Source organism: Sanguibacter keddieii DSM 10542 (genome assembly GCF_000024925.1).
In the GTDB taxonomy this organism is placed as follows: Bacteria; Actinomycetota; Actinomycetes; order Actinomycetales; family Cellulomonadaceae; genus Sanguibacter; species Sanguibacter keddieii.
Genome location: NC_013521.1, coordinates 457,347 through 515,017, shown reverse-complemented (window position 1 = coordinate 515,017; position 57,671 = coordinate 457,347). Strand labels below are relative to the sequence as shown.

Below are 57,671 nucleotides of genomic sequence, written 5' to 3'. Positions count from 1 at the left end.
CCTGGCGTCCGCACGTCGACCGCGGGCGACGAGCCCGTCGCCTCAGCCACGGCGCTGCACCCGGAGCACGAGGGCGACGAAGGCGACGGCGCCGACGAGCCCGAGGACCATCGAGACCGGCACCTCGAAGGGCATCCGCACCGTGCGACCCACGATGTCGCAGACGGTGACGAGCGCGATGCCGCCGAGGCACACCCACGGGAGGTTCGACCGCAGGTCGTCGCCGCGCAGCAGCGAGACGACGTTGGGGACCACGAGCCCGAGGAACGGCAGGAACCCCACGACGACGGTCGTGACCCCGGAGGCGACGGCCACCAGGGCCGTGCCGAGCAGGATCAGGCGGTCGTAGCGGACCCCGAGGTTGGTCGCGACCTCGCGCCCGAGACCGGCGACGGTGAGCCGGTCGGCCAGGACGAAGATCGCCCCGCACACGACGGCGACCACCCACAGCATCTCGTACTGGCCGCGGACCACGCTGGTGAAGCTGCCCATGAACCAGGTCCCGAGGAGCTGCAGGTAGTTCGTGGAGATCGCGACGAGGGTGGTCAGGGCACTGACCACGGCGCCGAGCATGATCCCGACGACGGGGACCACGAGGGTGGTGCGCACCGGGATGCGGCGCAGGATCGCCATGAAGACCATGGTCCCGACGAAGGCGGAGAGGCTCGCGATCACCATCCGGGTCGAGATGCTGGCCGTCGGGAGGACGATCACGGAGAGCAGCAGGCCGAGGCCGGCCCACTCGCTCGTGCCGATGGTGGTGGGCTCGACGAACCGGTTCTGGGTGAGCTGCTGGAGGACCAGCCCGCTCACGGCCATCGCGCTGCCGGCGAGCACCAGGGCGACGGTGCGGGGCACGCGGGTGATGGCGAACATCTCGGCGCCGCCCTCGGCCCGCAGGTCGTAGACGCCCACGAAGAGCGACACCACCACGAGGGCGAGGGTGACGAGGACGGCGACGGTCAGCGGGAGGGCCGACCGCCGACCCGGACCTGCGTCCGGGCCGGTGGTCGGGGCCTGCGCTGACGCCGCGGCGGCGGGTGCGGGGTCCTGGGCGTTCACGAGGGGAGCGTCAGCCCGTCAGGCCGCGGCCTCGAAGGCCTGCGCGATCTGCTCGTACAGCGCCGTGTACGCCTGGATGTCCTCGGTGAGGTAGAAGTCGGGGTCGAGGTAGACGACCTGCTGCTCGGCCACGGCGGTGACCGACGCGAGCGCCTCAGAACCCTCGATGAGCTCCTTGGCGGGGCGGTACTCGCCCTCGCCGACCCCGGCACCGTCACGGTCGAGGACGATGATCCAGTCCGGGTTCGCCGACGCGATGGCCTCGACGCTGATGTCGTCGCCGTGCGAGGTGTCCTCGGCGGCCTGCTCGATGGCGGGCTGAAGGCCGAGCGCGGGGAACAGCACGCCGATGCTGCGCCCGGTCACGGGCGCGCTGTACGAGATCTCGCCGCCCGAGGTGATGAGCCCGACAACCGTGCTCTGCCCGTCGTAGGCGGTGCGCGCGGCGTCGACCGCGGCGTCGTAGTCCGCGACGATGGCGGCGGCCTCGTCCTGGCGGTCGAAGATCTCGCCGAGGATCTCGGTCTGGCGGGCGAGCTCGGCGGCCTGGTCCTCCCCCTCGCGGGGTGCGATCTCGATGACCACCGCGTCCGGGTTCTGCGCCTTGATGTCGTCATAGCTGTCGGAGAACCGGTACCCGCCGATGATGAGGTCGGGCTCGGCCGCGACGATCGACTCGAGGTTCGGCTCGCGGTGCATGCCGACGTCGAGCACGGCGTCGTCGTCGGTGTACTCGGGCCAGAGGCCGTCGCCCATGATGCCCTTCGGTGCCGCGGCCAGCGGCACGTCCCAGGCGGAGAGCGTCTCGAAGACGTGGTTGTCGAGCGCGACGACGCGTGCCGGGTCGACGGGGACCTCGACGCTCCCGTGGTTGTCCTCGATGGTCACGGTCCGCGGTTCACCTCCGCCGGTCGTCTCACCGGCCTGCGACTCGGTGTCCGCGCCGCAGGCAGCGAGGACGAGGGCGAGCGGGACCGCCGTGAGGACGGCGGTCGCGGTGCGTGCGCGCAGGCGCAGTGACATGGTGAGGCTCCTCGGGTAGGTTGGTTAGGTCAGGCTAGCCTAACTGCCGAACGCCGACAAAGAGCACGTACCGGAGGATGTCGTCACCGCACGCTCCTCGAGCGGCAGCGAGCGGGGACGACGACGCCCCGCCGTCCGGGCCGGACGACGGGGCGAAGGAGCTGCCGGGGCAGACGGGCGCGCGTCTCAGCCCGTCACGACCCACTCGCCGTAGAACAGCGCCAGCCCTGCGATGACGCAGACCGCCGAGACGATCCAGAACCGGGCGACGATCGTCACCTCGGACCAGCCGATGAGCTCGAAGTGGTGGTGCAGCGGGGCCATGCGGAACACCCGGCGCCCCGTCAGCTTGAAGCTCGCGACCTGGATGATGACCGACAGCGTGACGATCACGAAGAGCCCGCCGAGCACCACGAGCAGCAGCTGGGTCTGGGTGAGGATGGCCAGGCCCGCGAGAGCCGCACCGAGGGACAGCGACCCGGTGTCGCCCATGATGATCTGGGCCGGCGAGGCGTTCCACCACAGGAACCCGAGGCACGCACCGGCGATCGCGCAGGACACCACCGCGAGGTCGAGCGCGTCGGTGACGGCGTAGCAGTTGGGGCCGGGGACCGTCTGGCAGCTCTGGTTGTACTGCCAGATGCTGATCATCGTGTACGCGCCGAAGACCATGACCGATGCCCCGGTGGCAAGACCGTCCAGGCCGTCGGTGATGTTGACGCCGTTCGAGGCGCCGGTGATGAGGATGTTGGCCCACAGGAGGAAGAGCACGGCGCCCACCGCCGGACCTGCGAACGCCAGGTCGAGGCTCGTGTCCCTGACGACGGAGATCGCCGTGGAGGCTGGGGACTGGCCGTTCGAGTCCTTGAGCAGCAGGGCTCCCAGGGCGAACAGGACCGTGACCAGCGACTGGCCCACGAGCTTCTGCCGGGAGGTGAGCCCGAGGCTGCGTTCTCTGCGGATCTTGGTGAAGTCGTCCAGGAAGCCGACGACGCCGAGGCCGACGAGCAGGAACAGGACGAGGAGCGCGCTGAGCGAGATGCGGCTCGGGGCCACCCTGATGAGGTCGGAGCCGTGCAGCGGCAGCAGGATCGCGTGCGAGGCGAGGTACCCGACGACCGCGGCGGCGATGATCACCGCACCACCCATGGTGGGCTTGCCCCGCTTGACGTGGTGGTGGGTCAGGTCGTCACGGACGAACTGGCCGTACCTGCGCCGGACCAAGAACCTGATGAAGGCGGGGGTGCACAGGAGCGACACTGCCGTGGCGATCCCTCCGGCCAGCAGGACGTTGACCATGGGCTCGCGGTGCTCCTTCTCGGCAGACGGACGGGCCGCCGCTCTGGCGGTCCGCGCCGACCGAGTCTACGGGGGACCTCCCACGAGGCTGGTCGCCGTCAGCTGCGGGGGCGGCACGTGCCGCCCCCGCAGGCCGCAGCCGGCCTCAGCCGAGCTGCGTGGCGACCTCGCGGGCGACGAGGTCGAGGTGGTCGAGGTCGCTCATGTCGAGGGCCTGGAGGTACACGCGCGTCGCACCGTGCTCGGCGAGGAGCCCGAGGCGGTCGACGGCCTCGCTCACGGTCCCGGCGACACCGTGCTCGCGGAGCTCGGCGGGCTCGCGGCCGATGGCTGCTGCCCGGCGGGAGAACTCGGCCTCGTCGGCGCCGACGCACATGACGAGCGCCGCCGAGTAGGCGAGGTCGTCGGCCGGTCGCCCGGCCTCCTCGCACGCCGCACGGACGCGGGCGAACATCTGCGGGATGTCGTCGATCTCCGGGAAGGCGGCGTTGAACTCGGTGCCGAACCGCGCGGCCAGGGCCGGGGTGCGCTTGGGCCCGTTGCCGCCGACGATCACGGGGACGGGGCTCTGCACCGGCTTGGGCAGCGCGGGCGAGTCGACGAGCGTGTAGTGCGTGCCGTCGAAGGAGTACTTCTCGCCGACGGGCGTCGACCACAGGCCGGTGATGATCTCGAGCTGCTCCTCGAGGATGCCGAAGCGCTTGGCCGGGAAGGGCACGCCGTAGGCGGTGTGCTCCTCGGCGAACCAGCCGGTGCCCAGGCCGAGCTCGACGCGGCCGCCGCTCATCTGGTCGACCTGCGCCACCTGGACCGCGAGGAGCCCGGGGTGGCGGAAGGTCGCCGAGGTCACGAGTGTGCCGAGCTTGATGCGGCTCGTCTCGCGGGCGAGCGCGGCGAGCGTGAGCCAGGCGTCCGTGGGGCCGGGCAGGCCGTCGCCGCCCATCGCGAGGAAGTGGTCGGAGCGGAAGAACGCGTCGTAGCCGAGCTCCTCGGTGGCCTGGGCCACCGCGAGGATGTCGTCGTAGGTCGCGCCCTGCTGGGGTTCGGTGAAGATGCGGAGGTCCATGCGGTCCAGCCTATGCGGGCGCCCGCGACGACGCCGGGCGTCAGCCCCTGACCAGGCCCGACCGGGCCGGGTCAGCGCCCGAGGCCGCGCAGCCGGCGGGGCAGGGCGAGGTCGGCCGCGTTGAGGACGGCGAGGACCGCCAGGGTCCGCCCGAGCACGCGGCGTCCGCGGGAGGTCTCGGCCGCGGGCCGGCGCAGGGCGACGGCCGCGCCTGCCGCGCAGAGCACGACCTCGGCGCCGGCCAGCACCCAGTAGGCGGTGGGTCGCTCGATCCACAGCCGCTGCAGGTCGTTCATGCGGCCGGGCTCGGTCGGCACCGTGGTGACCGACGACCACAGGGCTCGGACGAGGGGCTGGGCGGCGACGCGGCGCACGTCGGGGAGGTCTGCGGGCGGCAGCCACCCCTCGGCGACCTCCGCTGCCTCGACGGGCAGGCCGAGCAGGCGCATGAGCTCGGTGAAGGGGTCGTCGGAGTCCGCGTCGTCGAGCAGCGCCGCGAGGTGGACGGCCTGGACGGGGCTGAGGTCGAACTGCTGGACGATCTCGTCGGCGTCGGCCGTCGGCACCTCGAAGTACTCGTCGACGAGCTGCAGGACGTCCGAGGACGGGTCGTGCCCTTCTGACGGGTCGATCCGGAACCAGCGCGGTCCCCACTCGTGCGCGGTGATCATGCGGCCGGACTGGACCAGGCCCATGCGACGCCAGGGCCCGTTGCGCTCGAGGCCGATGGTCGGGCTGCTGGTGGGGCTGGTGACGACGGCCTCGAGGTCCGTGGTCGGCTCGACCCCGGCGATCACGGAGACCCCGTCCACCTGGGTGAACCAGAGGTCGGAGCCGGTGAGGTAGGCCAGGCGCGGGACGTCGGTCGAGCGGATGCGTCCCACGACGGCTCCGGCGCGTGCCTCGATGACCAGCCCGACGGCGTCGTCACCTGGCGTCTCGCCGGGGATCTCGAGGTCGGAGGAGATCCGGCACGCGACGTCGAGCGCGCGGGCCAGGTACGCGGCGACGTCGTCGCTCGACAGCGTGGGGTACGGGCCGTCGACGGGGTTCTCGTCGGGTGCCCAGCGGACGAGGCGGCCGTCGCTCCAGCCGACGGTGCGCGCGACCACCCAGCCGGGTGCGCCGAGCACGGCGCCGTCCATGAGGTCGGCGGGGATCCCGAGCTGGCCGAGGACGTCGGCGACCTCGGCGACGGTCGCGGCGGGCACGTGCTCGATCGCCTCGATCGGGAGGTCCGCCTCGCCGCGGGGGTCGCGCGGCTCGATCGCGACGAAGAGCGGGATGAGGGCAAGCTGGTCTGTTCCGGACGTCAGGTCGTGCATGCCACGAGTCTCACACACGGGCCACCGGTCGCACGACCGCGACGGCGCCCGCGCGACGGTGACGGCGTCCGCGCGACCGCGACGGCACTCCTGCGGACGACGACGCCCTCGCCGCCCGCTCTGAGGAGCAGGTGGCGAGGGCGCGGCGGTGCAGGGTGCGCTGAGCGTCAGAAGAGCGGCTCGGTCGAGATCTCGTCCTCGGACGGGGCCACGATGCCGAAGTCCTCGCCCCAGCCGGAGAAGGTCATGTCGACCGTGGCGCCGGCGACCTCGCTGGTGGTGCGGACCATGCGGTCCTGGTCGTCGACCCAGTACTCGTAGGTGAGCTCGGGCGGGAGCGCCGAGCCGGCAGCCTCGGCCTGCTCCTGGAGCTCGCCGGTCACCTTGGTGGTGTCGATGACGACGGTGTACTGCTGGGCCTGGACGCCGTCGACGTCGACGGGCTCGCCGACCTTCTCGACCTTGGTGAACGCACCCTCGAAGCCCTCGAGGCTGGCGGTCGGGTCGAGCTGCTCCTCGATGCCGTCGAACTGGCCGGCCAGCGGGTTGGTCTCGTCGGCCGGGTCGACCTTGACGAACTTGCCACCGCTGAGGTCACCCAGGTTGAGGTAGAAGATGGCGTCGACGATGCGGATCTCCATCTCCATGCCCGCCTGGTCCATGGTCATCGCCATGTTGGTGGTGCTGTCGGTGAGCTCGACGTTCGCCGAGATGGTCGCCTCGGTGCCGGCGGCCTCGGTGGTCATGTCGAGGCTGTACGAGCCGGCCTCGAGGGTCGCGGCCGTGAGGCGCTCCGCGAAGTTCTCGGTGGTGAGGTCGCCGGCGCCGGAGGCGGCGTCGTCGGACGAGGTGTCCTCCGAGGCTGCGTCGTCCGAGGCTGCGTCGTCCGCGGTGTCGGTCGCGTCGGTGCTGTCGCCTCCGGTGCCGAAGGCGGCCGTCGAGGTGTCCTTGGTGCTGTCCGAGTCGTCCGAGCAGGCCGTGAGGCCGAAGACGCCGACCGAGGCGACGGACAGGACGGCGATTCCGCGTGCGATACGCATGTGTTCTCCTTCGTCGAGAGCTGAGGATCCTCACCGGGGCCCGGCCCTGCCTCTGCGGCGGAGGGGCCGGAGACGACGCCGACTGCGGTGCTCGTGCACGAGTGCCGGCACTGCTGCTGGTCTTGGCCGTCTCCTGGTGGGATGACCTCACACTAGCCGCGGGAGGCGCGTCCGCGAGCGGTTCCGGATGGGCAGAAGTGCCCTCGCCCGGGGGTGGGGAGAGGTCCCCTGCGGGGATCCGGCACCCAGAGAAACAGCGAGAGCGGCTGCTCCTGTCGATCTCTCGACGGGTGCAGCCGCTCTCACGGTGGCGGTAGCGGTGAGATTCGAACTCACGGTGGACTTTCACCCACACACGCTTTCGAGGCGTGCTCCTTAGGCCGCTCGGACACGCTACCTCGCCGAGAAGACTACCTGGAGATCGCCGGATGGCTAAATCGGCGCCGATCCGCGGCAGCCGAGAGGGCGTCGCCTGGTCGCCGGCGACGGGCGGGCCAGGACCTTGACCCCGCACCGGGAGGCAGATACGTTCGAGACCGACGTCCTACATCGATGTAGAACGTCGGACCACGAGCGGTCGACGACGACCGCACCGAGAGGACGGACACCCCGTGGAACGACCCCTCAGCACCCGAGCCGCAGCCCTGCTCGCCGCAGCGGCCCTCGCGCTCGTGACCGCAGCGGCACCCGCACCCGCTCCCCCGCCCGCTCCCGCCACAGGCGACTCGACGGCCGTCGCTGCCGTGGCTGCCGCGCCGGCTGGGGACCCCGTCGGCGGCAAGACGCTCGTCGGCGAGACCTCGCCCATCCACGACCCCGCCCTCGTGATCGACGACGACGGCACCTGGTACGCGTTCTCGACCGGGCGGGTCAACCGGGAGAACGGCGGCACCATCCAGATCGCCACCTCCCACGACGACGGCACCACCTGGGAGTACGCGGGCACCGTCTGGGACGAGATCCCGGCGTGGATCGACGACCACTTCTCCGACGGGGCGCTGCCCGACAACCTCTGGGCCCCCGAGGTCTACGAGCACGACGGCACTTACTACCTCTACTACTCGGCGTCGCGGTTCGGCACCGACGACTCCCTCACCGCGCTCGCCACCAACGTGACGCTCGACCCGACCGACCCCGACTACGAGTGGGTCGACCAGGGTCTCGTCGTCGAGTCCCCCGTCTCCGGGCTGCCGGGGGACGCGCGGTTCAACGCGATCGACGCCGGGATCGTCGAGGACGAGGACGGCAACCCCTTCATGGCCATCGGCTCGTTCTGGTACGGGATCTTCCTGGTGCCGCTCGAGTGGCCGAGCGGTAAGCCCGTCGACGGCTGGCAGGAGCAGACCGTCAACATCGCCGACAGGTTCGTCGCCGGCAACCCGATCGAGGCCCCGTACATCACGCACCGCGACGGCTACTACTACCTCTTCGTGTCCTTCGGGGCGTGCTGCCAGGGCGCCGACTCCACCTACCAGGTGGCCGTCGGGCGCTCAGAGTCCGTGACCGGCCCGTACCTCGACCGCGAGGGTCAGGACATGTACGGCGGCGGCGGGACGATCCTGCTCGAGGAGCACGGTGCCGTGGTGGGTCCGGGCGGGCAGTCGGTGTCCGGCGACTACCTGGCCTTCCACTACTACGACGCCTCCAACGAGGAGATCCCGTACTTCCCGACGCTCGGGATCCAGCGCCTCGACTGGGTCGACGGGTGGCCCGTGGCCGACCAGCGCGTCGAGCTGCCGACGGTCGCCGCGGGGCCGGCCGACGTGACTGTGGCCCCGGGCGCCGCCGCGACCTTCACGACCACGGCCACCGGAATCCCCTCCCCCGTGGTGGAGTGGGAGACCTCGACCGACGACGGCGCGACGTGGACCGACGTCGCCGTCCAGCCGCGGACCGTGCCCGGCGAGGCCTCCGCGAGCGCCGACGGGCCGTCGGCGGCAGCACAGGGCGTCGCCTCGTCGACCCTGAGCCTCGCCGAGGTCACCGCGGAGCAGGACGGCACCCTCGTCCGCGCCCGGGTGACGAACGCCCACGGGGCCACGGTCACCGAGACCGCAACGCTCACGGTCGTCGCACCCGAGCCCTGATCACGCCCGGACCAGGGTCAGCGCTCCGAGGGGTGGGCTCGGACGGGTGCGTGCTCGGACGGGGTGTTCTCGGAGGGCCGAAGGATCTGGGGAGGCGGGGGCGGCAGGCGGTCGTAGCCTGGGGAGGTGGACCATGCACAGCCCGAGACTCCCTCCCCCGCCTCCCTCTCCGCCCTGCCGCTCGCCTCGAGCGCGGTCGACGCGGCCGAGCTCCCGCAGGAACCTGCGGGAGCCTCGGCGCCGACCAGCGCGGAGGACGACGGCGCCCAGGACGCCGCGGGTGCCGCGCGTGAGCAGCGGGTGTCGCGACCGTCACCGCGACGCGACCACCCCGAGCCCTCCGAGGCCGACCTCGCGGCGATGCTCGACCTGCTGCGCGGTCGACGCTTCGCGGTGCTCACGGGTGCTGGTGTCTCGACCGACTCCGGTATCCCTGACTACCGTGGGCCCGACTCGCCGCCGCGCAACCCGATGACGTACCAGCAGTTCATCGGCGACGAGTCCTTCCGCCGGCACTACTGGGCCCGTAACCACGTGGGCTGGCGGCACGTGGAGCGGACGAGCCCGAACGAGGGCCACCGCGCCCTGACGCGCCTGGAGCAGGCCGGGCTCGTGACGGGCATCATCACGCAGAACGTCGACACCCTGCACGTGGTGGCGGGGGCGGAGAACGTCGTCGACCTGCACGGCAGCTTCGACCGGGTGGTGTGCCTCGACTGCGGGCACGTGGTGTCCCGCGAGTCGCTCGCGACGCGGCTGGAGGAGGCGAACCCCGGGTTCGTCGAGTCCATCGGTGACGTCGCCGACATCGAGATCGCGCCTGACGCCGACGCCGTGATCGAGACGACTGCGCACTTCCGTCCGGTCGCCTGCGAGGTGTGCGGCGGCACGCTCAAGCCCGACATCGTGTACTTCGGCGAGATGGTCCCGAAGGCACGGGTGGCCCGCGCCTTCGCGATGGTCGACGAGGCGGAGGTGCTGCTGGTCGCCGGGTCGTCGCTCACGGTCCACTCCGGCCTGAGGTTCGTCAAGCACGCCGCCAAGGCGGGCATCCCGGTGATCATCGTCAACCGTGGGGAGACCCGCGGCGACCCCCTCGCGACCCTCACGGTCGATGCGGGGGCGACGCAGACCCTCGAGGCGATCGCGCGGGCGCTCGCTCCGTGACGTCGTGCCGGGCGCGTGGGCGGGTGGCTCAGGCGCGAGGAACTCGGTGGTCCGCGAAGAAGTCGAGGAGCAACGCGGCGCACTCCGCCTCACGGACACCGCCCACCACCTCGACGCGGTGGGTCGAGCGGCGATCGCGCACGAGGTCCCACATCGACCCGGTGGCGCCCGCCTTGTCGTCCCAGGCTCCGAGGACGAGCCGGGGCACGCGGGCGAGCATCGTCGCCCCCGCGCACATGACGCAGGGCTCGAGCGTCACGACGAGCGTGCATCCGGTGAGCCGCCACTCGCCGAGGGTCTGGGCGGCCTCGCGCAGCGCGAGCACCTCGGCGTGCGCCGTGGGGTCCCCCGCGGCCTCGCGGGCGTTGTGGCCGCGGCCGATCACAGTGCCGTCGGGGCCGACGACGACCGCGCCCACCGGCACGTCGCCGGTCTCGAGGGCGAGCCGCGCCTCGTCGATCGCCAGACCCATGAGCTGGTCCAGCTCGGGACGGGGCACGGGTCGGGGCGCGGAGCCTGGGGCCGTGGGCGAGGTCATGGCGGCGAGCCTACCCGCGGGGCCGCTCTGCCCTCGGGCCCGAGGTCGCACGCACGGGTCCGGGTGACGCTGTAGGTTGTCACCATGCGCTTGCACGTCGCCGACCACCCTCTGGTGGCCCACAAACTCACCGTCCTCCGTAACAAGGAGACGGCGTCCCCGACGTTCCGCCTCCTCGTCGACGAGCTCGTCACCCTCCTGGCCTACGAGGCCACCCGCGAGGTCGCGACCGAGCCCCACACCATCTCCACGCCCGTCGCCGAGACCATCGGCACCCGCATCGCGGACCCGCGTCCGCTCGTTGTGCCGATCCTGCGGGCCGGCCTCGGCATGCTCGACGGCATGACGCGCCTACTGCCGACCGCCGAGGTCGGGTTCCTGGGGATGCAGCGCAACGAGGAGACCCTCGAGGCCGTCACGTACGCGAACCGTCTCCCGGACGACCTCACCGGTCGCCAGTGCTTCCTCGTCGACCCCATGCTCGCGACCGGCGGCACGCTCGTCGCAGCGATCGACTTCCTGCTCAAGCGGGGCGCGCGCGACGTCACCGTCGTGTGCCTGCTCGCCGCACCCGAGGGCCTCGAGGTCCTCGAGAAGGCCGTCGGCGACCGCGGGGACGTGAAGGTGGTCGTCGCTGCTGTGGACGAGCGCCTGGACGAGAACGCGTACATCATCCCGGGGCTCGGGGACGCCGGGGACCGCCTGTACGGCGTGGTCGACTGACGGTCGACCCGACACGGGTGTTCGCTGCGGGCCGTGGTCTCCTCTCGGAGGCCGCGGCCCGCAGCCGTTCCGCGGGTCGCACGCACCACTCCGACGCGACCGGCCTGCGATGCACGACCTGTGGCCCGCGGCGGCCTGCACCTCGCATCGCGCCGTCTCGACGGGTGAGCACCCTGTCGTATCGTCATCTGAGACTGCACCTCCTACCCCTGGCCGTGGCGCGTCTCGTCTGAGAGTGTGCGCGGGTGAGCCTCCCGCGCCCGATCGTCGACACCTCCTCGCAGGTGCTGCTCGACGTGCGCGCGTGCGGCCGTGCGTGTTGTCGGTCCTGACCACCGAGCCCAGGACCGACCTTCCCCGCCCGACGGCGGAGACCGCACCCCCGGAGACCGCCATGACGGCACCCGCAGACCTCGCAGCACCTGCACGACGGCTCGACGCCCCGCCGACGTCACCGCGCCCGCAGCACGGCTTCCTGCTCTGGGTCGGCATCGACCCGCAGGACCGCTCCCGCCAGGCGGCAGACATCATCGAGCTCGCCGAGACGCTCGGTGAGCTGGCTCGCGAGCTGCTGCCCACCGCCGAGACCTACACGGCGCTGTCCCTCGGCGGGGCCGGGGGCACCGGGCAGCGACCGGTCGAGATCGACGGGCTCGGGGACCGGCTCGCGCACCTCGAGGTGGTCGACCGACCTCGAGAGCCACGGCTCACCGTCGACCTGGGATCGCGGCAGGTGGCGGTCGACGGCCGGGAGCAACGACTCACCTACAAGGAGTTCGAGCTGCTGGCCTACCTCGTGGCCGCTCCTGGCCGGGTGGTCGGGCGGTCCGAACTCTTCGCGTCGGTCTGGCGGTCGCGGCCCGCTGAGCCGGGCTCGCGCACCATCGACGTCCACGTGCGGCGGCTGCGCGACAAGCTCGGGCTGCACCACGAGATCCTCACGGTCCGCGGAGCGGGCTACCGGTACGAGGCGTCGGCGCGGGTCGAGGTCGTGGAGGCCCGGCGCGCCGGGTGACGGTCGGGGCTGACGGCTCAGGGTCGACGTGTCGCAGGGGGACACGCCGGGCATGCGGCCGTCGCGCGAGGCGCCGGTCGCGCAGGTACAGGGCGGCGTGCCGGTCGCGCGGCGCCCTGGGCGCAGCGGGACCTGGCCGCAGCGGGGCCTAGGCCCCGGGACGCAGACAGCCGGTCCACCCGAGGGTGGACCGGCTGTCGGTGCTGAGGTCGTTGCGCGCGGGTGGGGGCCGACGCGTCCTGGCCCGGCGAGAGGCTGAGGGACGCTGGCGCGCTGCGGTGTCCAGCAGGGGGCGCTCGTCGTGAGACGGCGCAGGTATCAGCGCGGGGTGTAGGTGAGGCAGTCCGCGAGGTCGCCGGCCGAAGAGCCCGCACCGATGCGGATCGAGGAGGCCGTGCACTCGAGGGCGACGTTGTTCGCGCACTCGGAGCGCTGGCAGGCGCCGACATGGGCGACGACCTTGTCGAGGCCACCCTTCGCGGACAGCGGGATGAAGGTGGCGCACTCGGCGGCACCGGCGTGGCCGGCGACCGTCACGGCGCCGGCGTGGCACCCGTCGTGGTTGTAGCCGCAGGACGCGACCGAACACTCGCTGACGTGGGGCAGGTCCAGAAGTGCACTCATGATTCCTCCAGCTGTGGTGGCGATGCTCTCGGTGGCACGTGGGGGGTTCTGACGTGCTTTTCCATCACCGTAGACCGCCGAAGAAATGCTGTATAGCAAGCAAGGACTTACTTACCTGGCGCCATTTGTCGAATGAATAGCGCACGTTCTTGTTGCATAAACGGTCTGACCTGGCCCGTACGATGTGGGCATGGCACCCACACGACCTCCGCGCCCTTCCTCCGGCGGGGTCGCTGGGATCCTCCGGAACCGTCGGGTGCGCGTGGGGGTCGGGGTGGTCGCCGGTCTCACGCTCCTCGCGGTCGCCGGGCCGGTGGTGTTCGTCCAGGCGCGGGCCGCCGACCACATGTACACGGCGGACGACGTCCCCGCGACGCCCGTCGCGCTCGTGCTCGGCGCGCGGGTCTACGACGACGGGACACCCTCGCAGTTCTTGCGGGCACGACTCGACCTCGCCGTCGAGCTGTACGGCGCCGGGTCGGTCGAGGTCCTGCTGGTGCCCGGGGACGGGCGGCCGGACCACAACGACGAGCCGGCGGCGATGCGCCGGTACCTCGTCGAGCAGGGCGTGCCTGCCGAGGCGATCATCCAGGACTCGGCGGGCTTCGACACCTACGACTCGTGCGTCCGGGCGGACAAGGTCTACGGCGTCGGTGCGCTCACCGTCGTCACGCAGAGCTTCCACCTCGCCCGCGCGGTGACGACCTGCCGCGCTGTGGGGGTCGACGCGGTCGGCGTCGGCGACACGACCGTCAAGTCACGCCGCGCCACCTGGGCGAAGACCACCCTGCGCGACCAGCTCGCCGCCATGAAGACCGTCGTCGACCTCGTGACGAAGCGTGAGCCGCTCCTCGGCCCGCCCGACGACGCCGTCCAGACGGCGTTGGCGACGGCCCAGACACACTGAGCCAGCCAGCCATCCTCGAGTTCGTGAGTTCGGAGAGAGTTCGTGACCCCTACGGCACGAACTCGCTCGAAAGTCACGAACTCGCCGGGCGGGCCGGGCGGGTCAGCGCTGGGGGCGCCAGAGGACGAGGGCGGCGCGCTCGTCGGCCTCGACGACCGTCTCGCCGCCGCGGCGCCACCCGGTGCGGCGCAGGCGGCGGCCGCCGCGGACCGCGACGACGTCACCCGACGACGCCGCGGTGAAGATGCGGGAGCCGGGGTCGGCCGCCGCGGCGAGGAGCTCGACGCGGTGCTCGAGCACGCGGACCTGCGCCTCGAGGTCGAGGATCCGCTTGATGCCGGCGAGGTTGATGCCCTCGTCCTGGCTGAGGCGCTGGACCTCGACGAGCTGGAGGACGTCGCGCCGCGAGTAGCGGCGACCGCGCCCGGGCGAGCGCTGCGGGGACACGATACCGAGCCGGTCGTACTGCCGCAGGGTCTGCGGGTGCATGCCGGCGAGCTCGGCCGCCCGCGAGATGACGAACACCGGCTCGTCGTCCCGCGGGGGCGGGGTCTGCGTTCCGCGCTGCGCCATGGCCTACTCCTTCGCTCGTGCGACGAGGTCTTCCCGGACGTTCTCACCACCCGTGGCGGCGGCGAAGGCCTCGACCGCCTCACGTGCTGCCTTGGAGAGCTTCTGCGGCACCGCGACCTGCACGGTGACCAGCAGGTCTCCAGTCTGCTTCGCGGTCTTGACGCCACGGCCCTTGACACGCAGGACACGACCGGACGGCGTGCCCTCGGCGACCTTGACCTTGACGCTCGAGCCGTCGAGGGTCGGGACCTCGAGCTGCGTGCCGAGCGCGGCCTCGGGGAAGGTCACGGGGACGGTGATGCGCAGGTTGTGGCCGTCGATGCTGAAGACGGGGTGGGGCGTCACGGTCACGGCGACCACGAGGTCGCCCGCGGGGCCGCCGCCGGTGCCGGGGCGTCCCTTGCCGCGGAGGCGGATCTTCTGGCCGTCGCGCACACCCGCCGGGATGCGCGCCGTCATCTGCCGCCCGTCGACGGTCAGCGTCACGGTGCAGCCCTCGACCGCCTCGCGGAAGGGCAGGGTCGCCGCGGTGGTGAGGTCCTGCCCGGCCTGGGGGCGGGCCTGCTGGCGGAACCCGCCGGGCGCACCGCCCGCGCCGCCGAACATGGAGCTGAGGATGTCGTCGAAGCCGTCGGGCATCCCGCCGCCACCACCGGCGTACTGCTGGCGGCCTCCGCCGCCACCGCCGAACATCCCGCCGAAGACGTCCTCGAAACCTGCCGAGCCGCCGCGTCCTCCGCTGCCCGCGGAGAACCGTGCACCGCCGCCAGCCATCGCGCGGACGGCGTCGTACTGCTGGCGCTGCTCGGAGTCGGAGAGCACCGAGTAGGCCTCGCCGATCTCCTTGAACTTGCTCTCGGCCTTGGGGTCGCCGGCGTTCTGGTCCGGGTGGTACGTGCGGGCGAGCTTGCGGTACGCCTTCTTGATGGCCGCGTCGTCGGCGTCCTTCGAGACGCCCAGGGAGGCGTAGAAGTCCTTCTCGATCCAGTCCTGACCGGTCAAGGCGTCTCCTTCCTCGTGGGTGAGCTGCAGCGCTCACCGGTAGCAGTGTGAAGTATGGGACCGGCTATCGCCGGTGTGCCGCGCCCGCTCTCGCGGGGCGACGACCGAGGCCCGGGACCGCCTCGCGCCCGTCGGTGTCGACGGCGAGGCGGTCCCGGGCTCAGGGGTGCGTCAGGCCTCGGGCCCGACGACGGCGACGCGTGCGGCTCGCACCACGCGGTCACCGATGCGGTACCCGACCTCGACGACGTGCTGGACCGTGGTGGTCTGCGCGTCGGGCGACGTCTGGTGCATGAGCGCCTCGTGGACGGCGGGGTCGAACTCCTCCCCCGCCTCCCCGTACTGCTCGACGCCGAAGCGGGTGAGCGTCGCGGTCAGTTTGTCCGCGATCGACTCGAAGGGACCGGTGAGGTCTCCCGCCTGCCGTGCTCGTGAGACGTCGTCCAGCACCGGGAGGAGCCCGACGAGGAGCTCCTCGATGCCTCGTGCACGTGCCGCCTCCTGCTCGCGCTTGGCGCGCTTGGAGAAGTTCACGTACTCCGCGTTGAGCCGCTGGAGGTCCGAGAGGCGGTCGGCCGACTCGGCCTGCGCCTTCTCGAGCTCCGTGAGCTCGGCCGCGGGTGCGGCCGGTGCTGCGTCGACGTCGAAGGCCTCGGCGGACGGCTCGAAGTCGAGACCTTCCAGGGGGTCGTTGCCTTCGGGCGTGTTCTCGGCGCCCGTGCCCTCGTTGCTCGTCACTTCTTGTCGTCCTCGTCGTCGACGATCTCTGCGTCCACGACGTCCTCGTCAGAGGAGGTCGAGGAGGCGTCGGCGTCGGCCGGTGCACCCTCGGGAGCCTCGGACTGCTGGGCGTAGAGCGCCTCGCCGATCTTCTGCGCGACCGTGTTGAGGGTCTCCTGCTTGGCCTTGATCTCGGCGATGTCGGTGCCCTCGAGCGCCGTCTTCACCTCGTCGACCGCGGTCTGGACCTCAGTGCGGACGTCCTCCGAGAGCTTGTCCTCGTTGTCCTTGAGGAGCTTCTCGGTCGAGTACGCGAAGGACTCGGCCTGGTTGCGGGTCTCGGCCTCCTCGCGGCGGGCCTTGTCCTCGGCCGCGTGCTCCTCGGCCTCGCGGACCATGCGGTCGATGTCCTCCTTCGGCAGCGCGGAGCCACCGGTGATGGTCATCGACTGCTCCTTGTTCGTGCCGCGGTCCTTGGCGGACACGTGGACGATGCCGTTGGCGTCGATGTCGAAGGCGACCTCGACCTGCGGCACGCCGCGCGGCGCGGGAGCGATGCCCGTGAGCTCGAAGGTGCCCAGCGGCTTGTTGTCGCGGGCGAACTCGCGCTCACCCTGGAACACCTGGATGAGGACGGACGGCTGGTTGTCCTCGGCGGTCGAGAAGATCTCGGAGCGCTTGGTCGGGATGGCCGTGTTGCGCTCGATGAGCTTGGTCATCACGCCGCCCTTGGTCTCGATGCCGAGGGAGAGCGGGGTGACGTCGATGAGCAGGATGTCCTTGCGCTCACCCTTGATGACACCGGCCTGGAGGGCAGCGCCGACGGCGACGACCTCGTCCGGGTTGACGCCCTTGTTGGGCTCCTTGCCACCGGTGAGCTCCTTGACGACGTCCGTCACCGCAGGCATGCGGGTCGAGCCACCGACGAGGACGATGTGGTCGATGTCGCTGATGGAGACGCCTGCGTCGCGGATGACGGCGTGGAACGGTGCCTTCGTCCGGTCGAGGAGGTCCTGGGTCATCTGCTGGAACTGCGCACGCGTGAGCTTGGAGTCCAGGTGGATGGGGCCGTTCTCGCTCATCGAGAGGTACTGCATCGAGATGTTGGTGCTGGTGGCCGAGGAGAGCTCCTTCTTGGCCTGCTCAGCAGCCTCGCGCAGACGCTGGAGGGCGATCTTGTCCTTCGACAGGTCGACACCCGAGGAGTTCTTGACCTCCTTGATGAGGTGCTCGACGATCCGGCTGTCCCAGTCGTCACCACCGAGGCGGTTGTCACCGGAGGTCGCGCGGACCTGGATGGTCGAGAAGTCGTCCTCGTCCTTGCCCACCTCGAGGAGGGAGACGTCGAAGGTCCCGCCACCGAGGTCGAAGACGAGGATGAGCTCGTCCTCCTTGCCCTTCTCGAGGCCGTAGGCGAGGGCGGCGGCGGTGGGCTCGTTGACGATGCGCAGGACGTTGAGGCCGGCGATCTGGCCGGCGTCCTTGGTCGCCTGGCGCTCGGCGTCGTTGAAGTACGCGGGGACGGTGATGACGGCGTCCGTCACGGCCTCGCCCAGGTACTCCTCGGCGTCGCGCTTGAGCTTGCCGAGGATGCGCGCGGAGAGCTCCTGCGCGGAGTACTTCTTGTCGTCGACCTCGACCGACCAGTCGGTGCCCATGTGGCGCTTGACCGACGCGATGGTGCGGTCGACGTTGGTGACGGCCTGGCGCTTGGCGATCTCGCCGACGAGGACCTCGCCGGTCTTGGAGAACGCGACGACGGAGGGGGTGGTGCGAGCGCCCTCGGCGTTCGCGATGACGGTGGGCTCGCCACCTTCGAGGACGGAGACGACGGAGTTGGTGGTACCGAGGTCGATGCCGACTGCACGTGCCATGGGTGATGCCTTCCTTCCGAACACCGGCCGGGTCGCGGTGCTGGTGCACCTGCGGGGCCCGGACCGACTGCGATTGAGTCTGTTCCACTCAAGTCTGCACCCGGCCGGATCGGAGAGCAACCCGCCTGGGTCAAACTTGAGTCTGCTTGGCTCAACCTTGAGGCACCCGATCGTATTCCCGTCCTGCACTGGCGCAGCTCCGAGGCTGCGCGCGGGGGCGTCGACCGGACCGAGCGCGGCGAGATCACCGCCGCGCCCAGTCCGGCCCGGCCCGGTCGTCGCAGGACGGCGGGCTCAGGACGTCAGGCCTCGCTCAGGCCAGGTCGACCCGGTCTGCCTGCGGCCCGCGGTCGCTCTGCCGCACCTGGAAACGGACCCGGTCGCCCTCGTACAGCTCCTGGCCCTCCCGCACGACCGAGACGTGCACGAAGAGGTCCGGGCCGCCGGAGTCGGGCGTGATGAAGCCGAAACCGCGCTCTGCGTCGTAGCGCGCCACGACACCCTCGCCGCCGCGCGCCGGGGCGCGGGACGCCTCCGGACGCTGGGACCCGCCACGGCCCGGGGCGCTGCGGGCACCCCGGCCCGTCCCGCCCACGACCCGGACGTCCTGAGCCTGCGGACCCCGGTCGCCGGGCACGACGCTGAAGCTCACGCGATCGCCCTCGACCAGCTCGGTGGCTCCTCCGGCGAGCGACCGGGCGTGGACGAAGGCGTCCGGCTCCCCGGAGTCGGGGGTGACGAAGCCGAAGCCCTTGCCCGCGTCGTACCAGCTCACGGTGCCGTCAGCGCCGTCGGCACCGGCGGGACCCGCGGCCTGCGCGCCGGCAGCCTGAGCGGCGAGCGGCAGGAGGTGGTCCGCCTGCGGCCCCTTCTCGCCCTCGACGACGAGGAACGCGACCCGCTGCCCCTCGGCGATCACGCCTCCACCGACGATGGCGGAGCTGTGCGCGAAGATCTCGGCCCCTCCACCGTCGGGCGTCACGAAGCCGTAGCCCTTGGTCGGCTCGTACCAGGTGACGGTGCCGAGCTGGCCCAGGGCTGCCTCGACGGCGCTGTCGCCGGTGATCTGGACTCGGCGGGCCTGCGGACCGCGGTCGCCCTCGCCGATCTCGAACTCGACGGACTGGCCCTCGCGGAGCGACTGGGTCCCGTCGTCGTTGCCGACGATCTCGGACGCGTGGACGAACAGGTCATCGGCGCCGTCGTCGAGGGCTAGGAAGCCAAACCCTCGCTCGGCGTCGAACCAGCGGACGGTTCCCTGGGGCACGGTGGACTCCTCATGTTGACGGTGGTTGCTGCTCCCAGTGTCCCCGACGAGAGCCGCGGGACGCTCACCGCCTGCCGGACCACCGCTAGACCACCGACACGATCCTCCACACAGCCCGGTCCTTGATCAGGCCCGGGTCGCCGGAACCACGGTGCGCGACGACCGCCTCGTAGACCAGCCCGTCGTGCACCACGCGGTCACCCGCCGCGTAGTCCGCCCAGGCGTCCCACGCCGGGTACGGCTGCGTGGGGTCGGGCGGGAGGACCGTCGGCGCCTTGTCGACGGCGACCGGGGTGACGCCCCGCGGCACCGCGACGTCGACGACCGCCAGCAGATCGGCAGACCCACCCTGGCCCTCGTCGGTCCCCTCGGCGACCGCCACCGCGCTGGCGGCAGGGACGTACAGGCTCTGGTCCGCCCGCGCCGGGGAGGCCGTCGACGGGGGCGCCGCGGCGCCGACCGCGACCACACCCACCAGGGCGAGACTCGTGAGCATCACCTGGGCCCTGCGTCGTTCTCGTGACATGACATCCTCCTCGTGACGATCGGTGCGTCGGGTGACATATCGGGGGGTGTCGACGACCGTACGGACGGCACCTGAGGTCCGCCTGGACGCAGCGTGCGACTCTCCTGAGACCGGCGACGTCGACCGTCGGGGCCGTCGACCAGGAGACCGCCCCGGAGGGGACGTGCACGAGGACGAGACGGTGGGCTCATGGGCGAGGACGTGATGGCCGTCGCGACGGCCCCGGTGCACGCTGGCAGGGACGTGCGCCGGCTGCTACCTCACAGGCTCCCGCGCGGCGCGACCCACTCGTGCGACAACCTCGGCTCGACCGAGGCGATGTGCTCGTAGTCGGCGTCGTAGTGGATCACCGTGGCACCGTGCTCGATCGCCAGAGCAGCGACGAGCGTGTCGATCGCGCCTGCGGCGCGCACCTTCCCCCCCGCGACCTCTGCCACCGAGGCCGCTGCTGCGGCATCTCTCACCTGCGAGCCCGCAGCCGGATCCCAGGCTCCAGCAGGTCGCCGAGCGACTCCATCCCGATGATCGCGTCGATCGCACGGTGCTGCTCTGCCCGGGCGACCACCTGCTCGAGGGCGGAGGTGATCGCACCGCGCTCGGTCGTCGCGCCAGTCACCCTCATCGCCTGCTCGACGAGACCGGCAGGCAGGTCGACGCTCGTCATCTCCATGCCCCACTCCTCTCATGTACCTAGATGGGCATCATCATCCGGGAGGCTGTGCGTCGAGTCCAGGGGCCCCCGGGAGACGGCGGCGCACGATGGCCCCGGCGCGGGTGCGCCGGGGCCACCTCAGCCGGTCCACGGACTACCGTCAGACGCCATGGCGCGTCGACATCGATGGACCGCGGTGCCGACCAGGGTCAGGCGGCCTCGTCGACCACCCTCCACAGCGACAGCGCGTGGATCCAGCCCGGGTCGCCGTGGCCCTGGTAGCTCTGGACCGCCTCGTAGACGAGGCCGTCGTGCGTGACACGGTCGCCGACCGTGTACGCCGCGAAGGGGTCCCACACCGGGTACAGGGGTCCGTCACCCTGCTCGGTGGTCACCGAGAACGGGTCGCTCGCGCTCGAGGCACCGGTCGCGTCGTGCGCGACGACCGTGTAGTGGTACGTGGTCGACGGCGCCAGGCCCTCGTCGAGGTACCGGACGTCTGAGGTGGTGCCCACCTCGACAGGCTGACCCGAGCCGGTGGCACGCAGCACCGTGTAGTGCGTGACCGCCGCAGGACCGGTGGAGCCGGTCCACATGAGGTCGACGCTCGTGCTCGTGGTCGCCATCGAGTGCAGGGACGACGGAGCCGTCGGCCCGTCTGCCCCGTCGGGCCCGGTGGTCGCGACCGACAGGGCCTCGCTGTGCCGGGAGACCGCGCCGTCGACGTCGACCGCGCGGACCGTGTAGCCGTAGCTCGTCGACGCCCGGAGACCGGAGTCCTGGAACGTGGTGGTCGGCGTGCTGCCGACCTTCGCGCCGTCACGGTAGACGTCGTAGTGGTCGATGCCGTCGGACGCAGACGCCTGCCAGGTGAGGTCGACGGTTGACGAAGAGCTCATCGCCGCCAGCCCGGTCGGGGCGTCGGGGACGTCAGCCTCGGGCCCGTCACCCTGGATGTCGACGTCGATCGCGTTGTAGAACGCGTTCGCCGTGTCGGCGACGTCCCACACGGCGTAGATGACGTGGTAGCCGTGGTGGTCGGCCGGGACGTCGATCGTGTGCACCGGGTTGGTGGTGGCCGGGGTCCCGTCGTGCTCGATGGTGGTGAGCTCCTCGAGCACTGCCCTGGTCAGCGGTGCGTTCTGGTCCCATCCCTCCTTGGTGATGTAGTAGGTCCACTTGCTGGTGCGGTGCGGGGCCGTGTAGTGCCAGGTGATGATGTTCGGGCCCGGCGTGATCTCGTTCTTGACCCAGCGGTCCGAGGTCTGCTCGTCCAGGTTTCCCCCGAACAGCCCGCCTGCCGACGCGAGCTGGCCGTCGGCCGGCCCGCCCTCGGGGAAGCCCTTGGGCCCCTCGAGGCTCTGCGGCTCGAACTGCACCGCCCCGAGGTTCACGTTCTCCCGGAGGGCGGCGCGGGCGACCATGTCCGCCCCCTCTCCTCCGACGTACCCGTGGGCAGACGCGGGTGCCGTCCCGATGACGGCGAGCGCCCCGACGAGGACGAGGCTGGTCAGCCCGGCCCTGATGGATCTGTGCGTTCTCGACATGCGTGCCTCCTGCGGTATGGCCGACCGGCTGGTCCGCTCGGCGCGGTGCGGCCAACATAGGACTTTGGTCCTATACGACACAAGGATTCCACGGAGGCCCCTTTGTCGCTCCTGCGGTGATCCGCTCCCGTCAGACGGATTCCCGCACCGGCCGTCCGGTCGGCGAGGGCGACCGCCAGCCGGCGTCGTGACGCACAAGCCGGACATGTATACGCTTACATCAGACCTCCGCGCCGGCCCCGCACCCGTTGCGAGCCCGGCAGACCCTCGGACCGAAGGACCCCTCGTGCCCACTCCCCTGACCACCCTGACCGCCCCCGACGGGACCGTCTTCCGCGATCTCGACAAGGACGGCGTCATGGCGCCGTTCGAGGACCCCCGCGAGAGCGTCGAGACCCGCGTCGAGGACCTGCTCGGACGCATGAACCTCGAGGAGAAGGCGGGTCTGATGTTCCAGACCGTCATCGAGACGAGCCCCGACGGGACCCTTGTCGAGCAGACCGGCGCGATCAGCAAGTCCCCGACCACCGTCGTGGTCCAGGAGAAGCTGCTCAACCACTTCAACGTGCACGTGCTGCCCGAGGGCCGCCTCGCCGCCCGCTGGCACAACAACCTGCAGGCCGTCGCCGAGCAGACCCGCCTGGGCATCCCCGTGACCGTCTCGACCGACCCGCGGCACGCCTTCCACGAGAACACCGGGGCGTCCTTCGCGGCCGGGCACTTCTCGCAGTGGCCCGACTCCCTCGGCCTCGCCGCGATCGGCGACACCGAGCTGGTCCGCCAGTTCGCCGACGCCGCCCGCCAGGAGTACCTGTCCGTGGGCATCCGCGCGGCGCTGCACCCCTGCGTCGACCTCGCGACCGAGCCCCGCTGGGCCCGCCAGCTCAACACCTTCGGTGAGACGTCCCAGCTGGTCAGCGACTTCACCGCCGCCTACCTCGACGGGCTCCAGGGCCCCGGCGGCGCGCTGAGCGCCGAGTCGGTCGCCTGCACCACCAAGCACTTCCCCGGCGGCGGCCCGCAGAAGGACGGCGAGGACGCGCACTTCCCCTACGGCCGCGAGCAGGTCTACACCGGAGGGACCTTCGAGGAGCACCTCGCGCCCTTCAAGGTCGCCCTCGAGCACAAGACCGCCGCGATGATGCCGTACTACGGCATGCCCGTGGACCTCGAGATCGACGGGGAGAAGATCGAGGAGGTCGGCTTCGGCTACAACAAGCAGATCGTCACCGGGCTGCTCCGCGAGCAGATGGGCTTCGACGGCGTGGTCGTCACCGACTGGGAGCTCGTCAACGACAACAAGGTCGCGACCGGACAGGTGCTGCCCGCCCGCGCGTGGGGCGTCGAGCACCTCGACGCACCGGGGCGCATGGAGAAGATCATCCACGCCGGCTGCGACCAGTTCGGCGGCGAGGAGTGCCCCGACCTGCTCGTCCAGCTCGTCCGCGAGGGACGCGTCACCGAGGACCGCATCGACGCCTCCGTGCGCCGCCTGCTCCGCGTGAAGTTCGAGCTCGGGCTCTTCGACGACCCCTATGTCGACGAGGACGCGGCCGACGAGATCGTCGGGCGCGCCGACCTCGTCGCCGCGGGCCTCGCCGCGCAGAGCCGCTCGGTCACCGTGCTGAAGAACGGCGACGTCGACGGCAGCCCCGTCCTGCCGCTCACCGGCAGCCAGCGCGTGTACGTCGTCGGCATGTCCGACGAGGACGCCGCCCGCCTCGGGACCGTCGTGACCGACCCGGCCGACGCCGACGTCGCCGTCGTGCGCCTCCCCGCCCCGTGGGAGCACCGCGACTCGATGTTCCTCGAGGCCTGGTTCCACCAGGGGTCGCTCGACTTCTCCGCCGAGACCGTCGCGCAGGTCACCGAGCTCGCCGCGCAGGTGCCCGTCGTCCTCGACGTCATGCTCGACCGCCCCGCGATCCTCACGCCGCTCGTCGACGTCGCGACCGCGATCGTCGGCACCTACGGGACGTCCGACCCGGCGCTCGTCGCCGCGCTGACCGGCGAGGTCAAGCCTGAGGGGCGCCTGCCGTTCCAGCTGCCCCGTTCGATGGAGGCTGTCGCGGCGTCACGCCCGGATGTCGCGTCCGACACGACCGACCCGGTGTTCCCGGTGGGGCACGGGCTGAGCATCTGACGGCCTGGGGATCGAGTACCTCCGTAGACGTCGGTACCGGCTCCCTCTCGGGGCGCCGGTACCGACATCCTCTCTGGCCCTCACATGTGTGCTCGACTGGCACGTGAACGCTCGACGAGCACCACAGAATCTACACAGACCTCACTTATCCTTCTCTCATGACCCGTCGCGACGCCCGTAGAGCTCTTTCGATCGCTGTCGTGACGGTCCCGGTGATGACGATCGTCGGGTGGATCCTGGGGCTCCCCGCCTGGAGCCAGGCCGACCCGCCGCCGGACGCGCTCGTGGGCGCTGCCTACGGTGCCGCGGTCGGTGCGGTCATCAGCGTCGTCGGCGCCTACGTGGCGAAGATCCGGCTGGCCCTCTGGGCCGCTCCGGACCCCGAGAGCGACACGACCGCCTTCCGCGCCGAGCAGCGCGCCGTCCGCGACGCCGTCGTCCGGACCTTCCCCTCGGGGCTCACGGTCATGGCCTTCGCCGCCGGCATCGGGCTGCTCTCCCCCACGCCGGCCAGCCGACTCGCACCTGCGGTCGGCCTGGCCATCGTGCTCTTCATGTTCCACGCCCGCGTCCGCGCGAACCGCCAGGACCTCTCCCTCGAGGGCTGACGCCCGTCGCGGTCACCTCGACCACCTAGTCTGCAGACCGGCGCCCTGCCCGCAGTGCGATCCGGTCAGTGGCGACAAGGCACAGCGCGCCGAGCAGCACGAAGACGACGAGCACCCCGAGCGGCGCCACGAGCCCGAAGGGCACAGGCTCGAGCTCTGCGCTGGGCGTGGCTGCGACCCGGACGAGGATCGGGGTCGAGGTGTTCGAGCCGTAAGAGATGACGAGCGGCCAGAGGTACTGCTGGGCGTGCACCCACGCCGTGACGAGCCCGCTGAGCCCGACGAGGCCGAGGACCGGCACCAGCGCAGAGCGCACCGCGTCCGCCTGACCGGCGTCGCGGCTGCGACGGACGCCCGCGAAGACCAGCGTGAACAGCACGAGCAGCGGCACGCTGAGCCACAGCGGTGACACGAGCCCGCGCAGCGTCCCGAGGGTCCCGGCGTCCACGCCGTCCTCGAACAGCGCGGGCAGCAGCGACGTGGTCCCGACCAGCAGGAACGGCGCGAAGGCGAGGAGCAACCACTCGCTGCGCCGCCCGGCGGGGCGCAAGAACCCGATGCCGAAGCCGCCGACCACGGCGACCGCCACGACCACAAGACCGGTGAGGACCGACGACACCCACGTGGTGGTCTGCAGCGTCCCGGCGTCGATCCCCGGGACGACGTCCGTCTCGAGGACCCCTCGCAGCCACGACCACCCCAGCACGACAGTCCCGACCGCGAGCGCCGACACCAGCACCACGGAGAGCACCGACAGGAGCCGTGAGCGGGCAGACGCGGCGTCAGCGGGCACGACACCGGCCTCGACGGTGGTCGCGCGATCGGCCGTCGCGCCCTTCGCAGCACCTACCTCAGCACCAGACCCCGCCGCGACACCGCGGGGCACGATCTCGACGCGGGTCCGGACGGCGAGCACGAGGGCGACGAGCACGACGCCCACGAGAGCCGTCGGGACGAGCAGCAGGGCGAGGGCGGCGCTGCCGATCGGCAGGTCGTAGCGGATGAACACCCACTCGTAGACGAGCATCCCCGGGGTGGTGGTCCCGCCCGCCGAGAGGTCGGCGGTGAGCAGCAGCGGGGCCGTGGTGACCATGAGGCTGAGGGTGGTCACGGCCAGGATGACGACGGCGGTCACGACCCCAGAGGCCGCCCACCCCGCGCGGGAGCGTGCGGAGCGTCGCATCGCTGCGAGGTAGAGGGTCGCGGAGAGCGCCGCGACGATCCCGACGACGGAGAGCCCGCCGATGATCACGAGCTCGGCCTGGGTGGTCCCGACGGCCTGCGCGCGCTCGCCGGTCTCCTGGATGGTGCCCGCACGCGCCGAGCCCCACTGGGCGACGTAGTACGCGACGGGGCTGACGCAGAACAGGGGCACGGCGAGCAGGCCGCGGCTCACGAGGCGGGTCGCGCGGCCGGCGCGGCTCGCCACGGCGGCGACCAGCGGGCCGAGCACGAGCGCGGCAGCGAGGGGGATCAGCGAGTACGCGAGCGCACGCCCGACGGAGTCCCGGAACCCCTCGTCCTCGAGGACCGCGCGGAAGTTCGCGGCGCCGACCGAGCCGGACACCTCGAAGAAGCCGACGGCGTCCCGGGTGGCGAGCTGCACGAGGCGCAGCGCGGGGAGCAGGTACTGGAGCACGGCGAGCGAGAGCAGCGCGACGACCACGAACCAGCCGGCGAGACGCGCGTTGCTGATCCTGGTGCGTCCGGTCCCGGTGGACCCGTCGGCGTCGGTGACGCCTGCCTGCGGGGTTGCGGTGCCGGCCGGTGTGCTCGGCGCGCCAGCACCCTCCGTCCCTCGGTCCGTCGGTGCGGGCACGGGCTCGGGGGAGGTCTGATCCATCGGGCGACCGTAGCAGCGATCGTTGACAGGCCCTCCCTCGCGCCGTTAGCGTGCGTGATGTTCACGTAAACATCACGGTCTGCGCAACGGTGCGCCGACCGGTACGGAACCCGAGTCCCGAGGACCGCCCATGACGACGACGTCACCCCGCTCGCCACACCCACCCCGTCCCTCCCACTTCCCGCCCGCTCCGGCCCGCTCGTCCGGGCTCCACCGAGGCCGCCGGCACGCAGCGCTCGCCACCCTCACCGCCGCCGCGCTCGCCCTCACCCTCGCCACCCCGGCCGCGGGAGCGGGAGCGACCCTGACCGCCTCAAGAGCCACCGCCAGCACGACGACCGGCCTGGCGCTGGCTGCCGACGCCGACGCCCCGACCGCCCTCGCCCGCCCGGTGGTCCTCGCCACCTACGCGGACGAGGCCCCGGCCCTCCCGGCCCAGGTCGAGGTGACGACCGGTGGCGGCACGACCCGCCTCGCCGACGTCGTCTGGGACGTCGACGACTACGTGTTCGACGCGCACTACCGCTCCGTCGCGGTCACCGGCACCGTCGAGGAGACGCTCCCCGTGGAGGCCCAGGTCGAGGTCGTCCCGCGTGGTGTCGAGTACTTCGTCGACTCGGGCGCCGTCACCTCGACCCCGCCCTTCGACGCCGTCGCGGCCCTCGCCGGGAGTGCGGGCGACGGCACCCTGCGCCACACGGTCGCCGACCAGCGGGCGACGACCGGCTGGGGGTACGTCAACGACGGCGACACCTCCGTCGGCGTCCGCGCCTCGACCAACCCCCTCGACAAGGACGCCGGAGGCCTGTGGGCACGGGGCAGCGGCGCGGGCGCCCAGCCGATCGTCTACCGGCTGCCCCTGGAGGCCGGCGAGCACACCGTGACCGCCGGATTCCGCGAGTGGTGGAGCGGCCCCCGCACCATGTCGGTCACCCTCGTCTCCCCCTCGGGCCAGCGCTCCGTGGTCTCCCCGAGCGTCGTGGTGAGCAACGCCGCGGGCCGCACCACCGCGATGGTCTCCGCGACCGTCACGGTCGACGAGCCCGGTGTCTCCGAGCTGCGCGTCGAGCGCGCCGCCGGCAGCGAGGCCCCGACCCTCGGCTGGTTCGCGGTCGCCGCGGGCCGCGTCGACGTCGACACCGCCCCGGTGGTCGTCGCCGCCCCGACCATCACCCCGGGCGACGGCGCCTACTCCACCGCCCAGACCGTCACCGTCGCCAGCCCCACCGCGGGTGCCTCGGTCTACGTGACCACCGACGGCTCTGACCCCTCGCGCAGCAACGGCTCGCTCTACACCGAGCCCTTCGTCCTCGACAGCACCACGACGGTCAAGGCGCGCGCCTACCGCAACGGCACCGCGAGCGCGGTCGCGACCTCACGGCTGAGCATCGAGCTCGTGCCCGAGGATGGCTACGAGGCCGTGCCGGTGGGCCGGACGTGGTTCGACACCGCGGGCAACCCGATCCAGGCGCACGGCGGCGGGTTCCTCGAGAAGGACGGCTGGTACTACTGGGTCGGCGAGAACAAGGCCCACGACGGCGCCGTGCTGCTCGGTGTGAGCCTGTACAGGTCGCAGGACCTCAAGAACTGGGAGTACGTCAAGGAGCTCGTCACCCAGGACTCCGCCCCGGAGCTGAAGGACTCCAAGTGGGAGCGCCCGAAGCTCGTCTACAACGCGAAGACCGACATGTTCGTGCTGTGGGGCCACTGGGAGCGTGCGGGCGACTACTCCGCCTCGCACCTCGTGGTCGCGACGAGCCCGACGGTCGACGGCGACTACACCTTCGTCAAGCACTTCCGTCCGGGAGTCGGCGAGGTCACGACCGAGCACGAGGACCCCACCTACACCGGGGGCGACGGCCTCTGGGGCTACGGCTCGCGCGACTTCACGGTCTTCAAGGACCCGGACAGCGACAAGGCGTACCTGCTGTCCTCCGAGGACCACACGAGTATGCGCCTGTACCCGCTGACCGACGACTACGCCGACGTCGACTGGGAGGCCTCGTTCCCCGTGTTCGAGGGGCAGGGCCGGGAGGCACCTGCCGTCGTGAAGATCGGCGAGTACTACCTGGCCTTCACCTCGGGCCAGTCCGGCTGGTACCCGAACCAGACGCGGGTCGCGTGGACCAAGGACATCGCCGACCCCGACGGGTGGTCCGAGCCCGTGCTGGTCGGCAACAACACGTCGTTCTACAGCCAGCCGACCAACATCATGACCATCGACCGCCAGGACGGCGGGCGTGAGTACGTGTACATGGGCGACCGCTGGAACTCGAAGAAGCTCGGGACCTCCACCTACGTGTGGCTGCCGTTGAGCATCGACCCCGCCGACCCGTCGACGGTGTCGCTCGACTACCGGCCGGCGTGGAGCCTCGACTCCGCGACGGGCGCCATCGACTACCCGGAGGACGTGCTGGTCTCCGAGGGGAAGCCGGTCACCGCGGACGCGGTCGACGAGGCGCACGCCGCCTCGGTGGCCAACGACGGCGAGTACACCAACACCGCGACGTGGGGCGACAGCTCGGCGTACTTCCAGCCCACAGGCGTCCCCTTCAGCTGGACGGTCGACCTCGAGGAGGTCCAGGACCTCAGCCGCGTGGACCTCAGCTTCCGCAGCTACAACGGATCCGAGGCGTACCACGGGTACACGGTCTCGGGCAGTGTCGACGGCACCACGTGGACGCAGCTGGTGGGGCAGCTCGGCAACACCACGGTCGGCTTCACCAGCGACCCGCTGGCCGGGCAGTACCGGTACGTGCGGCTCGACGTCGCGCAGGTGGTCAACTCCCACAACGGCAACGCGGCCGCCTGGGCCGCAGGCCTCGTCGAGGTGCAGGTCTACGCGCACGAGGAGGAGGCGCAGGCCGCCGAGACGGTGACCATCGACCTGCCCGAGCCGGCCGCGAGCGGCTGGCACACCACGGCACCGGTGCTCACCGTCTCGCGCGACGACGGTCAGGCCGGGCCGCAGGAGGACGACGTCGCGCAGGCGGCCGAGGGGGCCGTCGTCGCGGCTGCGGCCGGACCGGGGGCCGAGTACCGGCTCGACGGCGGGCCGTGGACGGTCTACTCCGAGCCCGTGGTCGTCGGGGACGGCGCCCGCGTCGTCGAGGCGCGGGCGACCGACGACGGCGTGCCGTCGACCGCGGTGTCCCGGGCCGACGTCGCTGTCGACACCACGGCACCGACCGTGGCGCTGGTGGTCGACGACGCCCGGCTGCTCACGGTCGAGGCGACGGACGCGACCTCGGGCGTCGCCCGGGTCGAGGTGTCCTTCGACGGCGCGGACTGGGTCGCGCTCGTGGCCCCGGTCCAGCTCGACGACGCCGCGACGGTGGTCCGTGCGCGGGCCGTCGACGTCGCCGGCCTGGTGAGCCTGGTCGGGGAGGCGTCCGTCCCCGCGGCGGTCGTCGACCCCGAGCCGACGGTCGACCCGACCGACGGGCCGACCACACCCGGTGAGCCGACGGCACCCCCGACGGACCCGGGCACGGGCGCCGTCGGCGGCGGGGGCCAGGGCACCGTGGGCTCGGGGACAGTGGGCTCGGGCACCGTGGACGCGACGCCCGGGGCCACGACCTCGACGACGTCGGGTCTCGCAGCGACCGGCGCCAGCGTGGTCGTCGCCGCTCTCGCCGCGCTGCTCCTCGCGGCCGCCGGGGCGCTCGTCGTGGCACGACGACGGGCTCCCGGCAGCACACCGGAGGCCGGCAGCCGCGGCTGAGCCGACCGCCACCCGGCCGGGCACCTGCCACGACACGACGTCGTGACGCGTGCGCGGCCGGGTGCGGGCCCCCTAGGGTGATGAAGCATGAGCCTCGACCTCGCCGATCTCTACCGCGACCTGCACGCCCACCCCGAGCTGGCCTTCGCCGAGACCCGGACGGCCGGCATCGCCGCCCGCCTCCTGCGTGAGCTCGGCCTGGAGGTGACCACGGGCGTCGGCGGCACCGGCGTGGTCGCCGTGCTCGAGAACGGGGACGGACCGGTGGTCGCGCTGCGCGCCGACATGGACGGCCTGCCCGTCGAGGAGCGCACCGGCCTCGACTACGCGAGCACCGTCCGGACCGTCGGACCGGACGGCGTCGAGGTCCCCGTCATGCACGCCTGCGGGCACGACGTGCACGTGACCTGCCTCGTGGGCGCCGTCGAGGACCTCGTCGCCCGGCGCGGCACGTGGTCCGGGACGCTGGTCGCCGTGGTCCAGCCCGCCGAAGAGCTCGTCGCCGGTGCGCAGGCGATGGTCGACGACGGTCTCGTCGAGAGGTTCCCCAGGCCTGACGTCGTCCTCGGGCAGCACGTGGCCCCGCTCCCCGCCGGGATCGTCGGGCTGCGGCCGGGACCGACGATGGCCGGCTCGGACTCGGTCTCCGTGACCTTCCACGGGCGCGGCGGGCACGGCTCTCGCCCGCAGACCACCGTCGACCCGCTGCTCACCGCGTGCCACGCCGTCGTCAGGCTGCAGAGCATCGTGTCCCGAGAGTCCGAGCCCGGCGAGATCGTCGTGGTCTCCGTCGGTGCGATCCACGCGGGCAACGCGGACAACATCGTCCCCGCCGAGGCGACCATCGACGTCAACGTGCGGACCGTGAGCGAGCAGAGCCGCACCCGGGTGCTCACCGCCGTGCGCCGCATCGTCGAGGCCGAGGCCGCCGCGGCCGGCATGACCACCCCGCCGACGGTCGTCGAGAGCAAGCACGCACCCGCGACCGTCAACGACGAGGCGGCGACGGCCCGCGTCCGGGCGACCTTCGTCGAGACCTTCGGCGAGCACGCCGTGATCGACCCGGGCACCGTCACCGGGAGCGAAGACGTCGGCGCGATCGCCACCGCAGCCGGTGCCCCGCTGGTCTTCTGGTTCTTCGGAGGCGCGGACCCCGCGGCCTTCGCCGCCGCCGCGGCAGCCGGGACGCTCGACAGCGACGTCCCGAGCAACCACTCGCCGTTCTTCGCCCCCGTGGTCCAGCCGACCCTCGACGTCGGCGTGGCCGCCCTCAGCGTGGCGGCGCGGGAGTGGTTCGGGCGGTAGCGGCGGTCCGGGCGGTAGCGCCGCGGCCTCTCACACGGCGTCGCGGAGCGCCCGCCCTGCCGCCTCGAGCTCGTCGACCGTCCCCGCCATGATGGTGCGCTGGTGGGCGGTCACGTGCTCGACCGGCCAGTCCCACCACGCCACGGCGAGCAGCCGGTCGACGGTCTCGTCGTCGAAGCGGCGCCGGATCAGCCGCGCCGGGTTCCCGCCGACCACCCCGTAGTCGGGCACGTCCTTGACCACGACCGACCCCGCCGCGACCACGGCTCCGTGGCCGATCCGCACGCCGGGCATGACGGTCGCGCCGTTCCCGATCCACACGTCGTGCCCCACGACCGTGTCGCCGCGGCTCGGCAGGTCGACGAGCAGGTCGACGTTCTCGGCCCACGAGCCGCCCATCGAGGGGAACGGGAAGGTCGACGGGCCGTCGAGACGGTGGTTGGCACCGTTCATGAGGAACCGCACGCCGGTCGCGAGGGCGCAGTACCGGCCGATGACGAGGCGCTCGGGGCCGTAGTGGTAGAGCACGTTGCGGGTCTCGAAGGCGGTCGCGTCGTCGGGGTCGTCGTAGTACGTGAAGTCGCCCACCTCGACGAGCGGCGACGTGACGAGGGGCTTGAGCAGCACCACGCGCGGCTGTCCCGGCATCGGGTGCAGCGTCGACGGGTCGGGCGGCGGCACGGCGTGCGTCATGGGTGATGTCTCCTCGGGGCGGCAGGGGCGGCCGCGGCGGTCACGACCACCGGGGCGACGACCACGATCCCAGGGATCCCGCGGCTCCGCACGGTCTTTCTCCCCGCTCGACAGCCACCTCGGCGGCCACCGGAGAGCGAGCCTGCCCGGGCCCCGGTCCGCAGAGACGGACCCGGCCGGTCCTATCATCGGTCCATGACCTCCGGCGACGACTCTGCCGAGCCCGTGGCCAGGCGTGCGGCACGGCCTCGCTCTGGCCCGTCGATCGGTGACGTCGCCGCCCTCGCCGGGGTGTCTGCCCAGACCGTGTCACGCGTGTCCACGGGGGCGGAGCGCGTCCGGCCGGAGACCCGCGAGCGCGTGCTGGCCGCGATGGACGAGCTCGGGTACTCCCCCAACTACGCGGCGCGGGCGCTGCGGTACGCGCACTTCGACACGATCGGGGTCATCGCCCACCGTCTCGCCCGGACCGGAGAGGCGCGCACCTTCGAGGCAGTCGTCGACGCCGCCCGTCTCGAGGGGTACACGGTGACGCTGGTCGACGTGCAGTCACCGTCGTCGGACGAGATGACCGCGGCGGCGGCCCGGTTGACGCACCAGGCGATCGACGGGCTGGTGATCATCCGGGCCGAGGAGCAGAGCCCGGAGACGCTGGCCCTGCCCGCCCGGATGCCCGTGGTGGTCTCGGACTCGCGCTTCGTCACCCACCACCCCGCGGTGGCGACCGACCAGGCGGCCGGGACGCGGGCGGCCGTGGAGCACCTGCTGGGCCTGGGCCACGAGACCGTGCACCACCTCGCCGGGCCGGCGGACTCCTCCCCCGCCGGGCTGCGGGTCGACTCGTGGCGCGCCTGCCTCGTCGCGGCCGGTCGGCCGGTGCCCGAGGTGGTGCGGGGCGACTGGTCGGCGACCTCCGGCTACGAGCAGGGTCTGCGCATCGCGGCCGACCCCGAGGTCACGGCGGTCTTCTGCGCCAACGACGAGATGGCGGCCGGCCTGTACCGGGCGCTGCACGAGACCGGCCGGAGCATCCCGGAGGACGTGTCCGTGGTGGGCTTCGACGACATCCCGCTCGCCGAGCACCTCTGGCCCCCGCTGACCACCGTCGCGCAGGACTTCCACCAGATCGGCCGCGAGCTGGTGGACCTCCTGCTGCGTCAGGTCCGCGACGGGGAGAGCCTCACCGACGTGCGCTCGCTGCTGCCGGTCGAGCTCGTGGTCCGGGCGAGCACGGCCCCACCGCGCGCCCGCTGAGCCCCTGCCCACCTCAGCCGCTCCCCCGCCGCACCTGAGCCTCCGCCTCCCCGGGGCGGGTGAAGCCCAGGGCCCCAGAGCCTTGACATGTTTACGTGAACATCGCAGGATCGTCGGGAGGTCCTCCAACGTCGGCGGACCACCAGGTCCATCCAACGGCGGAAGGCACACCGATGAACAGCACCCCCTCGCGGACGAGGAGGTCCACCGCGGTCGTCGCGGCCGCAGCGCTCTGCGCGGCCGGTCTCGTCGCCACGGTCCCAGCAGCAGCACCGGCCCAGGCGGCCCCGACGCCCGTCGTCATCACACCGAACCCGGCCGTCCCCGGCCCGGAGTTCCAGGGCTGGGGCACCAGCCTCGTCTGGTTCGCCAACGCGACCGGCGACTACCCGGAGGAGATCCGCGAGGAGCTCTACCAGCTGCTCTTCGGCGAGGAGGGCCTCGACCTCAACGTCGCCCGCTACAACATCGGCGGCGGCAACGCCTCCGACGTCCCCGACTACCTGCGCCAGGGCGCGGCGGTCGAGGGCTGGTGGAAGGACGACCCCACCGGGGCCGCGGCCACCGGCGTGCCCACCACCTACGCCGAGCGCGACGCCTACCTCAAGGCCTGGGACGCCGACGACGACGCCTCCTACGACTGGGACTCCGACGAGACGCAGCGCTGGTGGGTCGAGAAGCTCGCGCAGAACCGCGACGACATGGTCTGGGAGGCCTTCAGCAACTCCCCGCCGTACTTCATGACCAAGAGCGGCTTCGTCACCGGGTCCATGAACAAGACCGACGAGCAGCTGCTCCCCACAGACGACGCCCCGCAGAAGTTCGTCACCTACCTCACCAAGGTCACCGAGCGCCTCGAGGACACCTACGGCATCGAGTTCTCGACCCTCGACCCCTTCAACGAGCCCTGCAACGGCTACTGGGGCACCCCCGCCCTCGGGACCGACGGGTGGCCCAAGACCGGCGGCACCGTCCAGGAGGGCGCGCAGATCTGCCCCGGCACCGGCGCCAACGACCAGCAGAACGTCATCAACCTGCTCTCCGCCACCCTCGCCGGGTCGAGCACCGACGCCATCATCTCCGCCAACGACGAGACCAACCCCGGGCGCTTCGTCGAGGCCTGGAACCAGTACGACGCGCAGACCCGCGCGGCCGTCGGCCAGCTCAACGTGCACACCTACGGCACCGGCAGCCGCCTCGTGGCCCGCGACATCGCGAAGACCAACGACAAGCCGCTGTGGATGAGCGAGGTCGGCGGCGACTTCGTCGGGACCGGCTTCAACACCACCACCATCACCGGCGGCCTGGGCATGGCCCAGCGCATCACCGACGACCTCCGCGAGCTCGAGCCGGACGCCTGGGTGTTCTGGCAGGAGGTCGAGGACTACTACAACATGGAGAAGGTCGAGAACCTCAACTGGGGCTCCATCTTCATCGACTTCGACTGCAACGAGCCGGGCACTGTCGGCTACTCCGAGCGTCGCCTCGACGACGCCGGCTGGACCGCCGGGCAGCCGCTCCCCGACTCCGCGAAGTGCAAGATCGTCACGAACTCGAAGTTCAACACCGCGCGCAACTACACGCAGCACATCCGCCCGGGCGACCACGTCGTCCCGACGAACAGCACGCAGTCGACCGCGGCCGTGACGGCTGACGGCACCGGCGCCAACGTCGTGCACATCAACGACTCCACCTCCGCCCGCGCCGTGACCCTCGACCTCTCGAAGTTCGGCCAGATCGCGCCCGGCGCGACCGTGACCCCGATCGTCACGACCGAGGTCACCGACCCCGCGCACCCCGAGAAGAACGCACTCGTCGAGGGCACGCCCGTCGCGGTCGCCCCCGGTGCCACCTCCGTGACCATCGAGATCCCGGCCCGCTCGGTCACGACCTTCGTGGTCGACGGCGTCTCCGGCGCGGCCGAGGACGCCCTCCCCGTCCAGGACGGCGAGACCTTCCAGCTCGTCGGCGTCGGCTCCGGCCGGGCGCTCACCGCCGGTGCGACCGGCGCGAGCATCACCGACCTCGCGACCACCACCTCGGCCGTCGGCTCGCAGCTGTGGACCGCCCACGCCCTCCCGCAGGGCAGCGGCAGCCACGCGCTCCGCTACGTCCTCGAGGCGGCCGACGGCCGCGTGCTCGGCGCGACGCCCTCGGGCGTCGCCCTCAAGACCCAGAGCGTCGCCGACGCCCTGGCCGACCCGTCGTCGTGGTGGGCACTCAGCACCACGGACGGCTCCACGTGGTCCTTCGCGAGCGGGTCCCGCTCGCTCTCCCTCGAGGTCGGCGGCCAGTCGACGGCCAACAACGCCCCGGTGAGCCTGTGGCAGTTCGGCGGGGGCGCGCACCAGCGCTGGACCGTCCGCGACACCAGCATCGTCAGCGTGCCCGACGTCCCCGTGAGCACCGTCGCCGGCGTCGAGCCGACGCTCCCCGCCTCGGTCGTCCCCGTGTACTCCTACGGCAACGGCGTGGCCGCTCCCGTCACCTGGGACCTGCCCGACCCGAGCACCTGGGACGTCCTCGGCACCGTGACCGTGCTCGGCACCGGGACCGACGTCTTCGGCAACACCTTCGAGGCGCGGGCCGTCGTCGACGTCGGCGGCTTCACGTCGACCGACCCCGCCTCGGTGACCACCTACGCCGGGGCGAGCCTCTCCTCCGTCCAGGCCAGCGCACCGAGCACGGTCGCGGCGCAGGTCGGCGCGTCCACGCAGCGCTTCGACACCCCTGTCGTCTGGGACTGGACCGGCCTCGACGACGCGTCCTTCGCGGAGCAGGGCGTGGTCAGCGTGCCCGGCAGCGCCGAGTCCAACGACCCCGACGCCGACCCGGTCCCCGCCACGCTCTCCGTGGTCCTCGCCGCACCGGTCGTCGTGAACGTGACGCCGCAGGTGTCGAGCGCCGTCGCGTCGAGCGCCGAGAGCGGCTACCCGATCGACCGCACGTACAACCTCGCCACCGGCGACAAGGGCTGGTCCAACTGGGTCGGCACGAACAAGCCGACCACGAGCACTCTCCAGTACAGCTTCGCCAAGGCGCAGGACGTCCAGAGCGTCTCCACGTACTTCTACAAGGACGGCGGCACGACCAGCTGGGCGCAGACCATGACGGTCGACTACCTCACCCCCGGGGGCACGTGGACCCGCGTCCCGGACCCGGCGCTGACAGTCGAGGCGCCTGCCGACGGCAGCGCACCGAAGGTCGACGTCGACCTGGGCGGCGTCGAGACCACGAGCGTCAGGCTCACCCTGAACGCCTTCGCGAACACCCACATGATCGTCTCCGAGGTCGAGATCTACGCGACCACGGCGTCGACCTCCACGGTCGCCGACCTCGGCGCGCTGCGCGTCGACGGCACCGACGTCCCCGGGTTCTCCGCGGACGTCGAGGACTACACGGTCACCACCGCGGGCGCCCGCTACCCGCAGGTCTCCGCCGTGCCCGTCGACTCCCAGGCCACCGTCACGGTCGACCAGCCGACCGAGGAGACCGACGGGCTGGCCACGGTCACCGTCACCGCCCCGGACAGCACGACCACCCGCAGCTACACGGTGGACGTCGACCGCCAGGTCGCCGTCTTCACGGTCGCGGTCGCCGGCGACCCGACGGTCGGGTCGACCGTGACCGCCACGAGCGTCACCGACCCGGCCGACGCGACGGTCTCCTACCGGTGGCTCGTCGACGGCACCGAGGTCGGGACGGGCACCGAGCTCGTCCTCGCCGACGTCGCCGTCGGGGCCTCCGTGACGCTCGCCGCCACCGCCGAGCGCGACGGCCTCACGACGTCCGACGAGGTGCTCAGCGCCCCGGTGGTCGTCCGGGCCGTCACCCCCGACCCGGAGCCCGAGCCCACCCCGGGACCGACCGACCCGGAACCGACGCCTGGTCCGACCGACCCGGAGCCCACCCCGGGACCGACGGACCCGGAGCCTGAGCCGACCGAGCCCCCGACCGGGTCCGAGCCGACCGCTCCGACCCTGCCCGGCGCCGACGTGCCGTTCTCGGTGACGCTCTCGTCGACCAGCGTCCGTGCCGGCGGCACCCTCACCGTCGACGTCGCCGGTGCGACCGACGACGGCTCCGTCGAGGTGTGGCTGCACTCGACACCGGTCCGCCTCGCGGTCGTCCAGGCCGACGCGTCGGGCGCGGCCAGCCGGGTCGTCACGATCCCGGCGGCCACCGAGACCGGGACGCACCGCGTCCAGGTCGTCGACACCACGACGGGCGTCTCGGTCTGGTCCGACGACCTCACCGTCGCGCCGGCCGCGAGCGCCGCAGCGGACGGGTCGGGCCTCGCGTCGACCGGTGCCGAGGTGACGTCGCTCGTCGGCGTCGCGCTCCTGCTCCTCGGTGCAGGCAGCGTCGCCGTCCTCCGTCGCCGACGTCTGGCGCAGGACCGGTAGCCCCGGCCGGACCACCCGGCACCCGCAGCACGGCGCAGGCCGGGCCCCGCTCTCCGCGGTGGCCCGGCCTGTGCCGTGATCTGGTCCCCCTCGGGCCGGCCCGTCGTCGGGCGGCCGGGGTGACGTCAGTGCTTCGAGTGCTTCTTCGCCGCGTCGACGGCCTCGGAGACCTTGTCCTTGAGGACAGCGCTCTGGTCCTTGGCGACCTCGGCCGCCTTCTCCTGGACGCTCGACACCGCGGACTGCACGGAGTCGGACTCCCACACCTCGCGCGCGTGGCCCTTGATCGACTCGAAACGACGACGGCCGGCACGGGCACCGAGGACGTACCCGGCGGCGAGCCCGACGACGAACACCAGCTTGGACTTCATGAGGATCTCCTTGTCGTGCTGCGGTCGTGCTGCGGTCTGACCCCGGTCGACGCCTGGCGTCGCTCGACGGCCTCGCGGGCTTCGAGCGTACGTCTGTCGCCCGCCGCACGCAGGACGACACCGTCTCACCGCGGGCGGGCGGGCGGCGCGGGCGCCCCGGACGGCGCATGCTGGTCCCGGTGCGCCCGGACCGTGGCCACCACCGGCGATCTCGGAGGTGCTCGTGCGCTCAGCCGTCGTCGGGGCCGTGCTCCTCGTGGTCGGCGCCGTCACCGTGCTCACCGGGGTGCTGCCGACCTCCGAGGTGGCCGCCGTCGCGGAGCGGGTGTGGCCGGTCCTGCTCTTCGTCGTGATGGTGACCGTGGTGACCGAGCTGGCGGCCGAGGCCGGGCTGTTCACGGTGGTCGCCTCGCGGCTGGCCCGCTGGGGCCTGGACCGTGCCTGGCTCCTGTGGCTGCTCGTGGTGGCGCTCGCGACCACGAGCACCGTGTTCCTGTCCCTCGACACGACGGCCGTGCTGCTGACCCCCGTCGTCGTCCTGCTCACCCGTCAGGTCGGTCTGCCGCCGCTGCCCTTCGCGCTCACCACGGTGTGGCTGGCGAACACCGGCTCGCTGCTGCTGCCGGTCTCCAACCTCACGAACCTCCTCGCCGAGGGCCGGCTGGACCTCGGTAGCCCGGCGGGGTTCGCCCGGCTCATGGTCGGTCCGGCGGTCGCGGCGGTCGTCGTGCCCTGCCTCGTGCTCTTCGTGGTCTTCCGCCGCGACCTGCTCCGGCGCTACGAGCCGCGGGAGTCCGCCGCGCCCGACGACGTCGTGCTGCTCCGTGCGAGCGCCGTGGTCGTCGGCCTCCTGCTCCCCGCGCTGGTCTCCGGGGTCGAGGTGTGGGTCCCGGCCACGGTCGCGGCGCTCGTGCTCGTCGTGCTCTTCGCGGTCCGCCGACGTCAGGTGCTGCGGGTGGGACTGGTGCCCTGGCAGCTGGTCCTGCTCGCCTCCGGCCTCTTCCTGGTGATCGAGGCCGGTCACGCCGCGGGAGTCACGGGGTTCCTCGCGTCGGTCGCCGGGACGGGCGACTCCACCGTCGCCCTCCTCCAGGTGTCGGGGGTCGGCGCGCTGGGTGCGAACCTCGTGAACAACCTGCCGGCGTACCTGGCGCTCGAGCCCGTCGCGGACAGCCCGCTCCGTCTGGCAGCGCTGCTGGTCGGGGTCAACGCTGGGGCGCTCCTGACGCCGTGGGCGTCGCTCGCGACCCTGCTGTGGCACGCTCGGCTCGAGGCGCTCGAGGTCCGCATCTCGTGGTTGCGGTACGCGGCGCTCGGCCTGCTCGTCGTCCCGCCGACGCTGGTCGCGGCGGTCCTCCTGCTGAGCCTCGGCCGGTGAGAACAGCAGAAGGCCGAGGAGGCGGGATCACCGCCCCTCGACCTCCCGCCGAGTCCGACGGTCACTCCCCGCACCCCCCGGTGGCAGGGTGACAGCCGTTCAGGGACGAAGAGCCGTGGGAGGCAGGGCCCTCCAGCCCTGCCAGGCTCTTCGCTGACGCACACACTATGCACCGGGATGCGGACTTTTCGGGCCGCTGCGTGGTGCTGGGCGAAGATCGCGTAGCCCAGGGCCGAAGGTGAGGGGCGAGGCGCCCCGGTCTGCGTGCGCAGAGCACGGCGCCAGCGGGCGTCGCACGGTCCCTCAGCGCGGGAATGAAACCGGCCGGGCGAGCGCTGACACCCGAGGGTCGGCTGCCGTCCAGCGTCCGGCCGACCAGCCGACGCCCCGCAGGCGTCCGGCGGAGCCATCGACGGGAGCGACGCGTGGGACTCATCACCTGGCTGTTCGACGCGCAGCTCGTCGTCGGCGACCAGACCGTGCTGTGGCGCGAGATCATCGGCAACGTCTTCGGCCTGCTCTGCGCCCTGGGCGGCATGCGGCGCAAGGTCTGGGCCTGGCCGGTGGGCATCGCCGGGAACCTCCTGCTCCTCACCGTGTTCCTCGGGAGCGTCTTCGGCACGCCGTCGGCGGTGACGCTGCTCGGCCAGGCTGGTCGACAGGTGATGTTCATCGTCGTGTCGGTCTACGGCTGGGTCCGCTGGCGTCAGAGCCGCGAGTCGAACGGCGTGGGCGTGGTCCCGGAGTGGGCGACGCCCCGCCAGCGCACCGTCCTCGTGGTCGCCCTGGTGGGCGGGACGCTCCTGCTCACCCCGGCGCTGCGCGCCCTCGGGTCCTACGAGCCCGTCTGGGCCGACGCCTGGATCTTCACGGGTTCCCTCCTCGCGACCTACGGCATGGCCCGGGGCTGGGTCGAGTTCTGGCTGGTCTGGGTCGCTGTCGACCTGGTGGGGGTCCCGCTCCTGGTGAGCGCGGGCTACTACGCCTCCGCTCTCATGTACGTGTTCTACGGCGCGTTCACCCTGGCCGGGTTCTTCCTCTGGGCCCGGATGCGCCGGGCCGGCGACGCACAGGCGAGGCTCCTCGAGCCGCCCACGGTCGGCGTCACCTCTACCCGGGGCTGAGACCGCCACCCGCCGCGCAAGTGCTCGACCTGGGCGTCTCCGGGGAGCTGGGGGAGAACGCTCTCCACGCTCGCTGGGAGACCGCTGGACGAACCCTGCACCCCGCGACGACGTCCGTGACGAGCGCCACGCCCGCCCCTCTCAAGATGCGGGGGCCCGCAAGGGCTGGCAGGTTGGGGGTCTCCCGAAACTCGGGTCTATCTCTGAGGAGGAAACATGCCTAGTTGGCTCATCATTCTGCTCGTCGGCGTCGTCCTTCTCGTCCTGGGCTTCTCCGGTGTCGCGACGTTCCTCATCTACGTGGGCATCGCCGTCCTGGTCGTCAGCCTGATCCTCGGCTTCCTCGGCGGGCGCAAGACCCGCAGATGACGTCTTCTCGTCGGCCCTCGGCCTGACGGGACCGCCGCACCGGGCACTGCCCGGCACGGCCTCGAAGACCCCCGCACCTCACGGTGCGGGGGTCTTCTGCGTCTCCAAGACCAGGACCAGCCGCCGGAAGGGTGAAAGATGGGGTGATATCTCGCCAGATGCCCCCCTAAGACCGACATCTCTCCCTAACCTGTGACTTCTACCACGTCGTCCGACGTGACAAAGAAGGGACCGGGAGCGATGAACACTATGGATGCGCGAACCGTGCTGCGGCGGCGGCCGTTCTGGCGGACCGTCTCGACCATCGTGGTCGTGGGTCTGCTGGGACTGACACCGCTGTCAGCCACGGCATCTGACGACACCGAGGGTGCCGACGAGACCATGGGAGGTGTGCAGGTGCTGAGCCTCGACCAGTGCAGCAACGCCTTCTTCTGCCTCTGGAGCAACACCGGCTACACCGGCACCTTCACCCAGACGGCATCGACGAGCCCCGCGGGCGTCAACTCGACCACCGCGCGGTCGGTGTGGAACAGGACGGGCAAGGCCGTCCGGGTCTACTCCGGGACAGGCGGCACCGGCTCCAGCATCTGCTACGCGCCGAACGCGCGGTCCGGCACGATCTCGATCACGTCGCGGTCGATCGTCGTGCAGAGCGGCACCAGCTGCTGACGGCTCGTGGCAGGAACAGGCCAGCCCTCGCAGTCATCTGCAGGCGCCAGCCGCGACGAACGACAAGCAGGTAGCAGGTAGCAGGTAGCAGGTAGCAGGTAGCAGGTAGCAGGTAGCAGGTAGCAGGTAGCAGCACCGCACCACGGCCGGTGCGCGGCGGGCAGGAGGGGGCTCACCGCGCACCGGACCGGCTCGACCCGAGGACGACCGCCAGACCACGAGCGACACGACGACAGGGGACACAGGTGAGCATGGGCATCCGGGAGGACCGCGAGCTGACCGATCTGCACGACCTGCTCCGTGATCACGGCATGATCCCGGACATCCCTGACGCGCTGCTCACGGGCCAGGACGCGGAAGCGCTGCTGCGCCAGGTCCTCGAGAGCCCGCCCGGTGCGGCCGGCCTCCTCACCGACAGCCCCGTCGCGCGGCGCGAGACCGGCCGGACCGTCGGTCGCGGGCGGGCGCTCTCCGCAGTCGCCGCCGCGGTGCTGGTCGTCGCGCTCATCGGCGCGCAGACCACCCACCCGGCGACCGCGACGGCCGCCACACCGCCCCTGCTCGACTACACCCGGGCGAGCCCGTCGGACATCGCGACCGACGAGCTCCCTGACGCCCACGACGCCCTGCTCGACCTCGCGGCCGTGGCGCGCAGCACCCCCGAGCCCGCCCGTGACGGGCGGGTGCAGCACGTCGTCGCCCAGGAGTGGCTCCTCGAGACGACCATCACCGCCTCCCGCGGCGCTGAGCCGGAGAACGCGCTCTACCCGACGCGCACGGAGCTGTGGGTCGCGCCCGACGGGTCGGGACAGGTCGTGCAGCAGCGCTCCGCCGCGGTCACCTACGACGGCAGGCTCGACCCCGACGCGGGCCCGTCGACCGGCGGGACCGCGTCCGCGGACGACCTGCCGCCCGGGACCTGGGACGCGACGCTCGACGAGCGGCTGCCCCGCGACCCCGACGCCCTCGCCACCCAGCTCATCGACACCGCGGCCACCGAGTGCAGCCTCGACGGCTGGTCCGGGTACTGCCTCGGGGAGCAGATCCAGTCGAGGTTCCTCGGCTCGGTGGTGCCGCAAGACCTCGCCGGCAGCTTCTGGGAGGTCCTGGCCGCGGAGCCGACCGTGCGCCTCCTCGGGGAGACCACGGACCGCCTGGGACGTGACGGGACGGCCTTCCTCGTGCCCGTCCCCACCCTCTCCGGACAGCCTCAGGACGAGGACTCCGCCCTCGTCCTGGTGGTCTCCCCCGAGACCGGGCAGCTCCTGTCGAGCGAGACCCTGACCACGCGCAGCGCGCTGCTCGAGATCGACGAGCCCACCGTCACCGGGTTCTCGGCCGTGACGAGCTCCGGCTACACGCAGGCGGTGGGTCGATGAGCACCGCGCCCCACCTCGTGCAGACCGTGAGCGTCCCCCGGCGTCCCGGATATGGTTGTCCCGAGGGGGACGGGCAGGCTCCGGCCGCGCCGCTGCCCTCGCGTCCGCGCAGCGCGGCCGCCCCGGCGCACGAGGAGACGACGCACATCGCCAGCCGTCCTGGACGCGACCCCGCCGAGACCGGAGAGGCGGACCTCGCGCCGCCCCGCCTCCGCCTCGTCACGGGACGCCCGACGGCACCGGTCACCGACCCGGGGACCGGTCCCGCTCTCGACCCCGAGGCCGAGTTCAGCGCGCTGTTCCGCGCCATGCACACCGAGGTCCGCACCTTCGCCCTGCGACGCACCGACGTCGAGCTGGTCGACGACGTCGTGGGTGACACCTTCCTCGCCGTCTGGCACGGCTGGGACAAGGTGCCGTCCGACCACTCCGGGCGTCGCGCGTGGGTCTACGGGGTGCTGCGCAACAAGATCCTGCAGGCGACGCAGAACGCCGGTCGCCGCTCCAGGCTGCGCGCCAAGGTCTCGTCCCTGCGCCCGAGCGACCAGGGGCCGGTCGACGAGGCCATCGAGGCGCTGCGCGCCGCCCGCGACCTGCTCGACCTGCTCCCGCCCGGCGAGCGCGACGCCGTGGCGCTCACCGTCCTCGGCGGGCTCACGTGCGCCGAGACCGCCGAGGTGCTCGAGTGCTCCCTGAGCTCGGTCACCACACGGGTGTCCCGCGCACGGACCCGGCTGCGCACCATCCTGACCGAACGTGCCACCACCGGAGGTGAGCGAGCATGAACGACGACCTCACGTCTCACGACATCGAAGAGCTCCGCGCGCTCATGCGCGAGCACCACCTGCTGCCGGACGTCCCACCGGCACTCCTGGCACCCTCGACCGTCACCGGGGCGCACCGCACCGAGACGGACGACCCCGCGACCGCCGCCTCGGAGGCGATGCTCGCGCGCATCCTCGCGACCCCCCGCCCCGCCGCACGCCCCGAGCACGCAGCCGTCGCGGCCGCCGGCGGCGCGGTCGCGCGGGCGTCGCACGACCGTGGGGGCCGTGCCGGTGGGCTGCGCCGTCGCACAGCCCTGCTCGCCGTGGCGGCCGCGACAGCGGTCGTCGCCGTGGTCGTCCCGCAGATCACCTCGCCCTCGGAGGCGGTGGCGGGCGGCGCACCACCGCTGACCTACTCCCTCGGCGCCCCGGCCGACGCCTGGGGCACCTCGCTGCCCTCGGCGCACGACGCGCTGGAGGACCTGGCCGAGGTCGCCGGCGACGCACCAGACCTCCCCCGGACGGGCGACGTGCAGCGCATCGACCTCTTCTCGTGGGCGGGCGAGTACGACGCGTCCACCGGTGAGTCGGCGGTCTACCCGACGGGCGAGCAGCGCTGGCTCGCAGCCGACGGATCCGTCCGCGTCGACCAGCGCCGGGCGGACCCGGTCACCTACGACGGGCAGATCGACACCACGTCCGGGCCGTCCGCGGCGGGGGCCGAGTCGAGCGACTCCCTGCCCCCCGGCACCTTCGACCCGACGGCTGCGTCCGACCTGCCGACCGATCCCGACGAGCTCGGCGCCGCGCTGCTGGCGCAGATGCCGGAGGGCCTCGCCACGACGCCCGGTCAGGACGACGTGATCCTCGCGCAGTCCGTGGTGCAGCAGTTCCAGTTCACGGTGGTCCCGCAGGACGTGGCCTCCGGGATGTGGAGCGCCCTCGCCGACCACCCCTCCGTGCGCCTCGTCGGCGACACGACCGACCGCCTGGGACGCCCCGGCGTCGCCGTCGCCGTCCCGGACACGCTGAACGAGGAGTCCGGCGTCGAGACCGTCCTGGTGCTCATCATCTCCCCGACCGACGGTCAGCTCATGGGCACCGAGCAGGTGACCCTGACGTCACCGCTGCTCGACGTGGACGAGCCGACGGTCACGGAGTTCACCGCCGTCACCGGCCGCGCCTGGGTCCCTGCGCTCGGCGACTGAGCCCGGGTCGCCGCGCTCGGCGACTGCGCACGGACCACCACGGTCCGATGGTCGGCTGCGGTCGGCTGCTGCCCAGCGAGGCTGCTGCCCGTGCGGCTGCCGGCTGTCGCGGTCGTCTCAGGCGACGGCGAGCCGGCCGGCGTCGAGGCGCACCACGCGGTCCGCGGCCGCGGCGACGCAGTCGCGGGCGGTGACGAACACGACCGACGCGCCGGTGAGCCGCGGGACGGACAGCAGGAGCCCGGCGACGGTGTCGGCGGCGTCGCGGTCGAGGGACGTGGTGGGCTCGTCGGCGAGCACCAGCGCCGGGTCCAGGACGAGGGCCCGGGCGACGGCGACGCGCTGGCGCTCCTCCTCGGACATGTCCGAGGGGCGGCGGTCGGACAGGTGGACCGCGCCGACCGTCTCGAGCACCGCGAGGCCGCGCTCCTTGGCTGCGCGCCGGGCGGTGCGCCCGTGCTTGAAGTACCAGGGCAGCATGACGTTCTGGACGGCGGTGAGGGATCCCTCGAGGTGGAACGACTGGAAGACGTGACCGACCCGGGTGCTGCGCAGGCTGGCGACCTCGGTGCGGGCGAGCCCGCAGGTGCGGTGCCCGTCGATCTGCACGGAGCCGGAGGTCGGCCGGCGGACGAGCCCCAGGACGGAGAGCAGCGTGCTCTTGCCGCTGCCGGACCGGCCGGTGAGCGCGACGGAGGTCGCGGGCTCGACGGTGAGGTCGACGTCGTGGAGGGCTCGGAGGTCGCCGGTCGGGGACGGGAACACGACGGAGAGGGCCGCGAGCTGCGCGGCAGGCTGGCTGGTGACGGTCGCGACGGTGCGACGGGCCTGGGTGGTGATGGACATGATCTCCTCCGGATGTGCAGGAGGGGTGCGTCCGGCGCGAGGTCTCCCTCTCCCCAGCCGCACCCCTGTCCCGTGCGCCACAGACCTCCGCACACCTACCGGGTGACGCCCCCCTGCGACGTCCGGTACCAGCGTGCTCGGCCCTGTGCCCTGCCCTGGTGGTCGACCCGGGTCGCGCTCCGACGGTTCCCCTCGCCGTGCGTCTCCCGAGCTGGTCTCCCACCCCTGCGACGGTGACCCGTCGTACATACATCGCAGCAGCACCCGCACTTGTCACATGGTCACGTGTGTGTCAGGTCACACCGGGTCGCGGCCTGCGATCCCTCGTCGGTGGCTGCCGACCACGTGGGTGTCGACGAGGCCGGCGGCCTCCATGAGCGCGAACATCGTCGTCGGCCCGACGAAGGCGAAGCCCTCGGCCCGCAGCGCCTTCGCGAGCGCGACCGACTCGTCCGAGCGGGTCGGGATCTCCGCCACCGTCCGCGGCGCCAGCGCCTGCTCCGGCCGGAAGGACCACACGAGGTCGACGAGGCCACCGCGGTCGCGCAGCGCGACCGTGGCGCGCGCGTTGGTGACCGCCGCGAGGACCTTGGCCCGGTTCCGGACGATGCGCGCGTCGCCCAGCAGGCGCTCGACGTCGGCCTCGTCGAAGGCGGCCACGACCTCGGGGTCGAAGCCGGCGAAGACCTCGCGGAAGGCGGGTCGCTTGCGCAGGATGGTCGCCCACGACAGCCCGGACTGGAAGGCCTCGAGCGTGATGCGCTCGTACAGGCCCTGCTCGTCCCGCACCGGCACGCCCCACTCTGTGTCGTAGTAGTCACGGAGCATGGGGTCGACCGCGGCCCACGGAGGACGGGCGAGCCCGTCCTCGCAGTGGACCAGCCCGTCAGGACGGCCGGTCACCTGCCGGCCTCGCTGGTCACGCGCAGTCGGGCGGTGATGCCCAGGGCGAGGTCGACGCCGACCCGGTCCCCGGGCGTGAGGCCGGTGGCACCTGCGGCAGCGTCGGCGCCACCGCGCACGGTGCAGCGGAGCAGGCCCTCGCCCAGGTCGGCGTCGACCACCACCTCCGCGCCGCCCCTCCGGAACGCCGTGCTCACGACGGTCCCGGTGAACCGCGCCGACGCGGCGTCTGCCAGCACGAGGCCGTCGGGGCCGACCGCCGTCCACGAGCCGTCGTCGCCCGGGACGAAGGCCTGGTAGCCGAGGAAGGCCGCGACCTCCCGGTCGGCGGGCTCGGCCCAGAGCCGCGCGGGCGCGTCGACCTGGAGCAGGCGACCCTGCGACATCACCGCGACCCGGTCGGCGACGGTGAAGGCCTCGTCGTGGTCGTGGGTGACGAACAGCGCCGTGGTGCCGGTCGCCACGAGCGCGGCCCGCAGGTCGGCCGCGAGCCGCTCACGGAGCGCGCGGTCGAGCGCGGAGAGCGGCTCGTCGAGCAGCAGGAGCGCGGGCTGGGGCGCGAGGGCCCGGGCGAGCGCGACCCGCTGCCGCTCGCCACCCGACATCGTCGCGACCGAGCGCTTCCCGCTGCCGGGCAGCCCCACGACCTCGAGGAGCTCGGCCACCCGCTGCTGGCGTCGCGCACGGGGCACCCGCTGCATGCGCAGCCCGTACTCGACGTTGCCGGCGACATCACGGTGCGCGAACAGCTGACCATCCTGGAACATCAGCCCGAAGCCGCGCTGGTGCACCGGGACCCCGGCGACGTCGTCCCCGTCCCACAGCACGCGCCCGCCCGCGACCGGCTCGAGACCGGCGACGGCGCGCAGCAGGCTCGACTTGCCGCAGCCCGAGGGGCCGAGGAGCGCGACGACCTCGCCCGGCGCGACCTCGAGGCTCACGCGGTCGACGGCCGTGGTGGTCCGGGCCGGCGTCGCGCGGGGCGCTGCCGTGCGGGGCGAGGTCGAGGTCCGGTCCGACCGCGCTCCGGCCGTGCCCGGTCCGGCCGGGTAGGTGACGACGAGCTGCTCGACGGACAGTCCGCGGGCAGCGTCGGGCGCGGAGCCCGCAGGGGCCTCGGTGGTGCGGTGGGACATCAGAACTCTCCTGTCCGGTCGCCGCGCAGCCGCTCCGCGAGGAGCATGACGGTCGCGGTGAGGAGCGCGAGGACCACGGAGGCGGCGAGCGCCATGCCGTAGTTCTCCGCGCCGGGCCGGCCGATGAGCCGGAAGATGACGACGGGCAGCGTGGCGCCGTCGGGCCGGGCGAGGAACGACGTCGCGCCGAACTCCCCGAGCGAGACCGCGAAGGCGAAGCCGATCGCGAGGCCGAGCGACCGCGCGACGATGGGCCAGTCGACGGTCGCGAGCACCCGCCCCGGGGGTGCACCGAGGGTGGCCGCGACCTCGCGCTGGCGCGGGTCGATGGCGCGCAGGACCGGCAGCACCGTCCGCACGACGAGGGGCGTGGCCACCACCGCCTGGGCGATCGGCACGAGCAGGCCCGAGGTCCGCAGGTCGACGCTCAGCCCGAGCGGCCGGTCGAGGGTGATGAGGAACCCGAAGCCGACGGTCACGGCCGACACCCCGAGGGGCAGCATGAACACCGAGTCCATGACCGACACGGCCCGGCGTGCTCGCCGGTCGCGCGGGCGCCGCGACACGACGAGGGCCACGAGCCCGCCGACCACGAGGGCGATGACCGTCGCCCAGGCGGCGGTGCGCAGCGAGGTGGCCGCTGCCTCCCACACGGTGACGGTGAGCGCGTTGCGCCCGCCCGTCGTGCCGAGCGCGACGTAGTTGTCCAGCCCCCAGCCGTCGGGCGTGCGCAACGACCGGACCACGAGGTTGGCGATGGGCCAGGCCAGCAGCACCACGACCACCACGGCCGTCAGCGCGGCGGGCAGGGCGTCGGCGCTGCGCAGGCGCAGCGGGTGCGTCGACCGTGTCGCTGCGGTCAGCGCGAGCGCGGTCTCGCGCCGGGCTCGCGCCCGGGACGCGACCGCCAGGGCGGCGCTGACCACCACCAGCTGGACGACCGACAGGACCGCGGCGGTCCGCAGGTCGAGGAACTGGACGGTCTGCATCCAGATCTCGGTCTCGATGGTGCCGTAGCGCTGGCCGCCGAGCACGAGCACGACGCCGAAGGCCGTCGCGCAGAAGAGGAAGACGACCGCGGCGGCCGACGCGACGGCAGGACCGAGGGCCGGGAGCGTCACCGTCCAGAAGGCCCGTGCGGGCGAGGCCCCGAGGGCGCGGGCGGCCTGCTCGGCGCGCGGGTCGAGGTGCTCCCACAGCCCGCCGACGGTGCGCACCACCACGGAGTAGTTGAAGAACACGAGGGCGATGACGATCGCCGTGAAGGTCCCGTCGAGCTGCAAGGAACCGAGCGGGCCCGACTCGGCGAGCAGCGCGCGGAAGGCGACGCCCACGACGACGGTGGGCAGCACGAAGGGCACCGTGACGAAGGCCCGGACCAGCGCCTGCCCCCGGAAGGTGCAGCGGTACAGGACGTAGGCGCCCGGGATGCCGAGCAGCAGCGACACCACGGTCCCGAGGGCTGCCTGCGCGAGGGTGTACCCGACGATCCGCCAGGTGCGCGGCTGGGAGAACACCTCGGCGAAGCCGCCGAGGTCGAGCGCCCCGTCGGCCACGAAGCCGCGGCCGACGAGGGCGCTGACCGGCCACACGAAGAACATCCCCAGGAACGCGACCGGCACGAGCACCGCGAGCGCCCACGAGGCCCGACGGGCCACCAGCCCCGTGCGGGCGGGCAGCCGGCCGCGGCCGGACGGGCGCGCGGGGCGCCCGCCCGGTCCGCGGGGTGCGTCGGCCGGGTCCCGGCGGGTCCTGACGTCGTCCTGGAGGGTGGTCACGAGATCAGCCGACCACCTGAGCGGTCCAGTCCTTGATCCACGTGTCGCGGTTCGCGGAGATCTCGGCCGGGTCGAGGGCGATCGGCGACGTGGGGACGGGGGCGAAGGTCTCCCACTCGGCGGGGATGGTCGCGTCGGGGCTCACCGGGAACACGTACATGGTCTCGGGGATGTCCGACTGGAACTGGTCGCCCAGCAGGAAGTCCACGAAGGCCTGCGCGCCCTCGGGGTTGTCGCCGTTCGCGAGGACGCCGGCGTACTCCACCTGGCGGAAGCAGGTGTCGAGGAGCGCCGCGGTGGTGCTCGAGGTGCCGTCGTCGCTCACGGTGTAGGCGGGGGACGACGCGTAGGACAGCACGACCGGGCGGTCGCCCTCGCCGCTCGCCGAGAAGTCGGTGTAGTAGGCGTCCTCCCAGCCGTCGACGACCTTGAGGCCGTTGTCGGTCAGGCTCGACCAGTAGTCGAGGTACCCGTCGGTGCCGAAGTGGCCGATGGTCGCGAAGAGGAACGACAGGCCGGGCGTCGAGGTGGCCGGGTTGGTGACGACGGTGAGGTCCGCGTACTGCGGGTCGGCGAGGTCCTCGAGGGTCTCGGGGGCGTCGATGCCGGCCTCGTCGAACCAGCCGGTGTCGACGTTGAGGCACACGTCGCCGTAGTCGACCGGGGTGAGCGTGCCGGTGTCGTCGACGGCGAGGTCGCCGGCACCGTCTGGCAGGGCGGGCGAGGTGTAAGGCTCGAAGACGCCCTCGTCGACGGCGCGTGACGCGAAGGAGTTGTCGATGCCGAAGGCCACGTCGCCCAGCGGGGACTCCTTGGTGAGGACCAGCTTGTTGGCGAGGGCACCGCCGTCGCCGGTGGTGATGACGTTGAGGGTGAAGCCGCTCTCCTCCTCGAAGGCCGCCTTGGCCTCGTCGGTGATCCCGAAGGAGTCGTGGACGACGACGTCGACGGTGGTCGGGCTGCCGGCGCTGTCGCCCGACCCGTCGGAGCCGGCGTCGGTGCTGCTCGAGCAGGCGGCGAGGGCGAGGCTCAGCGCCCCGGCGACCGCCGCGGTCGTGAGGCGGGCCGGTCGGCCGCTAGCCCTGACGGTGCTGGTGGTGGTGCTCATGGTGATGCGTCCTCCTGGACATGTGCCTCAGAAGGGGTACCACGCGCATGCGTGGCGAGATAGCCCGACTCCCTACGCCGGTGCAAACCGGATCAGGTTCGAGGGTCTGCGGGTGGTTCCGCACTCTCAGCGCTCCTGCGCTCCCCTGTCGTTCCCTCCCAGGCTACCTCCTCGCTCTCATGCTCCGGGCGCGACGACAGGGGCCTCTAGGGCGTGCCCGGTCGTCGCGCCCGGAGCATGAGAGGCGGTCCGTGTCGGTGGGGTGCGGGGCTGCGGGGCGGGAGATACCGTGGGGGCGGCAGCTGATCAGGACCTGACCAGCACAGACGAACTACCGCGGAGGAATCGTGGCCAAGGACCAGTCGGTACCCATGAAGCTCACCACGCTCGCTGTCTCGCTCGGCGCCGGGTGGCTGGCTCAGAAGGCCGTCGCCGCGCTGTGGACCAAGGCCACCGGGCACTCCCCGGTCCACACCGACGACGACGACGCGACCGTCGCGAGCATCGTCGCCTTCGCCGCCGTCACGAGCGCGACCGCGGCGCTCACGCGCGTCCTCGCGACCCGCGGCACCTCCCGCGTCGCGACGCGCATCCACGCCCGCAAGGGCTGACCGGAGGACAGCGGCGGCTCAGCGTGCGGTGAGGACCGCGACGCGTCGGGCCGCCGCCAGCACCTCTGCCGTGACGGCGAGGACCGCTCGACGGGTCACGGGCGCGAGCGCGCCCCCAGAGATCTCCCCGGGGGCTGCCAGCGCGCGGTCCCACGGCAGGCCGAGCACCGCGCCACCGACCCGGGCGCGGGTGACGTCCACGGGGACGACGACCGTCCTCTCGACGCCGAGCCGGTCCGCCGCGGTCTCGCCCATGCCGAGCCCGTCCTGGTGCCAGGGCACCACGACGACGGCGACGACCGTCGGGTCGTCGAGCAGCGTCGGCTCGGGGTTGAGAGCCTGCGCACCTAGGCACCGCAGCAGCACGTCGGCATCGGCCGGGCTGCCGGCAGCGGGCGCGCCGCTGCGCTCGTGCACGGTGCCGCCGTCGTGGTCGAGGACGGCGACGGACGGCCGGGGACGGGTCGGCGCGCGGTAGGTGGCGAGGCAGCGGGCCACGAGCGCGGTGAGGGTCGTGGCCCCGGCGCCGCCGGTCACGCCCGCGAAGACCACCTGCGCCGGACGGCTGCCGAGGTCGACGGCGAGCCAGCGCGCCGCCTCGGCGGGCAGTGGCGTCCGGCGTGTGCTGGTCATCGTCCGTCCTGGACGACGCACGCGCCGCCGAGGCGTGCCGCGAGGCGACGCGCGACCGCGACGCCCACGGCACCCCGCGCGTCGAAGGGCGCGAGGGCCTCGAGCCACACCGCCTCGCCGCTCTCGGCCGCGGCGACGACTGCTGCCCGGACCGGCGTGGGGACCGAGCCCGCGGGGAGCAGCCGCTCGATCTCGCTCGGGACACGTAACGCCGAGGGCTGCTGGACGGACAAGACGGGCTCGGAGTCCGCGTCGTCGACCAGCTGGACGACGGCGCCGCCGCCGACCTGCCGGAACCGGAGGGTCGGCTCGACCTCCTGGGCTGCCAGCAGCAGCTCTTCGGTCGTCACGGGGACGGGGGTGATGACCACGATCTCACGGGGCACCGGGACCTCCTCGGTCTGTCGCGGGGGTTGTCAGGACGTCTGCCGCTCGGGATCTCCGCCGGACTGCCGGGATGTCCGCGCGGCTCACGGGCTCACCGGCGGACCGGCCGCGAGGTCGACCGCGGGCTCGTCGACGGCCACCTGGACGAGCACAGAGCGCTCGCCCCGGCGCACCCAGCGACCACGGCCCGGCGGGAGCGCCTCGGCGCGCAGGCCGGGGAACAGCTGGCCCTCGGCACGGTCGCCGGACATGAGGAACCCGGAGCCGCCGGTGTCCCGCACGGCCTGGAGCACCGGCTCGTAGAGCGCACGGGAGGCACCGGCGACGGGGCGGGCGACGAGCAGGTGCAGCCGCAGGTCGCGGGCCGCGGGCAGGTAGGGCAGCAGGGGGCGGAGCGGGTCGGTGCCCCCGGAGGCGAGGATGTCGTAGTCGTCCACCACCACGACGATGCGCGGCCCCTCGATGCCGCCGCCGCGCGCCGCTGCCCCGAGCGCGACCGAGCGCTTCTCGAGCTCCGAGGCGATCGAGGCGGACAGCCCCTGGGCCAGCGTCGGGTTCGACGCGTGACCGCCGAGGTACTCCTCGGGGCAGGTGTCGACGATCGAGCTGCGGACGTCGTAGAGCGCGACCACGAGGTCGTCGGGGTCGCTGCGCTCGACGAGGTCGGTGACGAGGGTCCGCAGCAGCGTGGACTTGCCCGACTGCGTGTCGCCGAGGACCAGCAGGTGCTGGTCGCGCCCGGCGAGGTCGAGCAGCGCGGGCGACATGGAGTCCTGTCGCAGGCCGAAGGGCAGCTTCTCGGGCTCGTCGAGCGGGTCGGGGAGCGCGTCGAGCGTGAGGTGCTCGGGCAGCAGGCGGATCGGGGCGGCCACGGGTCCGTGCCACAGCCCGGCCGACCGGTCGGCCAGCTCGTCGAGGGCAGCGCCGACGGCGTCCCCGGCGCTCGCGCGGGCCTCGTCGGAGTCGTCGGCGGTGTCGCCCTCGTCGGGCGCGACCTCGTAGGCGGGGTCGAGGACCGGCAGGGCCACCTGGCCGAAGAGGCTCTCGTCCGTCAGCGCCCGCCCGACCTGGGCCGGCTTGATGGTGGCCGCGAGCTTGCGGCCGACCGTCGAGTCGGCCGCGTCGTTGAGCCGCAGCTCGACGCGGGTGCCGATGAGGTTCTGCAGCGCGGGGCGCAGCTCGTTCCAGCGGCCCATCGCCGCGACCACGTGGATGCCGAAGCCACCACCGCGCTGGAGCAGGTCGCCGAAGCTGTCCTCGAGCTCCTCGAAGTCCTGGCGCAGGCGACCCACACCGTCCACCAGCAGCACGACGTCGGCTGCGGCGAGCTCGGGCACGAGTCCCGCGGCGCTGCGCGAGCGGAGCATCGCGAGCGAGTCGATGCCACGGCGGGCGAAGACCCGCTCGCGCTCGGCGAGCATGCCGTGCAGCTCCTCGAGCAGGCGACGGAGGCGGTCACGGCTGGCACGCGTCGCCACCCCGCCGACGTGCGGGAAGCCCTCGATGCGGGCGAGGCCCCCACCGGTGAGGTCCATGCCGTAGACCGACACCTGCTGCGGGGTGTGCGTCATCGCGAGCCCGGCGGTCAGCGTCCACAGGAAGGTGGTGCGGCCGGCCTGCGGGGCGCCGATGAGCGCGACGTGCCCGCCCGCGCGGGCGAGGTCGAGCAGCCACGGGTCCTGGCGCTGGCGCGACGGGTCGTCGAGCAGCCCGACGGGGACGGACAGCGTGCGCCCCTCCTGGGCGATCGTCGACAGCTCCTCGGAGGTGGGCGGCTCGGTGCGGCCCAGCACGCGGCCCAGGGTGAGGCGGGAGGGCAGCGGGTCGAGCCACACCGGGCGCGCGGACGGCGCCGCGGAGCGCAGCTGCCGGACGATGACGTCGACCATCGGCGGGCTGACCGACGGACGGCTGATGGTCGGCTCGGACCGGCCAGCCGAGGCGCTGCGGCTGACGATGTCGTTGGCGGCGCGGACGCCGTTGTACGTGCCGAGCCGCAGCGGGCGGCGGAGGTCGTCCTCGGGCTCGGGCTGCTCGCTGGCCTTCTCGACCGGCCCGGACACGTAGGCGGCGCGGAACCTGCGGTAGACGCTCGTGTCGACCTTGAGGAACCCGAAGCCGGGCACCGCCGGCAGGTGGAACGCGTCGGGGGTGTCGAGCACCACGCGGCTCTCCGCCTCCGAGAAGGTGCGCAGACCCACCCGGTACGACAGGTACGTGTCGAGGCCGCGGAGCTTGCCGCCCTCGATGCGCTGGCTCGACAGCAGCAGGTGCACGCCGATGGACCGGCCGATGCGCCCGATCATGAGGAGCAGGTCGACGAAGTCCGGCTCTGCCGTGAGCAGCTCGCCGAACTCGTCGATGACGAGGAGCAGGTGCGGCAGCGCCTCGAGGGACCGGTCCTCGCGGCGCATCTCGCGGTAGTGCGAGATCGACGGCGACCCGGCCGCGCGCAGCACCTGCTGGCGGCGCAGGATCTCGCCGCTGATGCTCGAGCGGGCGCGCTCGGTCAGCCCGGCGTCGTCGGCGAGGTTGTCCATGAGACCGGCGACGTGCGGCAGGTCCTCGAAGGGCGCGAAGGCCGCGCCACCCTTGTAGTCGACGAGGATCATCGCGAGGTCCTCGGGCGGGTGGGACAGGGCGAGGGCCGCGACGAGGGTGCGCAGCAGCTCGCTCTTGCCCGACCCGGTCGCGCCGACGCACAGGCCGTGCGGGCCCATGCCCAGCTGCGCGGACTCCTTGAGGTCGAGCATGAGCGGGTTGCCGTCGTCGTCGAGGCCGATCGGCACACGGAGGAAGTCGCGAGCCGAGCGGGGCTGCCAGCCGGCCGCCACGTCGATGCGGGTGACGTCGTCCACGCCGAGCAGCTCGTCGGTGCGGGCCACGCGGCCCTGCTGGGACTCCTCGTACTCCGAGGCGGTGAGCCGCAGCGGCGCGAGCGTGTAGGCGAGGCCGCGCAGGATCGCCGGGGCGACGGCGTCCGACACCGCGCGGGCGGGGACGGGCTCGTCGCGCGAGGGACGCAGGTCCTCGACGAGCACGCTCCCCTCCACGGCCGTGACGCGCAGGGCGACGTCCGAGGGCTCCTGGAGCCGGTCGGCCACGAGGTGCACCACGGTGACCCCGAGGTCGGCGAGGCTCAGCATGCTGTCGGGCGAGGGGACGGGGCTCGAGACGTCGCCGTAGCCGTCGACCACCACGATCATCCGGGGGGCCGTCGCGGAGGGGTCGCCGCCCGAGCGGCGTCGGGACTCCGCGGCGCTCGCCGAGCGCGCGTGCAGCTCGGGGCCGACGACGCGCATCAGCTCGGTGACGCTCGGTGCGACGCGGCGCACGGGGGCCGGGCCGTCGTAGGCCTCGTCGTCGACGACGTGCGGCAGGGAGTCGACGCCCGCCCAGTCGGCGGCGCGCGAGGGCGGGAACACGAGGGCGACGGCGACGTCGTCGGGGGCGTGCAGGGTGGCGACCTGGGCGAGGAGCGAGCGGGTCACGCCCACCACGTCCTCGCGGGAGCCGACCACGGCGACCTCGCCGACGCGGTCGAGCGGGACGGTCACAGGGACGGAGCGCAGGCGTGAGAAGCGCTCGACGACGCCGCGCGCCTCGGCGAGCAGCATGGCGTCCGGCGGCTCGGTCGGGCGGTCGTCGGTGGGCAGCACGAGGTTGGTGACCGGACGGTCGCCGAGGCCGACGCGGACCTCGAGGAAGTCGGCGTCCCAGCGGCGTCGCTCCCAGCGGCGGGCGGGGTCGCGCGCGACGTCGAGCAGCCCTGCGGGGCTCGGGTGCACCACGTGGGCGGCGTCGCGGGTGGTGCGCTCCACCTCGCCGAGCTCCGCGCGGAGCTCCTCGAGGTAGTCGAGGTAGCGCTCGCGCTGCTCCCGGCGGGTGCGCGCGGCGTTGCCGCGCTGGCTCAGCGCCATGCCGACACCGCCGACGAGCGCGACGACGAGGACCACGAGGCCGACGAGCACCATCACGGGGTTGTTGCGCAGGACGAGCATCATCGTCATCGACGAGAGCGCACCGACCAGCGGCAGGAGCGCCTGGATGGGCAGGCCCTGCTGGGCGGAGCCGCCGACGGAGGGCGGCGTGCTGACCACCTTGTCGGGCGGGAGGGCGAGCGGCCGGACGGCGCGCGCGGGGCGGTGGACGAGGCGCTGGGTCATGCGGGCACCTCCGTCGGGCGTCGTCGGGCGTCGTCGAGGAGGCGCGCGGCGACCTCGCCGAGGGCGAGGCGGGTGGTGAGCCCGAGCCCGGAGAGCGGGCCGGCGAGGGAGCGCGCCGCGGCGCGGTCGTGCGGGACGTGCAGCGCGCGGTCGAGCCCTGCACCGCGGACCCCCGGGGCGTCCGGGGTCCGGCCGCCGGTCGCGACGACCACCAGCAGGGCGCGTGCACCGGGGGCTCCCTCGGTCACGGCGGCGAGCAGCGCCCGGCCCGCGTCGACCGACGCGACGTCGGGGCGCACCACGACGGCGGTCGCGTGCGAGCCTGCGGCGAGGGCCACCGCGTCGTTGGGGGTCCTGCGGCCGGCGTCGGTGACGACGACCTCGAAGAACCGGCCGACGGCGGCGAGGACCTGCTGCCAGTCGGGGACGGACCCGGGCCACGAGGCGCCTTCGGCCTCCCCCGACCCGGCCACCCAGGCGCCGCTCGGGGCCAGCGGGATGCCGTCGCGGGCGGCGGCGAGGCTGGTCACCGCGGGGCGCGAGCGCAGCATGTCGAGGCCGACCGGCGCGTCGACGCCGCTGCGTGCCGCGAGGCCGGCCGGTCCGCGGGCGAGGTCGACGCCGAGCACGGGCCCGCTGCGGCGGGAGGCGTAGAGCCCCGCGGCGACGGCCGCGAGGGTCGTGCCGCCGACCCCGCCGTCGGCCGAGAGCACGGTGAGGCGCCGGCTGGTGCCGACAGGGCCGCGCACCGACTCGTCGACGGCACGCAGGCGCCGTCCGGTCGACGCGGTGCCGAGGACCGCGGCGCGCGCGGTCTCGGCGGCG

General features: G+C 72.8%; 49 protein-coding genes, 1 tRNA gene and 1 riboswitch (2 of these 51 cut by a window edge). Of the genes, 19 read left to right on the top strand and 31 right to left on the bottom strand.

The window, feature by feature from the left end:
• From SKED_RS02245 to SKED_RS02210, 8 genes are all read right to left on the bottom strand, one after another.
• Positions 1-50, bottom strand: the beginning of a protein-coding gene (locus SKED_RS02245; RefSeq protein WP_012865493.1) for an iron chelate uptake ABC transporter family permease subunit. 1,021 nt of this gene lie to the left of the window's left edge; the window shows 50 of its 1,071 coding nt (coding positions 1-50); the start codon lies at positions 48-50; its stop codon lies off the left edge, out of view.
• Positions 43-1,062 (bottom strand): ABC transporter permease, encoded by a 1,020-nt coding sequence (locus SKED_RS02240; RefSeq protein WP_012865492.1) that lies wholly within the window; start codon positions 1,060-1,062, stop codon positions 43-45. Before SKED_RS02240 ends, SKED_RS02245 begins: the two co-directional genes overlap by 8 nt.
• Positions 1,063-1,080: 18 nt before the next feature.
• On the bottom strand, positions 1,081-2,085 hold the full coding sequence (locus SKED_RS02235; protein ID WP_012865491.1) for a siderophore ABC transporter substrate-binding protein: 1,005 nt from the start codon (positions 2,083-2,085) through the stop codon (positions 1,081-1,083).
• A 186-nt stretch (positions 2,086-2,271) separates the two neighbouring features.
• Positions 2,272-3,384: a phospho-N-acetylmuramoyl-pentapeptide-transferase gene (gene mraY / locus SKED_RS02230; RefSeq protein WP_012865490.1), complete on the bottom strand. Its 1,113-nt coding sequence runs from the start codon at positions 3,382-3,384 to the stop codon at positions 2,272-2,274.
• 145 nt (positions 3,385-3,529) lie between these two features.
• The gene (locus SKED_RS02225) at positions 3,530-4,450 is read right to left on the bottom strand and encodes an LLM class F420-dependent oxidoreductase (protein WP_012865489.1); all 921 of its coding nucleotides are present in this window, start codon (positions 4,448-4,450) and stop codon (positions 3,530-3,532) included.
• Between the two features lie 71 nt (positions 4,451-4,521).
• Entirely contained in the window at positions 4,522-5,775 is a 1,254-nt protein-coding gene (locus SKED_RS02220; protein WP_012865488.1) for a hypothetical protein, read from the bottom strand.
• 167 nt (positions 5,776-5,942) lie between these two features.
• Entirely contained in the window at positions 5,943-6,815 is an 873-nt protein-coding gene (locus SKED_RS02215) for an SCO4651 family lipoprotein (protein WP_012865487.1), read from the bottom strand.
• 308 nt (positions 6,816-7,123) lie between these two features.
• Positions 7,124-7,213, bottom strand: a tRNA-Ser gene (locus tag SKED_RS02210).
• Positions 7,214-7,426: 213 nt separating this feature from the next.
• On the opposite strand from SKED_RS02210, the gene SKED_RS02205 reads away from it, so the two are divergent.
• Entirely contained in the window at positions 7,427-8,902 is a 1,476-nt protein-coding gene (locus SKED_RS02205; RefSeq protein WP_012865486.1) for an arabinan endo-1,5-alpha-L-arabinosidase, read from the top strand.
• A gap of 360 nt (positions 8,903-9,262) precedes the next feature.
• Complete coding sequence (locus SKED_RS02200) at positions 9,263-10,069, top strand: Sir2 family NAD-dependent protein deacetylase (protein ID WP_012865485.1); 807 nt, start codon at positions 9,263-9,265, stop codon at positions 10,067-10,069.
• A gap of 28 nt (positions 10,070-10,097) precedes the next feature.
• Here the strand turns inward: SKED_RS02200 and SKED_RS02195 are convergent, their stop codons facing one another.
• On the bottom strand, positions 10,098-10,541 hold the full coding sequence (locus SKED_RS02195; RefSeq protein WP_012865484.1) for a nucleoside deaminase: 444 nt from the start codon (positions 10,539-10,541) through the stop codon (positions 10,098-10,100).
• Between the two features lie 150 nt (positions 10,542-10,691).
• On the opposite strand from SKED_RS02195, the gene upp reads away from it, so the two are divergent.
• Complete coding sequence (gene upp / locus SKED_RS02190; RefSeq protein WP_012865483.1) at positions 10,692-11,330, top strand: uracil phosphoribosyltransferase; 639 nt, start codon at positions 10,692-10,694, stop codon at positions 11,328-11,330.
• A 394-nt stretch (positions 11,331-11,724) separates the two neighbouring features.
• Complete coding sequence (locus tag SKED_RS02185) at positions 11,725-12,345, top strand: winged helix-turn-helix domain-containing protein (protein WP_169310124.1); 621 nt, start codon at positions 11,725-11,727, stop codon at positions 12,343-12,345.
• A 318-nt stretch (positions 12,346-12,663) separates the two neighbouring features.
• Here SKED_RS02185 and SKED_RS02180 read toward each other — a convergent pair whose 3' ends face one another.
• A complete protein-coding gene (locus tag SKED_RS02180) occupies positions 12,664-12,969 on the bottom strand; it encodes a DUF1540 domain-containing protein (protein ID WP_012865481.1) in 306 nt (101 codons plus the stop codon).
• 190 nt (positions 12,970-13,159) lie between these two features.
• Between SKED_RS02180 and SKED_RS02175 the strand changes: the two genes are divergently transcribed.
• Positions 13,160-13,876 carry a SanA/YdcF family protein gene (locus SKED_RS02175; RefSeq protein ID WP_042437705.1) on the top strand — a complete coding sequence of 239 codons (717 nt, stop codon included), beginning with the start codon at positions 13,160-13,162 and terminating at the stop codon, positions 13,874-13,876.
• A 102-nt stretch (positions 13,877-13,978) separates the two neighbouring features.
• Here the strand turns inward: SKED_RS02175 and SKED_RS02170 are convergent, their stop codons facing one another.
• From SKED_RS02170 to SKED_RS02135, 9 genes are all read right to left on the bottom strand, one after another.
• Entirely contained in the window at positions 13,979-14,449 is a 471-nt protein-coding gene (locus SKED_RS02170) for a heat shock protein transcriptional repressor HspR (protein WP_012865479.1), read from the bottom strand.
• Positions 14,450-14,452: 3 nt separating this feature from the next.
• Positions 14,453-15,451: a DnaJ C-terminal domain-containing protein gene (locus tag SKED_RS02165; RefSeq protein WP_012865478.1), complete on the bottom strand. Its 999-nt coding sequence runs from the start codon at positions 15,449-15,451 to the stop codon at positions 14,453-14,455.
• A gap of 171 nt (positions 15,452-15,622) precedes the next feature.
• Positions 15,623-16,189: a nucleotide exchange factor GrpE gene (locus SKED_RS02160; protein ID WP_012865477.1), complete on the bottom strand. Its 567-nt coding sequence runs from the start codon at positions 16,187-16,189 to the stop codon at positions 15,623-15,625.
• Entirely contained in the window at positions 16,186-18,045 is a 1,860-nt protein-coding gene (gene dnaK, locus SKED_RS02155; RefSeq protein WP_012865476.1) for a molecular chaperone DnaK, read from the bottom strand. The genes SKED_RS02160 and dnaK overlap by 4 nt, the downstream gene beginning before the upstream one ends.
• A 313-nt stretch (positions 18,046-18,358) precedes the next feature.
• Entirely contained in the window at positions 18,359-19,312 is a 954-nt protein-coding gene (locus SKED_RS02150; RefSeq protein WP_012865475.1) for a cold-shock protein, read from the bottom strand.
• Between the two features lie 85 nt (positions 19,313-19,397).
• Positions 19,398-19,838 carry a carbohydrate-binding protein gene (locus tag SKED_RS02145; protein ID WP_143755624.1) on the bottom strand — a complete coding sequence of 147 codons (441 nt, stop codon included), beginning with the start codon at positions 19,836-19,838 and terminating at the stop codon, positions 19,398-19,400.
• A gap of 260 nt (positions 19,839-20,098) precedes the next feature.
• Positions 20,099-20,275, bottom strand: coding sequence for a PIN domain-containing protein (locus SKED_RS19885; RefSeq protein ID WP_143755623.1), 177 nt, complete (start codon positions 20,273-20,275; stop codon positions 20,099-20,101).
• A 23-nt stretch (positions 20,276-20,298) separates the two neighbouring features.
• On the bottom strand, positions 20,299-20,508 hold the full coding sequence (locus SKED_RS02140; protein ID WP_012865473.1) for a type II toxin-antitoxin system VapB family antitoxin: 210 nt from the start codon (positions 20,506-20,508) through the stop codon (positions 20,299-20,301).
• Between the two features lie 191 nt (positions 20,509-20,699).
• On the bottom strand, positions 20,700-22,037 hold the full coding sequence (locus tag SKED_RS02135) for a lytic polysaccharide monooxygenase (protein WP_012865472.1): 1,338 nt from the start codon (positions 22,035-22,037) through the stop codon (positions 20,700-20,702).
• Between the two features lie 286 nt (positions 22,038-22,323).
• On the opposite strand from SKED_RS02135, the gene SKED_RS02130 reads away from it, so the two are divergent.
• Positions 22,324-24,180, top strand: coding sequence for a glycoside hydrolase family 3 protein (locus SKED_RS02130; RefSeq protein WP_012865471.1), 1,857 nt, complete (start codon positions 22,324-22,326; stop codon positions 24,178-24,180).
• 158 nt (positions 24,181-24,338) lie between these two features.
• Complete coding sequence (locus tag SKED_RS02125) at positions 24,339-24,788, top strand: hypothetical protein (protein WP_143755622.1); 450 nt, start codon at positions 24,339-24,341, stop codon at positions 24,786-24,788.
• Between the two features lie 25 nt (positions 24,789-24,813).
• Here SKED_RS02125 and SKED_RS02120 read toward each other — a convergent pair whose 3' ends face one another.
• Positions 24,814-26,631 (bottom strand): sugar ABC transporter permease, encoded by a 1,818-nt coding sequence (locus SKED_RS02120; protein WP_012865469.1) that lies wholly within the window; start codon positions 26,629-26,631, stop codon positions 24,814-24,816.
• Between the two features lie 130 nt (positions 26,632-26,761).
• Here SKED_RS02120 and SKED_RS18800 point away from each other — a divergent pair, with 130 nt between their 5' ends.
• Together SKED_RS18800 and SKED_RS02110 are read left to right on the top strand one after the other, a co-directional pair.
• Positions 26,762-30,355, top strand: a complete 3,594-nt coding sequence (locus tag SKED_RS18800) for a chitobiase/beta-hexosaminidase C-terminal domain-containing protein (protein ID WP_012865468.1) — start codon at positions 26,762-26,764, stop codon at positions 30,353-30,355.
• An 87-nt stretch (positions 30,356-30,442) separates the two neighbouring features.
• Complete coding sequence (locus SKED_RS02110) at positions 30,443-31,660, top strand: amidohydrolase (RefSeq protein ID WP_012865467.1); 1,218 nt, start codon at positions 30,443-30,445, stop codon at positions 31,658-31,660.
• Between the two features lie 30 nt (positions 31,661-31,690).
• Here the strand turns inward: SKED_RS02110 and SKED_RS02105 are convergent, their stop codons facing one another.
• Positions 31,691-32,353, bottom strand: coding sequence for a CatB-related O-acetyltransferase (locus tag SKED_RS02105; RefSeq protein ID WP_012865466.1), 663 nt, complete (start codon positions 32,351-32,353; stop codon positions 31,691-31,693).
• A gap of 195 nt (positions 32,354-32,548) precedes the next feature.
• Between SKED_RS02105 and SKED_RS02100 the strand changes: the two genes are divergently transcribed.
• Both SKED_RS02100 and SKED_RS02095 read left to right on the top strand, forming a co-directional pair.
• Positions 32,549-33,607 carry a LacI family DNA-binding transcriptional regulator gene (locus SKED_RS02100; protein ID WP_012865465.1) on the top strand — a complete coding sequence of 353 codons (1,059 nt, stop codon included), beginning with the start codon at positions 32,549-32,551 and terminating at the stop codon, positions 33,605-33,607.
• 173 nt (positions 33,608-33,780) lie between these two features.
• Positions 33,781-38,013, top strand: coding sequence for a glycoside hydrolase (locus SKED_RS02095; protein ID WP_012865464.1), 4,233 nt, complete (start codon positions 33,781-33,783; stop codon positions 38,011-38,013).
• A 125-nt stretch (positions 38,014-38,138) separates the two neighbouring features.
• Here the strand turns inward: SKED_RS02095 and SKED_RS02090 are convergent, their stop codons facing one another.
• Positions 38,139-38,384, bottom strand: coding sequence for a hypothetical protein (locus SKED_RS02090; protein ID WP_012865463.1), 246 nt, complete (start codon positions 38,382-38,384; stop codon positions 38,139-38,141).
• A gap of 223 nt (positions 38,385-38,607) precedes the next feature.
• On the opposite strand from SKED_RS02090, the gene SKED_RS02085 reads away from it, so the two are divergent.
• The 7 genes from SKED_RS02085 to SKED_RS02060 all read left to right on the top strand — a co-directional run bounded on the left by SKED_RS02085 (position 38,608) and on the right by SKED_RS02060 (position 45,278).
• The gene (locus tag SKED_RS02085; RefSeq protein WP_012865462.1) at positions 38,608-39,762 is read left to right on the top strand and encodes an SLC13 family permease; all 1,155 of its coding nucleotides are present in this window, start codon (positions 38,608-38,610) and stop codon (positions 39,760-39,762) included.
• A gap of 425 nt (positions 39,763-40,187) precedes the next feature.
• Positions 40,188-40,886 (top strand): nicotinamide riboside transporter PnuC, encoded by a 699-nt coding sequence (pnuC, locus tag SKED_RS02080; RefSeq protein WP_012865461.1) that lies wholly within the window; start codon positions 40,188-40,190, stop codon positions 40,884-40,886.
• 216 nt (positions 40,887-41,102) lie between these two features.
• Entirely contained in the window at positions 41,103-41,255 is a 153-nt protein-coding gene (locus tag SKED_RS20225; protein ID WP_012865460.1) for a hypothetical protein, read from the top strand.
• 240 nt (positions 41,256-41,495) lie between these two features.
• Positions 41,496-41,924: a peptidase inhibitor family I36 protein gene (locus tag SKED_RS02075; protein ID WP_081447889.1), complete on the top strand. Its 429-nt coding sequence runs from the start codon at positions 41,496-41,498 to the stop codon at positions 41,922-41,924.
• 251 nt (positions 41,925-42,175) lie between these two features.
• Positions 42,176-43,303 (top strand): hypothetical protein, encoded by a 1,128-nt coding sequence (locus SKED_RS02070; protein ID WP_012865458.1) that lies wholly within the window; start codon positions 42,176-42,178, stop codon positions 43,301-43,303.
• A complete protein-coding gene (locus tag SKED_RS02065; RefSeq protein ID WP_012865457.1) occupies positions 43,300-44,088 on the top strand; it encodes an RNA polymerase sigma factor in 789 nt (262 codons plus the stop codon). Before SKED_RS02070 ends, SKED_RS02065 begins: the two co-directional genes overlap by 4 nt.
• Positions 44,085-45,278 carry a hypothetical protein gene (locus SKED_RS02060; protein ID WP_012865456.1) on the top strand — a complete coding sequence of 398 codons (1,194 nt, stop codon included), beginning with the start codon at positions 44,085-44,087 and terminating at the stop codon, positions 45,276-45,278. Before SKED_RS02065 ends, SKED_RS02060 begins: the two co-directional genes overlap by 4 nt.
• 117 nt (positions 45,279-45,395) lie before the next feature.
• Here the strand turns inward: SKED_RS02060 and SKED_RS02055 are convergent, their stop codons facing one another.
• The 5 genes from SKED_RS02055 to SKED_RS02035 all read right to left on the bottom strand — a co-directional run bounded on the left by SKED_RS02055 (position 45,396) and on the right by SKED_RS02035 (position 51,049).
• The gene (locus tag SKED_RS02055) at positions 45,396-46,124 is read right to left on the bottom strand and encodes an ABC transporter ATP-binding protein (RefSeq protein ID WP_012865455.1); all 729 of its coding nucleotides are present in this window, start codon (positions 46,122-46,124) and stop codon (positions 45,396-45,398) included.
• 297 nt (positions 46,125-46,421) lie between these two features.
• Positions 46,422-47,027, bottom strand: a complete 606-nt coding sequence (locus SKED_RS02050; protein ID WP_012865454.1) for a DNA-3-methyladenine glycosylase I — start codon at positions 47,025-47,027, stop codon at positions 46,422-46,424.
• Positions 47,024-48,163, bottom strand: coding sequence for an ABC transporter ATP-binding protein (locus SKED_RS18795; protein WP_012865453.1), 1,140 nt, complete (start codon positions 48,161-48,163; stop codon positions 47,024-47,026). The genes SKED_RS02050 and SKED_RS18795 overlap by 4 nt, the downstream gene beginning before the upstream one ends.
• The gene (locus SKED_RS02040; protein ID WP_012865452.1) at positions 48,163-49,941 is read right to left on the bottom strand and encodes an ABC transporter permease; all 1,779 of its coding nucleotides are present in this window, start codon (positions 49,939-49,941) and stop codon (positions 48,163-48,165) included. Before SKED_RS02040 ends, SKED_RS18795 begins: the two co-directional genes overlap by 1 nt.
• A gap of 4 nt (positions 49,942-49,945) precedes the next feature.
• Positions 49,946-51,049, bottom strand: a complete 1,104-nt coding sequence (locus tag SKED_RS02035; protein ID WP_012865451.1) for a thiamine ABC transporter substrate-binding protein — start codon at positions 51,047-51,049, stop codon at positions 49,946-49,948.
• A 52-nt stretch (positions 51,050-51,101) separates the two neighbouring features.
• Positions 51,102-51,206, bottom strand: a riboswitch (TPP riboswitch).
• Positions 51,207-51,420: 214 nt separating this feature from the next.
• Here SKED_RS02035 and SKED_RS02030 point away from each other — a divergent pair.
• Positions 51,421-51,660 carry a DUF4235 domain-containing protein gene (locus tag SKED_RS02030; RefSeq protein WP_012865450.1) on the top strand — a complete coding sequence of 80 codons (240 nt, stop codon included), beginning with the start codon at positions 51,421-51,423 and terminating at the stop codon, positions 51,658-51,660.
• A gap of 18 nt (positions 51,661-51,678) precedes the next feature.
• Here the strand turns inward: SKED_RS02030 and SKED_RS02025 are convergent, their stop codons facing one another.
• From SKED_RS02025 to SKED_RS02010, 4 genes are all read right to left on the bottom strand, one after another.
• Positions 51,679-52,293, bottom strand: a complete 615-nt coding sequence (locus tag SKED_RS02025) for a hypothetical protein (RefSeq protein WP_012865449.1) — start codon at positions 52,291-52,293, stop codon at positions 51,679-51,681.
• On the bottom strand, positions 52,290-52,679 hold the full coding sequence (locus SKED_RS02020; RefSeq protein WP_012865448.1) for a hypothetical protein: 390 nt from the start codon (positions 52,677-52,679) through the stop codon (positions 52,290-52,292). Before SKED_RS02020 ends, SKED_RS02025 begins: the two co-directional genes overlap by 4 nt.
• Before the next feature lie 84 nt (positions 52,680-52,763).
• A complete protein-coding gene (locus SKED_RS02015; protein WP_012865447.1) occupies positions 52,764-56,846 on the bottom strand; it encodes a type VII secretion protein EccC in 4,083 nt (1,360 codons plus the stop codon).
• Positions 56,843-57,671, bottom strand: the 3' portion of a protein-coding gene (locus SKED_RS02010; protein WP_012865446.1) for a MinD/ParA family ATP-binding protein. It continues 44 nt past the right edge of the window; 829 of the gene's 873 nt are visible here — the last part of the coding sequence; its start codon lies beyond the right edge, outside the window; its stop codon occupies positions 56,843-56,845. The genes SKED_RS02015 and SKED_RS02010 overlap by 4 nt, the downstream gene beginning before the upstream one ends.

Coding starts and splice junctions, on each gene's coding strand:
- SKED_RS02235 (WP_012865491.1), bottom strand. CDS start 2,085: ATGTCACTGCGCCTGCGCGCACGCACCGCGACCGCCGTCCTCACGGCG.
- mraY (WP_012865490.1), bottom strand. CDS start 3,384: ATGGTCAACGTCCTGCTGGCCGGAGGGATCGCCACGGCAGTGTCGCTC.
- SKED_RS02225 (WP_012865489.1), bottom strand. CDS start 4,450: ATGGACCTCCGCATCTTCACCGAACCCCAGCAGGGCGCGACCTACGAC.
- SKED_RS02220 (WP_012865488.1), bottom strand. CDS start 5,775: ATGCACGACCTGACGTCCGGAACAGACCAGCTTGCCCTCATCCCGCTC.
- SKED_RS02215 (WP_012865487.1), bottom strand. CDS start 6,815: ATGCGTATCGCACGCGGAATCGCCGTCCTGTCCGTCGCCTCGGTCGGC.
- SKED_RS02200 (WP_012865485.1), top strand. CDS start 9,263: ATGCTCGACCTGCTGCGCGGTCGACGCTTCGCGGTGCTCACGGGTGCT.
- SKED_RS02195 (WP_012865484.1), bottom strand. CDS start 10,541: ATGGGTCTGGCGATCGACGAGGCGCGGCTCGCCCTCGAGACCGGCGAC.
- upp (WP_012865483.1), top strand. CDS start 10,692: ATGCGCTTGCACGTCGCCGACCACCCTCTGGTGGCCCACAAACTCACC.
- SKED_RS02185 (WP_169310124.1), top strand. CDS start 11,725: ATGACGGCACCCGCAGACCTCGCAGCACCTGCACGACGGCTCGACGCC.
- SKED_RS02180 (WP_012865481.1), bottom strand. CDS start 12,969: ATGAGTGCACTTCTGGACCTGCCCCACGTCAGCGAGTGTTCGGTCGCG.
- SKED_RS02175 (WP_042437705.1), top strand. CDS start 13,160: ATGGCACCCACACGACCTCCGCGCCCTTCCTCCGGCGGGGTCGCTGGG.
- SKED_RS02170 (WP_012865479.1), bottom strand. CDS start 14,449: ATGGCGCAGCGCGGAACGCAGACCCCGCCCCCGCGGGACGACGAGCCG.
- dnaK (WP_012865476.1), bottom strand. CDS start 18,045: ATGGCACGTGCAGTCGGCATCGACCTCGGTACCACCAACTCCGTCGTC.
- SKED_RS02145 (WP_143755624.1), bottom strand. CDS start 19,838: ATGTCACGAGAACGACGCAGGGCCCAGGTGATGCTCACGAGTCTCGCC.
- SKED_RS02140 (WP_012865473.1), bottom strand. CDS start 20,508: ATGGAGATGACGAGCGTCGACCTGCCTGCCGGTCTCGTCGAGCAGGCG.
- SKED_RS02135 (WP_012865472.1), bottom strand. CDS start 22,037: ATGTCGAGAACGCACAGATCCATCAGGGCCGGGCTGACCAGCCTCGTC.
- SKED_RS02125 (WP_143755622.1), top strand. CDS start 24,339: ATGACCCGTCGCGACGCCCGTAGAGCTCTTTCGATCGCTGTCGTGACG.
- SKED_RS02120 (WP_012865469.1), bottom strand. CDS start 26,631: ATGGATCAGACCTCCCCCGAGCCCGTGCCCGCACCGACGGACCGAGGG.
- SKED_RS18800 (WP_012865468.1), top strand. CDS start 26,762: ATGACGACGACGTCACCCCGCTCGCCACACCCACCCCGTCCCTCCCAC.
- SKED_RS02110 (WP_012865467.1), top strand. CDS start 30,443: ATGAGCCTCGACCTCGCCGATCTCTACCGCGACCTGCACGCCCACCCC.
- SKED_RS02105 (WP_012865466.1), bottom strand. CDS start 32,353: ATGACGCACGCCGTGCCGCCGCCCGACCCGTCGACGCTGCACCCGATG.
- SKED_RS02100 (WP_012865465.1), top strand. CDS start 32,549: ATGACCTCCGGCGACGACTCTGCCGAGCCCGTGGCCAGGCGTGCGGCA.
- SKED_RS02095 (WP_012865464.1), top strand. CDS start 33,781: ATGAACAGCACCCCCTCGCGGACGAGGAGGTCCACCGCGGTCGTCGCG.
- SKED_RS02090 (WP_012865463.1), bottom strand. CDS start 38,384: ATGAAGTCCAAGCTGGTGTTCGTCGTCGGGCTCGCCGCCGGGTACGTC.
- SKED_RS20225 (WP_012865460.1), top strand. CDS start 41,103: ATGCCTAGTTGGCTCATCATTCTGCTCGTCGGCGTCGTCCTTCTCGTC.
- SKED_RS02075 (WP_081447889.1), top strand. CDS start 41,496: ATGAACACTATGGATGCGCGAACCGTGCTGCGGCGGCGGCCGTTCTGG.
- SKED_RS02070 (WP_012865458.1), top strand. CDS start 42,176: ATGGGCATCCGGGAGGACCGCGAGCTGACCGATCTGCACGACCTGCTC.
- SKED_RS02065 (WP_012865457.1), top strand. CDS start 43,300: ATGAGCACCGCGCCCCACCTCGTGCAGACCGTGAGCGTCCCCCGGCGT.
- SKED_RS02060 (WP_012865456.1), top strand. CDS start 44,085: ATGAACGACGACCTCACGTCTCACGACATCGAAGAGCTCCGCGCGCTC.
- SKED_RS02055 (WP_012865455.1), bottom strand. CDS start 46,124: ATGTCCATCACCACCCAGGCCCGTCGCACCGTCGCGACCGTCACCAGC.
- SKED_RS18795 (WP_012865453.1), bottom strand. CDS start 48,163: ATGTCCCACCGCACCACCGAGGCCCCTGCGGGCTCCGCGCCCGACGCT.
- SKED_RS02035 (WP_012865451.1), bottom strand. CDS start 51,049: ATGAGCACCACCACCAGCACCGTCAGGGCTAGCGGCCGACCGGCCCGC.
- SKED_RS02030 (WP_012865450.1), top strand. CDS start 51,421: ATGAAGCTCACCACGCTCGCTGTCTCGCTCGGCGCCGGGTGGCTGGCT.
- SKED_RS02025 (WP_012865449.1), bottom strand. CDS start 52,293: ATGACCAGCACACGCCGGACGCCACTGCCCGCCGAGGCGGCGCGCTGG.
- SKED_RS02015 (WP_012865447.1), bottom strand. CDS start 56,846: ATGACCCAGCGCCTCGTCCACCGCCCCGCGCGCGCCGTCCGGCCGCTC.